Origin of the sequence: Neglectibacter sp. X4 (assembly GCF_009917365.1) — a bacterium.
GTDB lineage: Bacteria > Bacillota > Clostridia > Oscillospirales > Acutalibacteraceae > Acutalibacter.
This window is the reverse complement of the sequence record NZ_QWLE01000001.1, coordinates 339,018-394,318: the sequence shown is the minus strand read 5'-3', so window position 1 is coordinate 394,318 and position 55,301 is coordinate 339,018. Positions and strand designations below refer to the sequence as shown.

Here is a 55,301-nt window from a genome sequence, read left to right as displayed (position 1 = left end):
AAGCTCGAACTGCAGGCCCAGGGTTCTTGCGGCCTTGCGGCACAGCACCATGCGCTCCAGGAAAATTTCAAAGTATTCCATAACGGGGCATATTTCCGTGTCTATCACAATATTAAATGTACAGACCTTCTGCTCCGGGTCAATTTCAAGCCGCATGTCCTCCACTGCGTAATTCACCCGGTCATGGATGTCCGCCGCCAGCACTGCATCCTTGCGCACCCGGGTGCGGCGCACATCGCTTTTGTCCGAAAGGATAAGGGCTGCTGCCAGGGGGTTAACCGGGTAAGCCGTCTTTTCGTCATGGTGCCCGATGGCGGAGCACACCATGGCGATTTCCTCCGGAGGCATCTGCAGTTTGTTTAAAAGGGTGAAGGCCATCAGCGCGCCGCTGTGGGCATGATCCGCCCGATTCACCGTGTTGCCGATGTCATGCATGTACCCGGCAATCGCCGCCAGTTCGCAGGTGCGGGCAGGGTATCCCAAAGATTCCAAAATGCGCTGGGCATAATGGCTGCTGCGCTTGGCATGGGCAAGGCCGTGTTCCGTAAAGCCGATAGAGCCTAAGCAGTTGTTGCCGCTTTCAATATAGCAGCGCACCTCCGGGTTTTTAAAAATATCTTCGGGGGAGAGGGCTTGGTAATCCGCCATATGCTGACCGCCTTTCTGTAGCTTTTTATTCCGCTGTGAGCATTCTGTACATGGCCTCCAGGCAGATCTGGGCATGAAGCTTCAAGCTGTCCAGCTTCACCCGCTCGTTTACATCGTGGGCATGGCTGTTAGGATCTTCCTTGAAGGCGGGGCCGAAAGCAACGCCCTTGCCAAACATCTGCCGGGCATAGGTGCCGCCGCCCATGGAAAAGATTTCACACTCTTCGCCGGTCACGTCCTCATACGCGCCGGAAAGCAGGGTGACAAGCTGGCTTTCCTTAGGCAGGTACAGGGGGACAGAGTTGGAAAGCAGGGTATAGGCCAGGCCCTCATAGGGCTGCACAGCCTTTTCCAGGGTGGCGGAAATCTCCTGCCCGTCTAAAGTAGCAGGGTAGCGGATATCCACCGTCAGGCTGCAGGAGTTTTCATCCACGTTTACCAAGCCCAGGTTAAAGGTGAGGGGGCCGCTGGGCTCGTCGCTGAGCTTTACGCCCATAGGCTCGCCGTCGTGGTGCAGGCCGATTTTTTCATAGGCAAAGCGAAAGAAAACGCCGGCTTTTTCCCCGAACACCTCATAGAGGAGCTTCACCAGATGGGAAGCCGCGTTCACGCCGTTCCAGGGGGTGGAGGCGTGGGCCGCCTGCCCAATGGACAAAATGGAAGCGCCGCCCTCTGCGGGGGTGATTTCAAATTCTGTTCCAGCCTTTTGGGCGGCTTCCCGCAGCTTCTCCAGTTCTTCAGCCGTGCAGGCGATTTCACACTGGGCCTTGGCGGGCACCGCGTTCACCACAGTGCCGGAGGCAAAGCTTTTCACCACCTGGGAATCATTCTTCCCGGTTACCGTGAAATTGATGCCGCCCTTTTCGCAGTGGCAGATGCCGTATTCCGCGTCGGGGGTAAAGCCCATGTCCGGCTTCTGCTCTTTGGAGAAGTAATAGGGCATGTCGCCCATGCCGATTTCCTCGGCAGAGCCGAAAATAACCCGCAGCTTCCGGTTGCCCTTCACCCCCGCGTCCTTTAAGGCGCGCAGGCAGTGCAGGGCGATAATGCCAGCCCCCTTGTTGTCGGACACACCCCGGCCATAGGCCATGCCGTCCTTGATAACCATGGTGTAGGGGTCGGTGTCCCAGTTTTCCGGATCCCCTGCGGGCACCACGTCCATGTGGGACATCACCACAGCGTTGCCTTCCCCCTCGCCATACTCGGCGTGGGCGGCATAGTAATCCACGTTTTTGGCCTGCAGGCCATAGCCCTGGGCCATTTCCACAACAGTGTCCAGCACCCGGGCGCAGTCGTCCCCAAAGGGATGGGGGCCTTCTGTGGGCTTTGCCACAGAGGGGATGGCTACAACCTTAGCTAAGTCCTGGAGGATATCGTCCCAGTATTCGAGAATTTTTTCACCAAACATACGCGATTTCCTTTCTTTTGTAAAGGGATATAGGAACACTCTATACGATAAACTTTTTTGCCGGCAAAGTCAAGCCCAGCGGGAAAAAGGAGGGGCTTTTTTATGATAAACTACATTTGGTTCGGCATGATTGCCGCCAGCGTCCTCTGCGCCCTGTGTACCGGCAGGCTGGGGGAGCTGTCCGCTGCTGTAATGGAAGGGGCCCAAGGGGCGGTAGAGCTTTCCATTTCCCTTTTAGGCAGCATGTGCGCCTGGCTGGGCTTTTTGAAAATCGCGGAAAAGAGCGGGCTTACCAATCTCCTGGCAGAGGCCTTTTCCCCTGTAATCAACTGGCTTTTCCCGGAATACAAAGGGGACAGGGAAATTAAGGGGAAAATCTGCATGAACATTTCCGCCAATTTCCTGGGCCTTGGCAACGCCGCCACCCCCTTGGGGATAGCCGCCATGCAGGCTATGCAGGAAAAGAACCCCCGCGGGGATATGCCCACAAAGGGAATGGTGCTCTTTGTGGTGATGAACACAGCTTCCCTGCAGCTTCTGCCCATTAACATGGCTGCCATGCGGGGCGCCTGCGGCAGCGCGCAGCCCTTCGGCATCCTGCCGGAGATCTGGATCACCTCTCTGGGGGCGCTGCTCGCGGCCCTGCTGTTCTGCAAAATAATGGAGGGAAAAAGCTGCTTGTAAACACAAGAAAGGGGGAGAGGGGCATGGAAAAAATCGGCGCGGCGGCCCTGCCTGTGATACTGGGCTTCATCCTGCTGTATGGCTTCTTCAAAAACATTGACGTATTCGACTCCTTTGTACAGGGGGCAAAGGAGGGGGTACACACCACCTTAGGGCTGCTGCCCACCCTTATCGGGCTGATTCTCGCTGTAACCATGATGCGCCAGTCCGGCCTGCTGGAACTGCTGTGCGGCCTTATGGCGCCTTTAGCCCAGGCTGCCCACATTGACCCGGAGCTGCTGCCCCTGGCCCTTTTGCGGCCTGTTTCCGGCAGCGGATCCTCAGCTTATGCCCTGTCCCTGCTCCAGCAGTTTGGCCCGGACAGCGAAACCGGCAGGATAGCCTCTGTGCTGACAGCCTCCACAGAAACCACCTTTTACGCCATCACCGTATACTTTGGCGCCTGCGGCTGCAAAAAGCTTTCCTATTCGGTGCCTGCCGGACTTTTGGGGGATACAGCCGCCCTGGCGCTTTCCATTATTTCCGTAAAGATTTTTGGATAGATTTTCTTGCAGTATCCCGGCTTCTGTGATAAAATGGCTATAACAAGCCGCAGGAAAGGCCGGACAGGCCCGCCGCAGCCAGGCGGGCTTTTTTTCTGCCGCTTTTACGGGATATGGCTGAGGAAAAGTGAAAAAGGAAAGGAAGGCGCGGGACGGGTTCCGCGCGGTGGTGGGGTGCGTATGACAAGACGGGAAGCAAGGGAGCAGGCGTTCTGCCTGCTGTTTGAACAGGCAACAGGAGGGGAGAGCATGAACGACATCCTCCACGCCGCCACGGAGGCCCGGGATCTGATTCCCGATCCCTTTGCGGAGGAGGTGGCCCTGGGGGCGGAGCGCCAGGGGGAAAAGATTGACAAGGTGATTAGCGAAAACATCCGGGGCTGGAGCCTGCGCAGGCTTTCCAAGGTAACCTTGGCGCTGCTGCGGCTTTCGGTATACGAGCTGCTTTTTGCCCAGGACATCCCTGCCAGCGTTTCCATTAACGAAGCGGTGGAATTGGCAAAAACCTACGGCGGGAAAGATGACGCGCCCTATATCAACGGGGTGCTGGCGTCTGTTGCGCGCCAGCACAGAAAGGAAGAGTTCCCTAACCCCCGGAAAGAGCCGCAAGGGGAAGCGGAAAAGTAGAGCAAAAGCTGTGCCGGCTTATTGGCATGGCTTTTAAAAGGAAAGGAGGAGGCTGGTGCGCTGCTTAGGGATAGATACAAGCAATTATACCACCTCCGCCGCTGTTTTTGCGGGGGAGGTGCTGGAAAACCGCCGCATGCTGCTGCCGGTGAAGCCCGGGGAAAAGGGCCTGCGGCAAAGCGATGCGGTGTTTCACCATGTGCGGCAGCTTCCCCAGGTGCTGGCCCCCATCCTGGAGAGGGGGGAGGCTATGGACGCGGTGGGGGTTTCCGTGTCCCCCCGCGGCGCGGAAGGCTCTTACATGCCCTGCTTTTTAGTGGGAAAGGGGTTTGCCCAGGCTTTAGCCGGGGCCTGGTGCGTGCCTATAGAATATTTTTCCCACCAGCAGGGGCATATTGCGGCGGCGCTCTATTCGGCGGGAAAGCTTGACCTGCTCAGAAAGCCCTTTTTGGCCTTCCACGTCTCCGGGGGCACCACAGAGGCCCTTCTGGTGGCTCCTGACAGGGACGGAATGCCAAACGCGGTTTTAGCCGCCCGGTCCCTTGACCTCAAGGCCGGACAGGCAGTGGACAGGGTAGGCGTTATGCTGGGGCTTCCCTTCCCCTGTGGGCCGGAACTGGAAAAGCTGGCCCTCAGATGGACGGACAAGGTATCTGTGCGCCCTGCCATGAAGGGCGCGGACTGCTCTCTTTCCGGGATTGAAAATAAAAGCGCCGCCATGGTGCGGGAGGGCCGGGAGCCAGCGGAGACAGCCCGGTTCTGCATAGAATCCATTGGGGCGGCTTTAGACAAAATGTGCGAAGCCCTATTGGGGGAGCATGGCCCCCTCCCTGTGCTGTTCGCAGGGGGCGTGTGCTCCAATAGCATTTTGCGGGACAGGCTTTCCCAAAAATACGGGGCATGGTTTGCCGCGCCGGAGTTTTCTTCAGACAATGGGGCAGGGGCGGCCATACTGGCCTATAAAAAGAGGGCGGGCTTATGAGCGGCGTGCTGACAGTTTCCCAGGTGAATTTCTTCCTTAAATCCCTCATAGAAGGAGACGGGCGGCTTTCCGATATCCTTGTCAGCGGGGAAATCTCCAATTTTACAGACCACTATAAATCAGGGCACCTGTATTTTTCCCTAAAGGACGAAAAGTCTGTGATAAAGGCTGTGATGTTCGCAGGGGCGGCCCGGCGGCTGCGCTTCCGGCCCCAAAACGGCATGAAGGTGATTGTCCGGGGCAGGGTGTCGGTGTATGAGCCAAGCGGGCAGTACCAGCTTTATGGGGAGGACATGCAGCCCGACGGCATGGGGGCCTTAAGCCTTGCCTATGAGCAGCTAAAGGAGCGCCTGACTGCGGAGGGGCTGTTTGACAGGGAGCATAAGCGGCCCCTGCCTGCCTATCCGGAGAGAATCGGGGTGGTCACCTCTCCCAGCGGGGCGGCAGTGCGGGATATTTTGCAGGTAACTGCCCGGCGGTGGCCTTTGGCGGAGATTGTATTTTGCCCGGTGCTGGTGCAGGGGGAGGGCGCTCCCGCCCAGTTAAGAGCCGCCATAGAGGCATTGAACCGGAGGCGGGCCTGCGATGTTATCATCATAGGCCGGGGCGGCGGCTCTTTGGAGGATTTGTGGGCCTTTAACGATGAGGCACTGGCCCGGGCCGTTTATGCCTCCGCCATCCCGGTGGTGTCTGCCGTAGGCCATGAGACAGATTTTACCATCTGCGATTTTGCCGCCGACCTGCGCGCCCCCACCCCCAGCGCGGCAGCAGAGCTGTGTACCCCGGACTGCCTGGAAGAAATGGAAAGGATGAGGTCTTTCCACCGGTATTTCCTGGAGGAGTCGAAGAGCTTTGTAGATTCCCTGCGGCAAAGCGTGGACATCCTCACGAGGGATTCCCCTCTGCAAAGCCCCGCGGCCTATGTGCAGGCCTGCCGGGAAAGGCTTGCGGGGCTTACAAAGGCCCTGGCAGGGATGCAGCAAAGGCGGCTGGACAAAAGCAGGGGAGAGCTTTCCGCCCTTGCCGGCAGGCTGGACGCTTTAAGCCCTCTGCGGGTGCTGTCCCGGGGATATGCCCTGGTGCGCGATGAAAAGGGGCAGGCTGTAACAGACGTGGGCGCCCTGCGCCCGGGCCAGCAGGTGGCAATCCGGGGGGCAGAGGCCTCTGCCCTGGCGGAAATCCTTAAAGTGGACGCGGTGTGAAAAAACGAAAGAAAGGAACGATACCGGGCGCAAAGCGCTGCTTTTTCATGGCTTTTTGTGCGTATCCTGTATCGCGCGGCGATTAAAATCCCCAAAAACTGGGAATGATGCTGTGTGAAAACGCAGAGGAAGGGAGTGGTTTTGGTTGGCGGGAAAGGCAAAGCTGAAGTTTGAAGAAGCCATGATGCGGCTTCAGGAAATTGTTAAAAGGCTTGAAAGCGGGGAGGAACCCTTGGAAGGGGCCATGAAGCTTTTTGAAGAAGGGGCAAAGCTTTCCGCCCAGTGCTATGAAGCACTGGACAAGGCAGAGCAGAAGGTGTCCCAGCTTGCGAAACTGGAGGGCGAAGCGGATGGCTGATAAAATGGAACTGTACCGGGAGCAGATTGAGAAGGCCCTGACCCAGGCCATCCCGGCCCCGGCGGAAGGAGACGGCAGAAGCCTTGTGCGGGAGGCCATGGCCTACAGCCTTTTGTGCGGCGGCAAGCGGGTGCGGCCTGTGCTCACCCTGGCTTTTTGCGAGCTGTGCGGGGGAGAGCCTTCCATGGCCCTGCCCTTTGCCTGCGCTGTGGAGATGGTTCACACCTATTCCCTCATCCATGACGACATGCCCTGCATGGACGATGATGCCATGCGCCGGGGCAGGCCCGCCAACCACAAGGCTTATGGGGAGGCCATGGCCCTGCTGGCAGGGGACGGCCTTTTAACCCTGGCTTTTGAAACAGCCCTTTCCTTTGCTGGAGAGGCAAAGGCGGCGCTGGAGGGAGCACGGCTTCTTGCCAGGCGGGCGGGACATGAGGGCATGGTGGGAGGACAGTGCATTGACCTGCGGTCTGAGGGCCGGGAGGTGACGGTGCCCCTTCTGCAGGCTATGGATGACGGGAAAACCGTGGCGCTGATTGACGCTGCCTGCGGCATGGGCTGCATTGCCGCAGGGGCGGGAAAGGAGGCCCTGCAGGCTGCCAGGCGGTATGCTTATGGCCTGGGCATGGCCTTCCAGCTTCGGGATGATATTTTGGACGTGGAGGGCAGCGCGGACAAGCTGGGAAAGGATACAGGCATGGATGCTGCCCGCAGCAAGCAGAATTACGTCTCCCTCCTGGGGGTGGAAGAGGCCAAGCGCCTGGTAAATGAGTACACCCGGGAAGCGGTGGAAGCCCTGAAGGCTTTTCCAGGGGAGAAGGATTTCCTGGAAAGCCTTGCCCTGTCCCTTGCCGCCAGGGAAAATTGACACGCCGCCTTTCCTATGCTGTGCCTTTAGAGTGGGAGGGGGCGGCTGTAAAGGACTTTGCCAAAAAGCGGCTGGGGTTTTCTGCCCATGTGCTGGCACAGCAGAAGCGGGCAGAGGGGGGAATCCTCTTAAACGGCGTGCCTGTTTTCACCACGGCCCTGCTGAAAGCAGGGGATATGCTGTCCTTTTGCCTGCCCCTTCCAGAGGGGACGTACCCGCCTGAAAGGCTTCCTTTCTCCGTCCTCTTTGAAACGGAGGATTTCCTGGTGGTTCATAAGCCTGCCGGAATGCCGGTGCATCCTTCCCCAGGGCATGACAGGGACAGCCTTTTAAACGGCGCGGCCTATTATTATCAGGCTAAGGGCGCTCTGTGCCCGCTGCTCTGCCCCCTATACCGGCTGGACAGGGACACCAGCGGCGCTATCGCCCTGGGGAAACACACCCTGGCTGTGTCTGGGACGGCGCTGGAAAAAACGTATTTTGCCCTGTGCCAGGGAACCCTTTCCGGGCGGGGCACCATAGACGTGCCCATCGGCCTGGAAGAGGGGAGCAAAATCAAGCGCCAGTGCGGCAGCGGCCAGCGGGCGGTTACCCACTGGGAGGCCCTGGAAAGCGGGGGAGGCCACACCCTGCTGGCTGTGCGGCTGGAAACCGGGCGCACCCATCAGATCCGGGCGCATTTTTCTTATATGGGGTATCCATTGGCAGGGGACGATCTCTATGGCGGCAGCCATGCCCTAATAGGCCGGCAGGCGCTGCACTGCGGGGTTCTGCACATGAAAAGTGTGGCCCTTGATATGGACAGAACCTTTGCCGCAGGGTTCCCGCCAGACATGAAAGAAGCCTTTCCCTGGCTGCCAGAGGTGGGAGGCATCATAAAATCAGAAAAGGGGCGATGCAAATGCCAGCCAGCCTGACCCATTATACTTTTGCGAAAACCGTCTTGGAAGGCCTGCCGGAAGCCGGCGGGCTTGTAGAGCCTGCCTATTTCTGGGGCGCCCAAGGCCCGGATTTTCTCTTCTGCCACCATTACCTGCGCTTTGTAGGGATTGGGAAGGAAAAGGAGGGGTTAAAGGAATATGGGAACCTGCTGCACAGCACCCGGCCTTCCCTGACCCTGTCCGCTATGCGGAACTTTCTGGAAAAACACCCGGAGCCAGCCTATGCTTCTTATGTCCAGGGATTTTTGTGCCACTACGCCCTGGATTCCACCGCCCACCCCTATGTAAACGCCCTGGCAGGGGAGCTGGCTGCCCAGCGCCCCCATGAAACGCCTTCTTCCATGCATGGGGAGATAGAGTCGGCACTGGATGCCATTGTCCTGCGGCGGGAAACCGGAAAGCTGCCCTCAGAGGTAAAGCTTAAAAACCTGTTCCCTAAAAACGAAGGAATACAGCGGCGCGTTGCCAAGCTGTACCATGCAGTGCTGCTGGAGGTATACAACCAGGAGATTCCGGAGGAGGAGCTGCTGCAGGCCACCCGGGATACCCGGTTTGTCTTTGCCGCCATTACCGACCGCACAGGCCTGAAGCACCGCCTTTTCAGCCTGCTGGAGCGGGGCAGGCCCCATGTGATAACCTCCCACATCGTGCCCCTCACCGAAGGGAATGAGGTGGATTACGCCAACGTGCAGGAAAGCCCTTGGGGCGGGGAAGGCCGCACAGAAAGCTTTTTCTCCCTGTACGAACAGGCTGTACAGCTTGCCCGGCGGCTGATACAGGATTTCCCGTCCTGCGACCTTGCCGCCATAACCGGGGAAAAGCCCTTCGGATAAACAGGATACTGAAAAAACGCCAAAGAGAAAGGAACCCGCTGTTTTATGATAAAGAAAACCTTCTTGTGCCTTTTATGCCTCTGCCTTGTGCTGTCTGGCTGCGGGGACGGCTCTGCCCCTGCATCTTCTTCTGGTGAGGCGGCCCTGTCCTCTGCTGTGCCGGAACCGGAAAGCAGTTCCCAGGCCCCTGCCGTGTCCGGGATGGAGAGTTCCCCGGATGTTTCCGGCGTGTATGAATACCGGGGAGACGGCAAAGAGCAGTATGTCATACCGGAGTTTTCCAGAAGGGGAGAGGACGGCGCCCTGTTAAGCCCGGGCATATTCCGGGATTCTTTGGGCGGGGAATTCCCGGACATGCCGGAGAACCCCCGCACTGTCTCCCTGTACGGATCCTATGCGGAGGCCTGGCTGCTTGCCGGCGGGGAGCTTGCCGGCGTGACAAAGGACGCTTTGGAGGAGCGGGACTTGGGGCTTCCTGCGGATATCCCTGTGGTGGGCACCGTAAAGGAGCCAAACGCGGAGGCCATCATCGCCCTGGAGCCGGAGCTGGTGCTTTTGAACCCGGACATCGCCGGACAGATGGATATACGGGATGTGCTGGAAAACGCGGGGATTTCCTGCGCCTGCTTCCGGGTGGATACCTTTGAGGATTACAGCAATATGATGTTCCAGTTCTGGGGCCTTACCGGGCGGGAGGATCTGTATAAACAGAACGTGGAGGACGTGGGAGAGGAGATTCAAGCCGCGAAGATGACGGCCGCTTTGAGCAGCAACCTGCCCAGCGTGCTGCTGATGCGGGCCTTTTCCACAGGCATTAAAGCTAAAACCGACGATGAGCTGGCAGGCTCTATTCTAAAGGATTTGAACGCCCGCAATATTGCGGACGATCACCCTTCCATGTTAGAGGATTTGAGCCTGGAGGAGATTATTGGGGCAGATCCGGACTTTATCTTTGTCACCACCATGGGAAACGAGGAAAAGGCTCTGCAATATCTTGACTCCCTCATAGAGAAGAACCCTGCCTGGCAGGAGCTGACCGCTGTGAAGGAAGGCCGCTATATCGTGCTGCCCAAGGATTTATTCCACTATAAGCCCAATAACCGCTGGGGGGAAAGCTATGAATACCTGGGGAAAATCCTTTATCCGGCCCTTTTTGAAGGGGAGTGGCAGCGCAAAGCTGCCGATGAAGGCCAGGGACAGCAGGAAACTGCTGCTGCTTCTGCTGCTGACGCTTCTTAGCGCCCTGCTGGGGGCCGGGGCGGGGGCCTCCTTCATTGACGTGCCCTCTGCCTTAGGGGAAATCCTCTCCGGCAGGGCGGAAAGCCCGGATGCCCGCATCCTGCTGTATGTGCGCCTGCCCCGGGTGTGCGCCAGCCTCCTTGCAGGCTCCGCCCTGGCGGTGGCGGGGCTTTTAATCCAGGCAGTGCTTTCAAACCCGCTGGCTTCACCCAATGTTATCGGGGTAAACGCCGGGGCGGGCTTTTTCGCTTTTTTGTTTATGGCGGTTTTGCCCGGCAGCACAGGGGCCTGTGCCCTGGGAGCCTTCCTGGGCGCCCTTACCGCCACCCTCATTGTATATGCTGTGGCCGCTGCCGCAGGGGCGGGGAAGCTGACCATCATCCTGGCGGGCGTGGCAGTCAGCAGTATTTTCACGGCGGGCTTAAACGCTGTGAAAACCTTTTCCCCGGAAACCCTGTATAACGGCAGCACCTTTCTCATCGGCGGCTTTTCCGGGGTGTCTATGGCGGACATCACCCCCGCCTGGGTGTGTATCCTGCTGGCCCTTTTAGGGTGTATGCTCCTGCCCCGGCAGCTTGACGTGCTCTGTCTGGGGGAGGAGACGGCCCGCAGCTTGGGCCAGCCGGTGGGCGTCATACGTTTTGCCGCCATCATCCTCTCCTGCGTGCTGGCAGGCTGTGCCGTCAGCTTTTCCGGGCTTATCGGCTTTGTGGGACTGATTGTGCCCCATATCACCCGCAGGCTTTTCGGGCAGTCCCACCGCTGGCTGCTGCCCGGAGCCTGCCTTTTGGGCGCGTGTTTGGTCACCTTCAGCGATCTTCTCAGCCGCCTGCTGTTTTCCCCTTATGAAATCCCGGTAGGCATCCTTTTATCCCTTACAGGCGGGCCTTTCTTCCTGTTTTTGATTTTGCGCAGGCGGCGGCGCTGAAGCCCTTTTGAAAACTGAGAGGAAAATAAAGAGAGGAGGGATGGCTGTGGTTTCGTTTTCCCAGGTGAGCGCTGGCCATGGGGGCCGGGCGGTTTTGGAGGGCGTCAGCTTCACAGCTCCAAAGGGCAGGATAACCGCCCTTATCGGGCCGAACGGCTGCGGGAAAACCACCCTGCTGAAAACGGCCTGCGGCCTGATCCCTCCCTTGAAGGGGGAAATCGCCATAGATGGCAGGATGCGGAAGGACGCGGGCCGCAAAGAGTGGGCAAGGCTCTGCGCCCTGCTGCCCCAGATGCGGGAAGCGCCTGCCCTGACAGTGGAAGCGCTGGTGTCCCATGGGCGGTATCCCCATCTTTCCTTTGGGCGCGACTTGACGGCCGCGGACAAGGAAGCAGTCTTTCGGGCCATGGAGGAAGCGGGCGTGCTTTCCTTGCGGGAAAGGGAGGTGCCAAAGCTTTCCGGGGGAGAGCGCCAGCGCGTTTACTTTGCCATGGCCCTGGCCCAAAGCCCGGAGGTGTTCTTCCTGGACGAGCCTACCACCTATCTGGATATCGGGCAAAAATACGAGATGCTGGAGCTTATCCGGAGCCTGCGGGAGCAGGGGAAAACCGTGGTAATGGTACTGCACGATCTGTCCCTTGCCTTTTCCTACTGCGATTTTATAGCTGTGCTGGGCCAGGGAAAGCTTTTAGCCTTTGGAAAAAGCCGGGAGGTTTTCCAAAGCGGCGTGCCAGAGCGGGCTTTTGGCGTGCGGGGGGAACGGGTGCTGGTAAACGGCAGGGAGGAGTTCCTCTTTGTGCGGCCTTGACCCTGGGGCCGCAGGCAGGTATAATAGAGGAAGATATTGGTGAAAATTCGGAAGAAAGGAACGATACCGGATATACTGGCCTGCTTTTCTGCGGCTTTTTATGTGTGTCCCGTATCGCATGGCGATTACTATGCGGGTAGTGCATCTGATAGGCGGAGGCGACACAGGCGGCGCCAAAACCCATGTGCTGGGGCTTTTATGTAAGCTGAAGGAGCATGTGGACGCAGAGCTGGTATGCTTTCGCCGGGGAGAGTTTTCAGAGGACGCGGAAAAGCTGGGCATCCCGGTTCACATTATTGATACGGGGAACCCCTTTTCCGATTTGCCTCACCTGAAAAAGCTGTTGCGCCCAGGAGAGGTGGATGCCCTGCACTGTCATGGGGCCAGGGGCAACCTGATGGGTGTGATGATGAAAAGGTACCTGCAGGTGCCGGTTATCACCACCGTACACAGCGATTACCGTCTGGATTACCTGGGCCGCCCCGGGGCGCGGCTGGTGTATGGCACCACCAATACAATCTGCCTGCGGCAGGTGGATTATTACATCTGCGTGGCAGGGCCTGTTACCGAGGCCATGATAGAGCGGAACTTCCCTGCGGAGCGGATTTACACCATCTATAACGGCATAGATTTCAGCGCCCCTAAAAACTGTGTGCCCCCAAAGGAATTTCTGCGCTCTTTAGGCCTTGAGGTGCAGGAGGGGGACGTGGTGGTGGGCATTGTGGCCCGGATGACTGCCGTTAAGGATCATTCCACCTTGCTGCGGGCTTTGCAGGTTGCCGCCCCAAAATGCCCCAACCTGAAGCTGGTGTGCGCAGGGGATGGGGAAGATGAGAAAAAGCTGCGGGAGCTTTCCAAGTCGCTGGGGATTGAAAACCGGGTGTGCTTTGCGGGCTGGGTGAAGGATATGGATTCCTTCTACAATGCTGTGGACATCAACCTTTTGTCCTCCCTTTCCGAGGGCTTTCCCTATGCCTTGGCAGAGGGCACCCGCTTCCATCTGCCCACCTTGTCCACCCGGGTGGGAGGGGTGCCGGTTTTGATAGATCATGAAGAAAATGGCCTTTTGTTCGAGCCGGAAGACTATCAGCAGCTTGCGGCATACCTTATTCAGCTCTATGAGGATCCGGCTTTGCGCCGGGAGCTGGGGGAGAAGCTTTTCGAGAAAGCCCGAAGGGAATTTTCCCTGGAGCACATGGTAGAATACCAGTTGGAAATCTATAAGGACGTGCTGCGCCGCCACGCTCGGCGGAAGGCCCGGGGCAGGCGGGACGGGGCCATTATCTGCGGGGCATACGGCCATGGCAACGCCGGGGACGACGCCATTTTAAAGTCGGTGATACAGGCGGTGCAGGGCCTTGACAAGGACATGCCCATTACAGTGCTGGCAAAAAACACCGGGAGCATTAAACGCCGCTACCGGGTGAATGCCCTTTACACCTTCCATTTCTTAAAAATGCTGTGGGCCATGGGGAAATCAAAGCTGTATATTAACGGCGGCGGCACCCTCATCCAGAACGCCACCAGCCAGCGCAGCCTGTGGTATTACCTGTTCACCCTCTGGGCCGCCAAACGGCTGGGGAACAAGGTGGATATGTATGGCTGCGGAATCGGGCCGGTCACTGGGAAGATGAACGTGTGGCTGGTGCGCCACGTGCTCAACAGTTCGGTGGACACCATCACCCTGCGGGAGGAGGACTCGGTGCGGGAGTTGAAGGGCTTTGGGGTGACAAGGCCGGAAATCCAGCTCAGCTCTGACCCGGCTTTGGTTCTGCCTCCTGCCGGGGAGCAGAAGGCGGCTGCCTGCCTTGCGGTCAGCGGCCTTTCGACAGAGGGAAACTATATCTGCTTTATGCTGCGCTCCTGGGCGGGTTTCACAGAAAAGGCCGGCGTGTTCGCCGCCTGTGCCCAATACGCCTATGACGCCTATGGCCTGACCCCTGTGTTCCTTGCCCTGAACCCGGCGCCGGATACCCTTGCCGCCGGGAAAGTCTGCCGGGGCCTTGCCTGCCCCCATCATATTCTGGACAGCGCGGACAGCCCGGAGCTGATTATTTCCGTATTATCCCACATGCGGCTGGTGGTGTCCATGCGGTTGCATGGCCTTATCTTTTCTTCCCTCAGCGGCATTCCCATGGTGGGGGTTTCCTACGATCCCAAAATCGGCTCTTTCCTGCGGTATCTGGGCTATGGTTCCTGCATTGAGCTGGGAGAGGTGACAGCGGAAAACCTGAAAGCCGCCATGGACAGGGAAATCCGCTGGGAGCCGGGGGCTCCAAAGCTTCTGGAATGTACGGAAAAGCTTATCCAGGTGCAGCGGGAAAACGTGGAGGCCCTGCGTCGGCTGCTGGAGCAGTAAAATATATCCTGTGCCCCCGCCCTTTGGGACGGGGGATGTTTATGCAGGGGGACGCGGAAAATATGCCCGGCGCAGGGCTTTACTTCCTGCGCCGGGTAGTGTATAATCGGGTGGAATGGATTTTGGGAGGAGGAGAAAACACATGGCGGTTTTTACAAAGGACAAGTCCTTTTATAAAACCCTGATTACCTTGGCAATCCCCATATCGCTGCAGAACCTTATCACCTTCGCGGTAAACTTTGCGGACAACCTGATGATAGGCTCCCTGGGGGACAACGCCGTTTCAGGGGTGTATGTGGGCAACCAGATGCAGACTGTGGTGCAGATGTTTATTGGAGGCGTGGAGGGGGCCATCCTCATCCTTGCCGCCCAGTATTGGGGAAAAAAAGACACAGGCAGCATCCGGAAGGTGGTGTCCATCGGGGTGAAGTTTGCCCTGGGGGTAGGCATCGTGGCATCCCTTATTGCGGTGCTGTTTCCTTCAGTGGTAATCGGCCTGTTCACCCAGGAGGCTGGGGTCATCCAGGAAGGGGCGGTCTATTTACAGATTGTAGGCTTTACATACCTGTTCTTCTGCATTTCCCAGGTGATGATCGCTTCCATGCGCAGTGTGGAGACGGCGAAAATCGGGCTGTATATCTCCATTATAGCCCTGGTGGTAAACGTGTCTTTAAACTATATCCTGATTTTCGGCAAGCTGGGCTTTCCCGCCATGGGGGTGCGGGGCGCGGCAGTTGCCACGCTGATTTCCCGCGTCCTGGAAATGTGCGTCAGCGCTGGGTATGTGTTCTTTATGGATAAGAAGCTGCGGCTGGGGTTCCGAGATCTGCTCCACACAGACAGGCAGCTATTAAAGGATTTTGTGCGCTATGGCCTGCCCATTATTGGCGGGCAGGTGGTGTGGTCTGTCAATATGCTGGCAAACACCAAGATACTGGGATGCTATACTGCCGGCGTGATGGCGGCCGCCAGCATCACCGGCATGCTCCACAACCTGATTTACGTGTGGATGAACGGCCTTTCCTCCGCTGTGGGCATTATTACAGGGAAAACTGTGGGCGCGGGGCTGTATGAGAAGATGAAAGAATACGCCAAAACCGTACAGATGATTTTCCTGGGGGTGGGGCTTGTCTCCGGGGCGCTGGTGCTCCTGTTCCGGGACGGCTTCATCGGCCTATACGATGTGAGCGCCGAGGCCCAGGCTTATTCATACCAGTTTATCAATGTAATTGCCGTTACCATTATCGGCACCTGCTATCAGGCTGCCTGCCTGTTCGGCCTGGTGAAGTCCGGCGGGGACATCTCCTTTGTCTTTAAAAATGATACCATCTTTGTGTTCCTGGTGGTAATCCCCTCCGCCCTTATCGCCATGTGGATGGGGGCCGCGCCCTGGGTGGTGTTTGCCTGCCTGAAGTGCGATCAGATTTTGAAGTGCTTTGTGGCGGTGGTGAAGATAAACCGGTATAATTGGATGAAAAACCTGACGAGAGACAACAATAAAAAGGAAGAGCTGGCTGATGGAAGGGAATAGGAAGAATACACGGCGCTATGCGCTGCTGCTGGTGCTGGCAGCTTTTATTTGGGGAACGGCCTTTGTGGCCCAGAGCATGGGCATGGATTATATCGGGCCTTGCACCTTTAACGCCACCCGCAGCTTTATCGGAAGCGTGGCGCTGCTGCCGGTAATCTGGTTTTTCTCCCGGCGGCAGGGTAGGGGAGCCAGGAAAAGCGGGGAAAAGAAGAAGTTCTGGCTTTTAGATAAGGCGCTGCTCATAGGAGGCGCGGCCTGCGGCGTCATGCTTTCCGGGGGGAGCCTTTTGCAGCAGATGGGCCTGACCTCCACCTTTGCCGGAAAAGCGGGCTTCCTGACCTCTCTGTATATTGTCATTGTGCCTGTGCTGGGTGTGTTTCTGGGAAAACGGGCAGGCTTTAAGGTGTGGATCGGGGTAGTTCTGGCCCTTGCCGGCGCTTACCTTCTCAGCGGCGCCGCCACAGGCGAGGGCTTTTCCATCGCTCCGGGAGATTTGCTGGTACTCATCAGCGCCTTGTTTTTCTCCCTGCACATTCTGGTTATCGACCATTTCTCCCCCCGGGTGGACGGCATCATGCTTTCCTGCGTGCAGTTTTTTGTGGCAGGGGCGGTGTCCCTGGTGTTCGCCCTGATTTTTGAAAAGCCCGCCTTGGGAGATTTGCTCCCTGCCTGGGGGCCTCTGCTGTATACAGGGGTGCTTTCCAGCGGGGTGGCATACACGCTGCAAATTGTGGGGCAGCAGAATGTGCCCCCCACAGTAGCCTCCCTGCTGATGAGCCTGGAATCTGTATTTGCGGCGGTATCCGGTTGGATGGTGCTGGGCCAGCCCCTTTCCTTGCGGGAGCTTATGGGGTGCGCCCTGGTGTTCGGGGCCGTGGTGCTGGCACAACTGCCGGACAAGAAAACAGCAAAAGAAGCGGAAACATAGAGAACCCATATATGGGAAAGGAAGGTTATTTTATGCGGATAATCCATACAGACAGCTATGAGGAAATGAGCGCCCTTGCCGCTGGGCTGTTGGGGGCACAGGTGCTTTTAAAGCCGGACTGCGTGCTGGGGCTTGCCACGGGAAGCTCTCCCATCGGCACGTATGAAAGGCTGGCAGCGGAATATGAAAAGGGCCTGCTGGACTTCTCCCAGGTGCGCACTGTAAACCTGGACGAATACTGCGGGTTGGGGCCGGAGCACCCGCAAAGCTACCGGTATTTTATGAATACCCATCTCTTTCAAAAGGTCAATATAAAGCCGGAAAACACGTTCCTGCCTGATGGCTGCGCCGCTGACCTGGAAGCTGAGTGCCGCCGCTATGAAGAGCTGGCAGCCGGCATGCAGGTGGACATGCAGCTTTTGGGCATTGGGCACAACGGGCACATCGGGTTTAACGAGCCGCAGGAGGATTTCCCCTGCCAGGTGCATCCTGTCCAGCTTGCCCAAAGCACTATAGAAGCCAATTCCCGGCTTTTTGACAGGATAGAGGACGTACCCACCCAGGCGGTGACGATGGGTATTGGCACCATTATGAAGGCGAAAAAAATCCTGCTCATTGCAGGGCCGGACAAGGCGGAAATTATACAGAAGGCGCTGTTTGGCATGATAACGCCCCGGGTGCCTGCCTCGGTTCTGCAGCTTCATCCGGATGTAACTGTGATAACCAGCCGGAAATAGAAAAGCCAGCCTATTCTAAAGGGGGAGGAGGGTGCCTATGCAAAGCCCCAGAAGGGTGTTGTGGGAGACAGGCTTTCTGGTGTTCTGCCTGTTTTTAGGAGTAACGCTGCCTGCCCTGGTGCGTATGCGGACAGGGTGGGAGCCTGTGGTGCTGCCCATGCAGCTCTGCGTGCTTTTTTGCGGACTGCTGTGCGGCCCGGCTTACGGGCTGTCCTGCGGCGCGCTCTGCCCTGTTTTTTCCAACATGATTTTTGGGGCGCCCTCTCTTTCTGCCCTCCCGGTATCCCTGTGCCTTTGCGCCCTTTATGGCTTTCTGGCAGGGCTGCTGGTGTGCCTGCTGCGCAGCGGCTGGGGCTGGATAAATGTGTACGCCGCCCTTATTGGCGCCATCCTGCTGGGGCGCGGGATAGAGGGGCTTTTGCATGCGTTCCTCCTCAGGCCGGGAGCCTATTCCTGGTGGATCTGGGCACAGGAAAGCTTTGTAATTCCCTTGCCAGGCCTTATCATCCAGTTGGCCGTACTGCCCGTGGCAGTGCTGGCGCTGTGGAAGCTGCATCCTGTTTTGGGGCCTTACGGGGAGTATTGAGGGAATCGCCTGGCAGACGTAAAGAATTATGCAGAATATGTAGAAGAAAAAAGAGCTGCAAAGGAAACTTTGCGGCTTTTTGTGTGATAGGAGCTGCCGTGTAAAGCAGATGTAAAAATTGTTGCAGACAAACAGATGAACTATCCTCTCCGTTTCTCTCCAGCACCGCCTTGGTTCTGTATACACAGGGTTCATTGCCGTTTTAGTTCTTAGGGATCAAGCTGTTTCTAGCGGTTGCGGAACAGGCGAAATCCTGATATACTATCAATAAAATCCGTGAAAACTATGCCAGTTATATAGAAAATCTGTTTTCAGGAGGCTGCTGTGAACAAGAAATCTGCGAAGCTCAAAGAAAAATTCACCTTTAAAACTTTCTTTTTCCTCACCCTGGCAGGCATTATCAATGCCACCGGGGTAACCATGTTCCTGGCCCCTGTCAAGCTCTATGACAGCGGCATCTCCGGCACCTCCATTCTCCTTTCTCAAATTACGCCGGACTACCTCTCCTTGTCTTTCTTCCTGCTGCTGTTCAATGTCCCCCTGTTTCTGTACGGCTATAAAAAACAGGGCGCTTATTTTACCGTCTGCGCCATCTATACAGTAGGGATCTATTCCCTGGCGGCCTGGCTGATTACCGACGTGCTGCCTGTAGACGTAAGCATTGCCTCTCCTTTGGCAGGAGAGGATCTGTTGTTATGTGCCATTTTTGGCGGGCTGATTTCCGGTGTGGGCAGCGGCCTTGCTATCCGCAGCGGGGGGGCCATGGACGGCATAGAGGTGATGGCAGTCATCTTTGCCAAACGCCTGGGGCTGACAGTAGGTACCTTTGTAATGATATATAACCTGCTTTTATATGTCGTTTGCGGCATCCTTCTGCAAAGCTGGATCCTGCCCCTGTATTCCATTGTGGCATATGCCGCCGCCCTGAAAACAGTGGATTTCCTGGTGGAAGGCATAGACCGCTCTAAAGCTGCCATGATCGTCACCTCCAAGCCCGAGGAGGTGGGAGCTTCTCTTTCTGAGGAGTTTAAATGCGGCCTGACCATCCTGGACGCCAAAGGCTATTTCTCCCAGTCCGCTAAAAGCGTGGTGTACATCGTTCTGAACCGTTTCCAGATCACCCGCATGAAGAATATTGTCCATGCGGAAGATCCCACTGCTTACATATCCATTTCGGAAGTGGCGGACGTGCTCAGAGGGGAACCGTAAGGAAATTCCTTACAATTCTCTTAAAATGGCAGGGCTGGCCTGCCGGCGGGGGTTCGTTGCCTTGACACCATGCAGGGCCGGTGCTATACTAAAAGTGTAATATTTTTTAACTAGGCGAAGAAGGGAAGGGATTATTTATGAACATAAACGCTGTGCAGGCTGGTATCCAGGCACAGGGGATACAGGGAACAGCCCCTGTTAAGCAGGCCCCTGCTGCGGAACAGGCCCAGCCGGAAATTAAACAGCCTGCTTCCGCTTTTGACGAATACATACCAGAGGATAAGGAGGCCCACGCTCCCATTGGCTTGTACCGGGTGGTGCAAGAAGATGGTGTGCCTAAGGTGGAGTTTGACGATCCGGAGAAATCTGTCCCGGAGGCTCCTGCAAAAGAGAAGGAAGAATCCAATGTCACCACGATGGACACCGGGAAGGTGGACAGGGAGATAAAAGCTTTGAAGGAGAAGCAGGAGAAGCTTTCCCAGCAGGTGGAACGGGAGCAGGATCCTCAGCGAAGGGAAGCGCTGGAAAGGCAGTTGGCCCAGATGGAACAGGAACTTGCGCAGAAGGATAACGATACGTATCGGAAGAATCATGCGGTAATTTCCTGAGAGAGGGAAATCTTTTCATACCAATACCAAAAGGCGGCAGGGAAGCAGTCCCCGCCGTCTTTTTGCATTACTATAAATCATTTTCAGGCTGTTGTCTTTTTCAAAGCTGGTAAGAAATTTGTAAGTATTTTAGAACCTTATATACCTTGACAGGCGAGGTATATAAGGCGTATAATCTACCTGTAAGCAGGGCACAGCCTTTGGGGCGCGCCCTGGAAAACCAGAACAAAGGAGGGGGCGCTTTGTCCATTGCGTCAGATGTTATCCGCGGGCATACGGATACGATTATTCTGGCCCAGTTGATGCAGGAAGACAGCTATGGGTATAAAATCAACCGGGCCATTGTAGAAAAGACAGAGGGTCTGTTCGAGCTAAAGGAAGCCACCTTGTATACGGCCTTCCGGCGGCTGGAGCAGTTAGGGTGTATCACCTCTTATTGGGGAGATGAGAACACCGGCGCGCGCAGGCGGTATTATTCCATCACCCCGTATGGGGTAGAACAGTATACCCGCATGGCGGCAGAGTGGGAGCAGTCAGCCCGGCTTTTGCAGCGGCTGATTTATCCGGAAACTGAGATGAAAAAGTGAGAAAGGACGCGATTGTATGGAATACCGTTTAAGGGCCTATGTGGATGAGCTTTTTCAAAGCGCACCCCGCACCCAGCGGGCCTATGAGTTGAAAGTGGAGCTGACCCAGAACCTTTTGGATAAATATTTTGCCCTTTTAAGCGAGGGCAAAAGCGAAGACGATGCCTATAACCTTACGGTTATGAGCATTGGCGATGTGCGGGAGCTTTTTGCCGGGCTTTCCGAGGATGAGGATGTTCCGCCGCCCATGGCCCAGCCCGCTATGCCGGAGGAAGGCCGGGCCCGCCATGCTGCCGTGGTTACCATAGCTGTAATGCTGTACATTTTGAGCGTGGTGCCTGTCATCGTGATTTCCAGCCTGTTTGGCGGCTATGGGGAAGGCTGGCCGGTGCTGGGCGTTGCGCTGATGTTTGTGATGATAGCCGCCGCCACAGGCCTGCTGATTTATGATCACATGACAAAGCCCAAAAACCAGCCTTATGTCATGCCGGGCACTGTGGTGGAAGAATTTAAAGAGTGGCAGGCAGGCAAGTCCCAGAAAAAGCAGATGATGAAATCCATCCGGTCGGCATACTGGCCCCTGGTGCTGGCCCTGTATTTCCTCCTAAGCTTTGGCACAGGCAAGTGGTACATCACCTGGATTATTTTCTTAATTGCCCCGGCAGTGGACAGCATTATCAGCGCGGTGCTGACCCTCCAGGACAAAAATGTGCGGTAGGCCGGAAAGGGGAGACTTATATGAAAAAGAAGCGCGCGATTTTTACTATTGTAGCCGGTTCCATTGCAGTGGTGTTCCTTTCTGGCATCCTATTGGTAGGCCTCAGCAGCAACGGGTTTGGGCTTATGGCCGCACAGGCCAGCTCAGATGAACATTCCTATGGCTACGACAATGTAATAACCCTGGATCCGGAGGAAAACGTTGTCGCCCAGTTGGAAATAAACTGGGAAGCAGGCCCGGTAGAGGTGAAGGCCGTCCCGGCAGGCAAAATCCGCATCACAGAAAGCAGCGGCCACAAGCTGGAGGAGTCAGAGCAGATGCAGGTGCGGGTAAACGGGAATAAACTGGAAATTTCCTGGGATCACAGCCGTTTTAAGCTCTTTTCCTTGAATTTCTTTGGTATGAACAGCAAATCCCTGGTTGTAGAGCTTCCCCAAGAGGTTGCCTCCCAGCTTACGGAGATAGACTGCTCCAACATTTCCGGAGACATGGATATCTCCGGCCTTACCGGCACAGAAGGGGAATTCTCCTCTGTCTCCGGCGCGCTGCGTCTTAGCAAGCTGGCCTTTAGCGAGGACTGCGGACTCAGCACCACCAGCGGCAACATTATCCTGAAGGGCTTTTCTTCTGAAAACCTGGATGCCAGCACTACCAGCGGCATGCTGCGCTTTGCGGATACTATAGCAGAGGAAATGCACTGCCATTCTGTGTCTGGTGAAATTAATGTGGAGGGCGCCGCGCAGAAATTCGATTCCTCCAGCGTCTCCGGTTCCAGCCGGGCTGCTCTCTCTGCCTGCCCGGAAGAGGTGAAAATGGAATCTGTCTCCGGGGCCATCATAGTGGAGCTTCCGTCAAACGCCAGCTTTACTGTAGAGCATGACACTGTCTCCGGCTCCTTCTCCTCCGACTTCCCTTCCACAGACGGGAAAGGCGGGAAACGCGTATGCGGCACTGGAAAGCCCAGCGGTGAATTGTCCTTTTCCACTACCTCAGGAAACATGCAGGTGGTGAAAGCCTCCGCCGCAGGCTGACTTTACGGTATAAGTATGCAGATAAAAAACGCCTGTCCAGGACTCAGGACAGGCGCTTTTGGCGTTCAAAGATACTCAGGATTTCAAAGATGAGTGGTTCTCAATATCCCGCACCAAAGGCTGGATTTGGGAAATCATGTTGTCCATGTCCTCAAACATGGCGCTTTTCGTGGTGCCCAGGTTGCTGGCATTGTTAATATGCTTCTGAACATCCTGGTATAAGTCCTTAATCCGGTCAAAGAACCGGCAGATAATCTGCAGCTCTGCCTGGGAGGATTCAATGACATCAGAAATTTCCGACTGGACAGCAGAAGCGCCGTCAGCGGCGGAAGTGATGGTTTGAAAGCTTTCGTCTGCTTGGGAAACGATGCCCACGCCTAAGCCCAGTGTTTCCTGGGAAGAGGAAATGCGGCCGCTCAACTCGTTTGCCCGCTGCTCTACCTCGCTTACGCCATCGCTCACTTCCCCTGCCAGGGCCTTGATTTCCCCGGCAAGCTCCTTCACCTGGGCGGCCACTACAGAAAAGCCCCGGCCTGCCGCCCCCACCCGGGCCGCCTCAATAGAGGCGTTGAGGGCCAGAATGTTGGTTTCATCGGCAATGGACACAATTTTGCCCATGCACTGCTGTATGCCATTTACAGCAGCCTGCAGTTGGGAGAAGGTGCCAGCCATCTCCTCATAGGAAGCCTGCACCGCTGCGGAGATTTTTCCCAGCTCCACCATCTGGGCCTGGGCGCCGGTCACGCTTTCCGCAATGTCTCCCCGTACCTGCCCGAATTGCCCTGCCGCTTCGTCAATATTGGAAAAGGAATCTCCTAAATCAGAAAGCTTGTTCTGGAACAAATCAGCCTCCCGCATGACGCCGGAGAAGGAGGAACTTACCAGGCTCAGCTCCTGGAGAGCGGCAACCTCCTTCTGTACCAATTCCTGCCGGCAGCCTTTCAGGCTGCCGGCGATGTGCAGCATGGGATAAAGGCTTCTTTCCTCCTGGGCCTGTTTTTCCTGTTTCTTAAAAAAGAACCCCATGGCTTCCCCCTCCTTTATTCAAAGACCACGCAGGTCATGGACTGGTTTACAAAACGGTTGTTATAATGCTCCCCATAGCCCACAAGGCCTGCGTGGCACCCCAGCGCGGCCATATCCTGCAAATAGGCCTGCATGTAGTTGTGCTGGGAGAAAAGCTTGTAGCGGAACAGGCAGTTTACAGAGAAAATAGCCGACCGCCGGGGGAAGTCCGCGCAAATCCGCTGGATAGTCTCCTGGGTGATGGCCTTATAATCCCCCAGCTCCAGTAAAATCAGCACGTCTGAATCGTTGACCTGCCGGAAGCAGGCCAGAGCGTTGCCGTGTACCTCCTTGATGGAGATAATGCAGGTGTCATTCCCATTCAGCTTGCCAAAAGGATTCTGGAAGGTGCGGGTAAGGATTTCCTCGTCCGTAACGTGGAGGATGTCTTTGTAGACCTGCTTGGCGGGCTTGCCGTTTAAGGAACCCAGTATGTAGTTGGCCCTGTCTGTGTTGGAGGCAATAAAGCGGTAATTCCCCAATTGATGGTAGATGTTTTCCTTGTAGGTTTTCACCCGCCCGTTTTCGTTGCGCACCAGCCCATAGGCCACCGCGTCCTGGTATACCCGCCCGTTGGCAGACACTTTGCCCTGATCGCCTGTGCCGCCCACCAAGGGGATGCTGCGCTTGCCCAGGGATGTGTTGATAGTAGTCAGCACGCAGGCGTCATTGCCGCTGCAAAAATCTATGCACACTGTGTTTTCCCCGGAACCGCCTACCGCCTTCATGTCCGCTTCCAAACGCTGGATATGCTTGACGGGCATGGTGGAAACCTGTTCCAGCACGTTGGCGGCGGCGCGCACGCCATTGGAAAAAGCAATAATGCCCACGCCCTTTTCCACCACCTGCGTCTGGTAGCTCATCCCCACGCACCCGATGCTGGGTACCCCAGGGAACCTTTTCTCCAATTCTTCCACGTGCTTTTCAAACTGGCCGTCATTAGAAAATAGCATGATAAACTGCGGGGCATGGAGGCCGCGGAGTGCCTCATCCAAATTCCCGCGCTGGCTCATACCGAAAAACTGTTTCACGCTGCTGTCGCCCTCCCATGAATTGGTAGTTTCATTTCTTTATAAATTATACGTGAAAATCCAGGAGGTGTCAACCTTTTATAGCATCAGGAGGCAAAGGCGGGGGCAAATCCTGCCCGCTTTCCGCGTGCGTATGCGTTTTAGCCATGCTCTTGAAGAAAACAGCCCTTGCACTTTTAGGGGATTGGGTGTATACTTCCTGTATTATGGAAAAAACTGAGAGGATGAAGCATATGCCATTTTTAGATGTCCGCACAAGCTGCCCTGTAAGCAGCGAGCAGGAAACCCTGTTAAAAGCAGAGCTTGGCAAAGCCATTTCCCTGATTCCCGGCAAAAGCGAAAGCAGCCTGATGGCGCAGTTTACAGACAACTGCCGCCTGTGGATGGGAGGGGAGCAGGACGGCCCCATTGCCTTTGTGAACGTGATGATCTACGGCACCGCCGCCCAGGAGGCCTGCGAGCGCTTTCAGGCCGCGGTAATCCCTCTGCTGGAGCGGGAGCTGGGCGCAAAGCACGTATACCTGAAATTTGAGGAAGTGTCCCGCTGGTTCTGGAACTGACCGCCTAAAAAGATATGCTGGCAAAAGGAAAGGAATGGTCAAGCTATGAGTAAGAAAGCAGCCGTAATTATGGGAAGCGACAGCGATTTCCCTGTGTTGGAGCCATGTATCAGGCGCCTGAAGGCCCTGGGGGTAGAGACGGAGGTGCATGTCATGTCCGCCCACCGCACGCCGGCGGCAGCAGGGGCTTTTGCCGCCAGCGCCCGGGATGAGGGCTTTGGCGTGGTGATTGCCGCGGCAGGAAAGGCCGCCCATCTGGCGGGGGTGCTTGCCGCCCACACCACCCTGCCCGTCATCGGCATTCCGGTGAAGTCCTCTACTCTGGACGGCCTGGACGCCCTTCTGGCCACTGTCCAGATGCCCGCGGGCATCCCTGTGGCCACAGTAGCCATTGACGGCGGGGAAAACGCCGCCATCCTGGCGGCCCAGATGCTGGCCCTGTCCGATGAGGCGCTGGCAGAAAAGCTCTCCCAGATGAAGCGGGACTTGGAAGCGGGCGTTATGAAAAAGGACGCGGCTCTCCAGGAGAAGGTGGCGGCGCTGTAAGGCTTTGGGGCGCTGCCCAAGGCCGCAATGCGGAGATAAAGAAAGGAAAACAATATGAAAAAAACAATGATGCGCAAGTACGCGCAGTTGACAGTAAAAACCGGCGTAAATATCAAGAAGGGCCAGGGTGCTGTGATTTTCGCCCAGGTGGAGCAGCATGAGTTTGCCGAAATGGTGGCTGAGGAGGCTTACCGGGCCGGGGCTAAGTGGGTACACATGCAGTGGCAGGATCAGGATTTCAACAAGCTCCAGTTCCGCCATGAAAGCGTCACCCAGCGCTCCCGGGTAGAGGAGTGGGAGAAAGCCCAGCAGCAGTTCATTGTGGACGAGCTGCCGGTGCGTATCTCTATCGTGTCCGCCGATCCTGACGGCCTCAAGGGCATAAATGTGGACAAAATGCAGAAGATAAACGCCGCCCGGGGCAAAGTGCTCAAGCCCTACCGGGATGCCATTGAGAACAAGCACCAGTGGACTATCGTGGCGGTGCCCTCTAAAAAGTGGGCCAAGAAGGTGTTCCCTGGAGAGCGCACCAGCACAGCGGTGGAAAAGCTGTGGGAGGTCATTTTGAAAACGGTGCGCGTCACCGAGGACAACGATCCCCAGGCAGAGTGGGACAAGCACAACCGTACCATTATCGAGAAGTGCGAAAAGCTCACGGCTTATGATTTCGACTACCTCCACTATGAAAGCCAGAATGGCACAGACTTTAAGTGCTGGCTCATCCCTGGCGGCAAGTGGAACGGCGGCGGGGAAACCCTTATCGACGGCACCTTCTTCAACCCCAATATGCCCACTGAGGAGGCTTTCACTTCTCCTTTAAAGGGCAAGTGCGAGGGCACCCTGGTTGCCACCCTGCCCCTTTCCTATCAGGGGAACCTGATTGATAAGTTCTCTATCACCTTTAAAGACGGCAAAGCCGTTTCCTGTAAGGCTGAGCAGGGCCAGGCGCTGCTGGAAAAGATGATCGCCATGGACGAGGGCGCTTCCATGCTGGGAGAACTGGCCCTGGTGCCGGATGATTCCCCTATCTCCAATTCCGGCATCCTGTTTTATAACACCCTCTTTGACGAGAACGCAGCCTGCCATGTGGCTTTGGGCATGGGCTTTAATGACACCATTCCCGGCTTTGCCGGGATGTCCAAGGAAGAGATCCAGGCAAAAGGCATTAACGATTCTATTATCCATGTGGACTTTATGGTTGGCAGCAAGGAGTTGAATGTCACCGGATACACCCGGGACGGCAAGGCTGTGCCGGTTCTTAGGAACGGCAACTGGGCCATTTAAGCAGAAACAGGAAAAATGATATAGACGGGGGCCTGCGGGGAAGAATTTTTTCCGCGCAGGCCCTTTTTGTATCTATGGATGGCCCCCATAACATCCATCCTTTTCTCCGCCTTTTGGCATTTTTTCTTGCTATTTCTTCCCCGCAGTGATAAAATAGGCAAGAGCGCCTGCCAGCCTCCCCGTGCGGGAAGAAAAGAGGGGAGAGGGGACCCGGGTTTCGTAAGGCTCCGGATGTGCCCGTAAGCCGGCAGGCAAAACAACTGCGGGCAGGGAAAAGCCCCTGCAATGAAAACGGGAGGGCAGAAAAATGAGCATGTTTTCTAAAATCAACAGCTTTTTATTTCCCTGTGCCGGGGAGTATGAAAAGCTGGGCGCGAAGAAGGCCATTGCCTTAGGCTTTCAGCACGCTTTCGCTATGAGCTGCGCCACAATCCTGGTGCCGCTTCTCACCGGGCTGGACGTGGGGGTGGCCCTGTTCTGCGCAGGCGTTGGCACCCTGATTTTCCATCTCTGTACAGGCGGGCGTATGCCCACCTTCCTGGGCAGCTCCTTTGCCTTTATCTCCGCCATCTGCGGTGTGGTCGGCAATTCTGCCTTTGGCGCCACCAAGGATGAGCAGATAGCGGCGGCAATGGGCGGCATAATCGTTTCCGGCATTTTCTATTTGCTGTTGTCCCTGGTGATCCGCATTTTTGGCAAAGGGCTTATTGACACCCTTTTCCCGCCTGTTGTGCGGGGCGTGGGCATCACCCTCATCGGCCTGAACCTTGCCTCCACCGCCATTTCCAACATCCAGACCCAATATGGCCCTGACGGCGCCGCCATGTCCCCCTTTACAGAGGGCTATCATATGCCCACTTATGTATGGGCCTGGGTAATCGCTGCGGTGGTGTGCCTGCTGGCTGTGTTCCTGTCAAGCTGCGGCAGGGGGATGGTAAAGATGTCCTCCATTGTGATAGCTTTAGTCAGCGGTTATGTGCTCACCCTCATCCTCACCAAAACCGGCATTGCCCCGGCTTCCCTGATGGATACCAGCGTCATCGCAGGCTATGGTTGGCTGCAGGCCCCTCATTTCGTGCTTCCCGTCTTTAACATCACTGCCATTGGCATGATTGCGCCCATTGCCATTGTCACCTGCGTGGAGCATGTGGGAGACGTATACGCAAACGGCGCGGTGGTAGGCAAGAAGTTCACAGAAAAGCCCGGCCTGCACCGCACCATGCTGGGGGACGGCCTGGCTACGGTATTTGCCGGCTTTGTAGGCGGCCCTCCCAACACAACCTACAGCGAAAACACCGCTGTACTGGCTGCTACCGGGAATTATAACCCTGCCTCCCTGCGCATAGCGGCGCTTGTCGCCATAGCGGTCAGCTTCTTTGGCAAGGGCATCGGCGTTATCCAGTCTGTGCCTAACTGTGTGCTGGGCGGGGCCTGCATAGTGCTTTACGGCATGATAGCCTCTGTGGGCCTGCGCACCCTGGTGGAAAACCATGTGGACTTCACCAAGAACCGCAACCTGTGCATTGCCGCTGTCATGCTGGTGCTGGCAATCGGCGGGGCTGTCATTGGCAATGCCACCTTTAGCTTTTCCAACATCGGCCTGGGCATTATTGTGGGCATTATCCTGAACCTGGTTATCCCCAACCGGGAGGCTACAGGCAAGGGCATGGTGTCCCATGTGGTAAAAAGCGAAGAAGTGCTCCCCGAGCGGGGAGACGCAGACAGGTAAGCGCCCCGCAGGTTTCCGGCGGCAGGCAGCGCCTGTTTTTACGAAAGAACAAGCGGAAAGGAGAAAGAAATGGGATTTTTTGAAAGCAAAAAGCGGCTGCTGGTGCTGTTCTGCTCCCCCAACGGGCATGGCCACACCAGGATGCTGCTGGACAGCTTCCTGGAAGGGTTCAAAGGGAAGAAGGAATGGGAAATCAAGGAGATAGATGTGTACGATCTGCATCCAAATCCCTGCATAGCCTGCGGGGCCTGCGCCAAAAAGGAAGGATGCAAATTTTCCGATTTGGACGGCTTTGACAAGGAACTGCGGAAAAGCGACCTGCTGGTAGTGGCGTCGCCTGTATACAACGCTTCCTTTCCCGCGCCTATGAAGGCCCTGCTGGACAGAACCCAGCGGTATTTTGAAGCCCGGTTCTCCTTAAACAAAAAGCCGCCCATTAAAAAGCGCCGGGAAGCTGTGCTGCTCCTTTCCATGGGCAGCGAGGAGGATTTCGGGGTAGAGGTGACCACTTACCAGCTTAAGCGATCCTTCAGTGTGATGAACACCCAGCTTACGGGCTGCGTGGTGTGGGACGCCACTGACCTGGGGCGGGAGAAACAGGTGCAGGCCCAGAAAAAAGCGGGAAGCCTTGGTCTTGAAATCCTTTCCCGCTTATGATATGATTATAAGCGGCAAATTTTAAGCGCCAGCTTATTTTATACTAATAAGGAAGAGGGTACAGCATGTCTGGACATTCAAAATGGAACAACATTAAACGGAAGAAGGAAAAGGCCGACGGGGCAAAGGCTAAAATCTTTACGAAGATTGGGCGCGAGCTGACTGTTGCCGTAAAGGAAGGGGGCAGCGCGGATCCGGCCGCAAACTCCCGCCTGCGGGACTGTATCGCCAAGGCAAAGGCCGCAAACGTCCCCAATGACAATATTGAGCGCATTATCAAAAAGGCCGCCGGAGACGGCAATGCCGACAACTATGAAGATGTAACCTATGAGGGCTATGGCCCCTGCGGCGTGGCTGTCATTGTAGAGGCCCTCACCGATAACCGAAACCGCACTGCTGCCGATGTGCGCCATGCCTTTGACAAATACGGCGGGAACCTGGGCACCACTGGCTGCGTGTCCTTTATGTTCAACAAGAAAGGCGTTATCGTGATTGAGCGGGAAGGCCTGGACGAGGATACCGTTATGACAGACGCACTGGAGGCTGGCGCTTCCGATTTTGCCGCCGATGAGGATGTGTTTGAGATTTCCACCGAGCCTGCCGATTTCAGCGGCGTGCGGGAAGACCTGGAAAAGAAAGGCTATGCATTTGTCTCCGCCGAGGTGGAAATGGTGCCCGATACTTACACCGCCATTGCGGATCCGGAGGTAGTTGTCAAAATGCAGAAGATGCTGGATCTGCTGGAGGACAACGACGACGTGCAGAACGTCTGGCACAACTGGGATGCCCCGGAGGATGAGGACGACGAGTGAGACAGGCAAAAAGCGCCGGGAGGCATCCCGGCGCTTTTCCAATAAGCTTGCAGGAGAATTTTTGCAGGATTATTTGGTTTGGCTTGCATTTTTGCCTCCCAGGGGCTATAATAGGGAAATAGGAAAAATCAGCCTGCGGCAGGCGGCAAAAGCCTAATGGACAGGCAAAGAAAGTGGTGTTGATTATGCAGGAAATCAAGATTGAACTGACAAAAAAACCAAAGGCAAAGCCCGCAGACCAGTCTAAGCTGGGCTTCGGTAAGATATTCACCGATCACATGTACATTATGCCCTATAATAAGGAAAAGGGCTGGCACGATCCCCGCATAGAGCCGTACCACAGCCTGGAGCTGGATCCTTCCGCCATGGTGTTCCATTATGGCCAGGAGATGTTTGAGGGGATGAAGGCTTACCGGGCGGAGGACGGCCGCACCCTGCTGTTCCGCCCTGACCGGAACATTGCCCGGGCCAACAATTCCAACCGGCGCATCTGTATCCCGGAGGTGCCGGAGGATGATTTTATGAATGCCCTCAAAACCCTGGTAAGTATTGAAAAGGACTGGATTCCCACAGCTCCCGGCACCTCCCTGTACATCCGGCCCTTTATTATCGCCACAGATCCCTTCCTGGGCGTGCGCCCTTCCGATACATATCTCTTTATGATCATCCTGTCCCCCTCCGGCGCATACTATGAAAGCGGCCTGGATCCAGTGAAAATCTGGATCGAAGATGACTATGTGCGGGCTGTGCGGGGCGGCATTGGCGAGGCCAAAACAGGCGGAAACTATGTGGCAAGCCTGAAAGCCCAGATGAAAGCCCACGAAGAAGGCTACTCCCAGGTGCTGTGGCTGGACGGCGTGGAGCGCAAATATATTGAAGAGGTGGGGGCCATGAATATCTTCTTCAAGATAAACGGCAAGGTGGTCACCCCCATGCTAAACGGCAGTATCCTGCCCGGCGTCACCCGGGCCTCCTGCCTGGATCTGTGCAGGCACTGGGGCATGGAGGTGGAGGAACGCCGCGTTTCTGTAGAGGAACTGGTGGCCGCCGCCAGGGACGGCTCCCTGGAAGAGTGCTGGGGCAGCGGTACTGCGGCTGTCATCTCCCCAGTTGGTGCCTTGCGCTTTGGGGACGAGGTGATGGTAATTTCCGGCGGGGGCATTGGCCCTGTAAGCCAGAAGCTTTATAACACTGTCACTGGCATCCAGACAGGGAAGGCAGAGGATCCCTTCGGCTGGGTAGTTGAGGTAAAATAAGGAATATACTATCCATAGATTTCCGGTTGTAAACGCTTGACAAACCATACAAAAAAGTGTTATAATCTTTTCACAAAAGAAGCTCGTGTGCGAGAAGCTTTTCGGCTTTTTTGCCATGGATTCCATGACACGCGGACAACAATTGGGTAATTGTAAATTTAGAGTGAGTATGGAGGGACTGGGTCAAAAGCCCAGTCCCTCCTGCTTTTTTCACGGCAATATTACCTGCGCATTTCAAAGCCCAGCCTTGGAACAGCCTGTGCCGCAACGCTGTTTCTTACGTTTTTCTTAGCAAGGTTTACAGGGAAAATGGGCTGTGCTATAATTCTCCATAGAAACAGATTCTAAGAGGAGAGTGGCTATGAAAGGAAAAGAGGGGGTGGCTCCCATGAAAAAGAAAAAGCGTATTCCTTGGAGCCTGCTTTATATTGCCGCGACTATTGTGGCAGTGGTGCTGTTTGGCGTGTTCAATCGGGAATTTGGCAACGTGTTTGCCACCATGGCTGGGCTTACGCCGGGATGGCTCAGTTTGGCGATTGTCATCACCGTTATTTTTTTTGGTTTTGAGGGGGGCATAATCCGCCTGCTTATGCGCAGCCAGCATATTCCTATGGGTTGGGGCAGCGGCATAAAAATCGGCCTTATCGGCATTTATTATTCCTATATCACCCCCAGCTCCACAGGGGGGCAGCCCATGCAGGCAGCATACCTGCGCCGGGACAACATACCTGTGGGCCTTTCCACTGCTGTGCTGCTGATGAAATTCTTCTGCTATCAGTGCGCCTTTGTGTTGTGTTCAATTGTGTTTTACGCCATGATGTACGGAAAGATTCAGGCGGAAAACCCAGGCATTCTCCCGCTGATAGTCTTGGGCCTTATGATAAACGGCGGTTCCATCCTATTTTTCGCCTCCCTGTTTATCAAGCCTGTCTTTCATGTAATCTGCCGTTTTGCCAAGTGGCTGGCTTCCCGGTTCCGCTTTCTGCGGGAACGCTTCCACCTGATGGAAACAATCGACAAATTCGAGGCCGATTTTGGCAGCTTTACCGACAATTTCAAGGAGAAAAAAGCCAGCGTCCTGTGGGGGATTGTGCTGTCCGTTCCGCAGTTTTTCCTGCAAATGAGCGTGATTTTTTTCATCTTCCGGGCTTTTGGATACCAGGACGCAAGCTATTGGGAGATTGTCGCAGTGCAAAGCCTTTTGCAGGTTTCTGTGTCTTTCATGCCCATGCCCGGCGCCTCCGGCGCTCAGGAAATCGGGTTTTCGTCCTACTTCCGGGGATATTTCGTCCATAACGATCTGTATGCCGCTGTAATGGTGTGGCGATTTTTCACTTACTATCTGGTTGTGATTGCCGGCGCGCTGCTGGTTGTAGCCGATCAGTTCCTGTACCGCCGGCGGCAGCTCAGGGCAGGAGTACAGGAAAGTATGAGCGAAAAAAGATAGAATTTCTGTATTTATTAACTGTTTGCTTTTAAAAATTTTTACCTGTTTTTTTAGGGGAACGCATTGACAATTCCGAAAATATATTATAAAATATATCAAAGACAATGCCAAAGGGAAAAGTGTATCCCTTTTGGAAGGAACTAAGGAGAATGATGTAGCCCACCTGTTTAAGAAGGATTTGGCAGCCCGGCGCTGGCAGGCCGGGCAATTCTCTATTCGCTGCAAAGGAGTTGTCCCCCTTATGAAAAGAAAAAAGGCGCATCAGCTTACAAACTCTGAATTGATCCTTATGGAGATCCTTTGGCAGGCGGATCATCCGCTATGCAGGCCAGAGATCATCTCTGCCGCTGTAAACGAGCGGGGAGAGCCTTTGTTTGCTGTCAGTTCCTTTCATCTTCTGGTAAACGAACTGCTGGAGAAGGGATACATAAAAGTAACGAATGGTACAGGCCGTGGCCGGAAGCACGCCCGTAGCTACGCGCCCACCCTCACCCGCAACCAGCATTTTGCCTTGCAGATAGTCCAGTCCGGCAATTTTGCCCCTATGGATATTCCGGACATTGTGTGCTCCCTGCTGCAATATGCCAAGGTAGACGATGCTTCCATGGTGCTCCATAAAATTGAGGAGCAGGCCGAGCAGGTGACAGCAGCCTACTGATTTTTGTTTCAGCCTCAAATCAAGATGTTTTAAAAGCCGTTCCTTTGCGGGGGGCGGCTTTCTTATGCGAGATTCTATGCCCTATAGGCATAGTTCTTTTGCTGAAGTAGGGTTTACTATAGAAAAAAGGTATTTGCATAAAGTGGAGTAATATGGTATACTTTATCCCAGCCGCCAAGGGCGGAGGTTATAACGAAGGGAGAAACGAGGTATGACAGAGCGGCTGTGGGAGATACTGTCAGATTCTTTCACAAAAATCCTGGTGCCGGGCCTGACCATGACCCTGCCCCTGACAGCAATCGCCTTTTTCTTTGCCATGGTGCTGGCCGTTTTTATGGCCCTGGCGCAGTTTGCGGGCGTGCCGGTGCTGAAGCAGCTTTCCAGGTTTCACATTTGGGTGTTCCGGGGTACGCCCCTGCTTTTGCAGCTCTATCTGGTGTTTTATGGACTGCCGGGTTTGGGCGTGATTATCGATCCCTTTCCGGCGGCAGTGCTGGTGTTCTCTTTAAACGAGGGCGCCTATTGCGCGGAAATCGTCCGGGCCGCCTTGGAGGCTGTGCCTGCCGGACAGTTGGAGGCGGGCTATTGCGTAGGCATGTCCTATTTGCAGACCATGCGGCGCATTGTGCTGCCCCAGGCTATGCGCACAGCTTTCCCATCCTTGGCAAATTCCCTTATCGCCATGATGAAGGACACCTCCCTGGCGTCTACCATTACGGTAACGGAAATGCTCATGTCCACCCAGCGCATTATTGCCCGCACTTACGAGCCTTTGGCCCTGTATATGGAGGCAGGCATAATTTACCTGCTGTTCTCCACGGTGCTGACAAAGCTGCAAAAGCTGGGGGAGAAGAGGCTCAGTGTATATACGGCGAAAGAGTCCATGATAATCCTGCCGAAAAGGAGGCCCCAGGCGAAATGGTGGAAGTAAAGGGCATCAAGAAGTCCTTTGGGGGCACAGAAGTGCTCAAAGGTGTAGACATCAAGGTGGAGCAGGGAGACGTGGTGGCCATTTTAGGCCCCAGCGGCTCCGGCAAAACCACCCTGCTGCGGTGCATGAATTTCCTGGAGCGCGCCCAGGCAGGCCAACTGGTGTTTGATGGGCAGGCCTATGATTTACATAAGGTTACGAAGAAGGAAATCGCCGCCATCCGCCGGAAAACTACCTTTGTGTTCCAAAATTATAATTTGTTTTTGAATAAGACTGCCCTGCAGAATGTGACGGAAGGTTTGGTCATTGCCCGGAAGATGCCAAAGGATCAGGCCAGGCAGACGGCAGAGCAAGCCCTTGAAAAGGTGGGCCTTTCCGACCGGATGGATTACTACCCCAGCCAGCTTTCCGGCGGGCAGCAGCAGCGCGTAGCCATTGCCCGGGCGCTGGCAGCACAGCCGGAAATCATCTACTTTGACGAGCCTACCTCTGCCCTGGATCCAGAGCTTACAGGGGAAGTCCTTGCTGTCATGCGGCAGCTTGCAGAGGAGGGCATGACCATGCTGGTGGTCACCCATGAAATGGGCTTTGCCAGGAATGTATCCAGCCAGGTGGTATTTATGGAGGACGGCCTGGTGGTGGAATCGGCTCCCTCCAAGGAGTTTTTCCAAAGCCCCCGCTCCCAGCGCACCCAGGAATTTCTGCGGCTGGTGGGGCAGGAGTAACGGGCCGCGTTTTAAATTGCTATCCATAGAGATATAGTATATTTACCATTTGTGATTTCAGAAAGGAGAAACCATGATGAAAATGAAGAAGCTTTTGGCACTGCTGCTGGCCCTGTGCCTGACACTGGCCCTGGCGGCCTGCGGCGGAGAGGGAGGCTCCGCAAACTCAGAGCCTGCAGGCTCTGCCGCCTCCGGCGGGACAGAAGGAGATCTGCTGGCACAAATCCAGGGAAAGGGGGAAATAACCGTAGCCATGGAGGGCACTTGGGCGCCTTGGACTTTCCATGACGAGGACGACAACCTGGTGGGCTATGACGTAGAGGTTTCCCAGAAAATCGGGGAAAAGCTGGGGGTGAAGGTAAACTTCATTGAAGGCGAATGGGACGGCCTGCTGGCTGGCCTGGACTCCGGCCGCTATGATCTCATGGTAAACGGCGTCAGCGTGGACGAGGAGCGCAAAGAGAAGTATGATTTCAGCATCCCCTATGCCGCCAACCGTACCGCCGTCATTGTGAAGAACGAAAACGAGGACATCAAGTCCATGGAGGATCTGGAGGGCAAGCACACCGCCAATACCCTGAACAGCACCTATGCCAAGATTGCCGAAGCCCATGGGGCGGAGGTTACTGGCGTGGACGATCTGAACCAGACCTTTGAACTGCTGTTTTCCGGGCGCATCGACGCAACCCTCAATGACGAAGTGGCGTATTATGATTACATGAAGAACCATCCGGACGCAGACATTAAAATTGCCGTTTTAAGCGACGAGGCAGTACAGGTTGCCATTCCCATGCGCAAAGGCGAGGAAACCCGCACCCTGCGGGAGGCTGTGGACAAAGCCTTGGCAGAGCTGAAAGAGGACGGCACCCTCACAGAACTCTCTGAAAAATATTTCGGGGTTGATATCTCACAGGCAGAATAAGGGCCAGGGTTTTAACAGAGGCTTCCTGCCCGGATAACCCTGATATGGAACCGCTTCCCGGGGCTTCAGCATGAAAAAATGCTGCGGCCCCGGATTTTTGTAGGACTTTGAGAAAAAAATCACAAAAATTTTCCGGGGATTTTTTGGTTTGGCTCTTGTATTCTTGTGTAAAATGCATTAAAATAATGGTATACAAAACCCTATACCAATTTCAGGAGGTTTTACCAATGTCTGTTAAAGTTGCAATCAATGGTTTTGGCCGCATCGGCCGTCTGGCTTTCCGCCAGATGTTCGGCGCCGAAGGGTATGAGGTCGTAGCTATCAACGATCTGACCAGCCCCAAAATGCTGGCTCATCTGCTGAAGTATGACTCTGCCCAGGGCCGCTATGCTCTGGCCGACAAGGTGGAGGCCGGCGAGGACTCCATCACTGTAGACGGCAAGACCATCAAGATCTATGCTGAAAAGGATGCCAAGGATCTGCCTTGGGGCCAGATCGGCGTTGACGTTGTTCTGGAGTGCACCGGCTTCTATTGCTCCCTGGCAAAGTCCCAGGCTCACATCGACGCTGGCGCCAAGAAGGTTGTTATCTCCGCTCCTGCTGGCAGCGACCTCAAGACCATCGTGTACAGCGTGAACGAGAACACCCTGACTGCTGAAGACAAGATCATCTCCGCAGCTTCCTGCACCACCAACTGCCTGGCTCCCATGGCCGACACCCTGAACAAGTATGCTCCCATCCAGAGCGGCATCATGACCACTGTACATGCCTTCACCGGCGACCAGATGGTTCTGGACGGCCCCCACCGCAAGGGTGATCTCCGCCGCGCCCGCGCCGCTGCTGTGAACATTGTTCCCAACTCCACCGGCGCTGCCAAGGCTATCGGTCTGGTTATCCCCGAACTCAACGGCAAGCTCATCGGCTCTGCCCAGCGCGTGCCCGTACCCACCGGCTCCACCACTCTGCTGGTTGCCGTTGTCAAGGGCGAGAACGTGACTGTTGACGGCATCAATGCCGCCATGAAGGCAGCCGCTTCCGATTCCTTCGGCTACACCGAAGAGCCTCTGGTATCCTCCGATATCATCGGCATCACCTATGGCTCCCTGTTCGACGCCACCCAGACCATGGTTACCGAGATTGGCGACGGGCTGTATCAGGTACAGGTTGTATCCTGGTATGACAACGAGAACAGCTACACCAGCCAGATGGTGCGCACCATTAAGTACTTCGCTTCTATCTAAAAACCGGCGTAAAGCCCTTTTTGGTAGGAATAAGGACCCCCTGCGGACAAGCTCCGCAGGGGGTTTCGTTATATGAGCAACCATCAGCTTAGACGATGGTTGCTCATAAAAAGCAGAGCGGCCTGGAAGCTTTTCCAGGCCGCTCTGCTTTTTGCGTTTTCTTACACTGCCTTGCAGTCCACAGGTTCATAGCCTGCGTCCTTAACAGCGGCTGTGAGCAGCTCATCTGCCACATTCTCTGCCATCTCCACAGTGGCTTTTTTGGCCTCCAGATCTACGTTGACAGCAGTAACGCCGGCAACGCCCTCCAGGGCTTTCTGCACATGGGACTGGCAGTGGGCGCACATCATGCCCTCAACAGTCAAAACTTTTTTCATGGTATTTGCTCCTTCCACAGTTGTATTAAGAATGGGTGTTTCCATAGGGCTTGCTGTTTTGGGGGGTATCTCCAGGGTGCGCGCCTTGTCTTTAAAGAACCGTAGGCGCAGGGCGTTTGCCACCACACACACAGAGCTTAGGCTCATGGCAGCGGAACCCAGCATAGGGCTGAGCTTGATGGCAAACAGGGGCCACAGCAATCCTGCCGCCACAGGGATCCCCAGGACGTTATAGAAAAAGGCCCAGAACAGGTTCATGCGGATATTGCGGATAACGGACTTGCTCAGTTCAATGGCAGTGCATACGTCCTCCAGGGAGTTCTTCATCAGCACCACGTCGGCAGAGTCGATAGCAATATCCGTCCCTGCCCCGATGGCAATGCCGATGTCTGCCCGGGTGAGGGCGGGGGCGTCATTTATGCCGTCACCCACCATGGCTACCCGGCGGTTTTCTCCCTGCAGGCGGCGGATAACCGCCTCTTTTTCCGCGGGCAGCACATCGGAAACTGCCTCCTCAATGCCTGCCTGCTGGCGGATAGCCTGGGCGGTGGCCTTGTTGTCCCCAGTGAGCATAACCACCCGCAAGCCCATTTTGTGGAACCGCTCTACTGCCCGCAGGCTGGACTCCCGCAGGGAATCTGCCACAGCGATAACGCCTGCAAGCTGTCCGGCTTTCACGAAGAACAGGGGCGTTTTGCCCTGCCTGGCAAAGGATTCTCCCTGGGCCGCAGCGCTGTCTGCCTCAATGCCCTGCTCCCGTAGAAAAGCCAGGTTGCCTGCCAGGCACAGATCCCCTTGGATTTCAGCCTGCACGCCCCGTCCGGCAGTGGCGGAAAAATCTTCCGCCTTGTAGGGGGTGATGCCTTGGGATTTGGCATATTCGGTAACGGCCTGGGCTAAGGGATGCTCGCTGCCTGTTTCCAGAGCGGCGGCAAGAGCCAGGAAGCCGGCGGGGGAGAGAGTGTTGTCCAGCACCTGCACATCCGTGACGGCAGGCTTGCCGCTGGTGAGGGTGCCGGTTTTATCCAGTACAATGGTATCCACCCGGTGCAGGTTCTCCAGGCTTTCCGCCGACTTCACCAGGATGCCGTATTCTGCCGCCTTGCCTGTGCCCACCATAATGGCAACCGGCGTGGCAAGCCCTAAGGCGCAGGGACAGGAAATTACCAGAACGGCAATGGCGCAGGAAAGGGAGAACTCAAAGGTCTGCCCAGCTATGAGCCACACAATGGCAGTCACCAGGGCAATGACCATGACGATGGGCACGAACACCCCGCTGATTTTATCCGCCAGCCGGGCAATAGGCGCTTTGGTACTGCCCGCCTCGTCCACCAGACGGATGATTTGGGCCAGAGTGGTGTCATCGCCCACCTTGGAAGCGCGAAAGTGAAAAGAACCGTTTTTGTTTATGGTGGCGGACAGCACCGGATCCCCAGGGCCGCGCTCTACAGGCAGGCTTTCTCCGGTAATGGCAGACTGATCCACATACCCGTGGCCTTCTGTCACCACGCCGTCTACAGGCAGGCTCTCCCCGGGGCGTATTACCACAATATCCCCTGCCTGCACCTGCTGGGCAGGTATAACGGTTTCTGCGCCTTCCCGCAGCACTGTGGCGGTTTTAGGGGCTAAATCCACCAGCTTGTCCAAGGCGCCGCTGGTTTTGGCTTTGGAGCGGCTTTCCAGATATTTGCCCACTGTTACCAGAGTGACAATCATGGCGCTGGACTCAAAATACAGGTCGTGGGCATATTGGTGGACAAGGGCCATATCGCCATGCCCAAAGCCCCAGGCCATGCGGTACAGGGCGAAAATGCCATACAGCAGGGACGCGCCAGAGCCTACCGCCACCAGGGAGTCCATGTTGGGGCTGCGCTTCCACAGGGAACGCAGGCCGCCGGTGTAAAACTTCCGGTTAAGCACCAGAATGGGCAGGGTGATGAGCAGTTGGGTCATGGCGGAAACAAGGGCGTTTTCCATGCCAATGAGGAAAGAGGGCACAGGCAGGCCCATCATGGACCCCATAGCCACGTACATGAGGGGCACGAGCAGGATGACCGAGAGGGTAAGCCGCTTTTTCATGGCAGCCTGTTCCTCCTCTGCGTCCTGCTGGCGTTTTTTCCACTGGCTCTGGAAATCCCGGCTGCTTCCGTCCCCGCCTGGGGCAGGGGCCTCCGCCGGTTCCGCCCCATAGCCTATCTCTGTCACAGCGGCGCAGATATCCCCTTCTGCCACTGCGCTTTCGTCAAAGGTGACCTGCATCTGGTTTTTCAGCAGGCTCACATCCACCTCCTGCACGCCGGACAGCTTCTGCACCCGGCGGGTGACATTGGCCTGGCAGGCGGCGCAGGTCATGCCGGTTACGCGGAATTTCTCTGTTGTCATATGTTACCCCCTCATTTCAGTTTTTTAATCAGGCCCAGGGCCTCCTCCAGGATTTCCATATCCCCGGCCCGCACCCCTTCTGCCACGCAGGTTTCCATGTGTTCCTGCAAAACTGTGTAGCCAAAGCTTTGCAGGGCGCTCTCCACAGCCGCCACCTGGGTGAGGATGTCGCCGCAATAGCGGTTTTCCTCCAGCATTTTGCTGATGCCCCCTAACTGCCCTGCTATGCGGCTTAGGCGGTTTTGCAGTTGCCGGAGGGTTTCCGGGCTGCGGGGGGAGGACTTATAGCGGCAGCAGTTTTTTTCCGCTTCTCCCATAGATATCCCTTCTTTCTCATAAGCGTGGTGCGTGTCAAATACCCTATAGGGGTATTTGACAATTTCTATTATATACCCCTTAGGGGTATTTTGCAAGGGGTTTTCAAAAAAAATTGCAGAAGTCCCCAGGAAACCACGCAAAAGGCGGCATAATCCTTTTACCAGCAAAGCAAAGGGAGGGGCCGCCCCCTCCCTTTGTGCGATGCGCTTGTCTAGGAGGCCTCCGTTTCCTCCTTTGGCAGCAATGGAGGCAGGATGCCAGATTCCTTCAGGAAGGCGTACAGCATACACAGGCCCATCACATAGAGCAGCATCCAGAAGCTGCCGCTGACCAGGGAAAAATACACTGCCGCCAGCATGGCAAGGGGATGGATTTTTGTGGTGGACGCCACCAGCTTTGGCTCCATCACCTGCCGGATGCAGGTGATGGTAACCCACCCGATGAACAGCCCCAAAGCCTTCCAGTATTCCCCAATAAGCACCTGATACACGGCAAGGGGGGTAAACACAATGCCCGGCCCCAGCACAGGCAGAAGGTCTGCAACGGCGGTGATCAGGCTGGTAGTGAGGGGATAGGGGATATGCAGAAGGGACAGGATTACGCAGGTTTCGCAGAATGTGATGAAGTATAGAAAGAGATAGGAGAGGAAGTATTTCCGCCCTGTCCCTGCAGAGCTTTCCAGCCCGCCCTTCACCTGCTCTGCGGTGCTGTCGCTGAGCATCCGCCGCACCCAGCCTCGCAGCCGCCCCATATCCCGGGAAAAGCAGAAGGTGGAAAACCCAGCCGTCAGCACCAGTGCCAGCAGGGTGGGCAGGGAGGTGACCACCCCCAGCAGCGCCCGGAGGAAGGAGAGCACCAGATCCATGCTGCTTTTTAAAAAGTCCATCAGTTCTTCCTGGTTGCGCTGGAAGAATTCCATGTCAAGCTCTGCAAAAAAGCTGTTCACCCGCTGGAAAAAAGCTTTCACCGCCGGGGAAAACTCTGGAAACCCGCCGTTAGAAGCCTTCACCAAAAAAGAAATAGCCTCCCGGATGCCGAAAAAGGCCACCAGCCCGGTGAGAGCTGCCGCCGCCAGCAGGGCAAGGGCCGCCCCCCAGGCAGAGGCGGCAGCATGGGAGCATTTGCAGCGCTTTTCCAGGAAAGCAATAACTGGCTGCACTGCCGCAGCCGCCAGCAGGCCCAGGAGGAAGGGGAGGGAATAGAAAAAGGTTTTCACCCATAGGAAAAAGCCCAGGGAATACAGGGCAAAAAACACCAGCAGGGGCCAAAGCCGCCGCAGTTCGCCTTTTTGAAGCACAGCCGCGCCTCCTTTCATGATGGGCTGATATACAAAAGAGTATGCCCTCATAGAGCACAAAAATGCCCTCCAAGCCCGAAGGCCTGGAAGGCATCCTTTGAAGGAGGTTTTTAGTTTTCTGTCTGGTTTGCCACAGCTACTTTTCTTTGCCGGTAAGCAGCCAGTCCACAGAGACGTTTAGGATGTTGGACAAAGCCAGCAGCTCCATGTCTGTGACAAAGCGCAGTTGTCCTTCCAGCTTGGACAGGCCCGAGGCGTTTAAATCTACGCCGCGCACCTGCAGCTGGGCTAAAAGCTCCTTTTGTTTCATGCCCTGGCTTTTACGGGCAGACTCTACTCTGGCACCTACCAAGTTTTTTGAGCCCAAGGGCTGGCTGCGCAATCTCATAGCTATACCCTCTTTTCCCAAAAAGTTTCAGTATCCTACCCATATTATAAGGAAGGGGAACGGGGAAATCAATCTACTTTAAAGAATTATACCAGAAAAATTTTAGAATTTATACAGTTTGTTTCCGCATACCGCGTCTTTCTTTTGCAAAGAAAATAGTTTTGCAAAACACACTGTACTTTTTGCCAAAAGCTGGTATAATAGAAACGGTAAAAATCGCTTTATAAACATTGTATCTTTAGCTCTCTATGCTCTGCATAAAGAAAGGAAGGGCAAAACGCCATGGGAAAAAATTTTACCGGCAATGAAAGAAATCTGACTATGCTTACAGACTTTTACGAACTGACAATGGCAAACGGCTATTTCCAGAACGGCTTGGAGGATGCCATCTGTTATTTTGATATGTTTTTCCGCAAAGTGCCTGATAACGGCGGCTTTGCCATTATGGCAGGCGTGGAGCAGCTTGTGGACTATCTGCGCAACCTGCATTTTTCTGAGGAGGATATTGCATACCTGGCGGGCAAGCATATTTTCTCCAAGGAATTTTTAGAATACCTGCGCAATTTCAAATTCCAGTGCGATGTGTGGGCTGTGCCCGAGGGCACGCCTATTTTCCCTGGCGAGCCGATTGTAACCGTGCGCGGCCCGGCCATCCAAGCACAGTTTGTGGAAACCATGGTGCTTTTATGCATCAACCACCAAAGCCTTATTGCCACCAAGACCAACCGCATTGTCCGGGCTGCCCAGGGCCGGGCTGTGATGGAGTTTGGCTCCCGCCGCGCCCAGGGCTTTGACGGCGCGGTATACGGCGCCCGGGCCGCCTTTATCGGCGGGTGCGCAGGCACCGCCTGCACCATCAGCGACCAGCTTTTCGGCGTGCCGGCACTGGGCACCATGGCCCATAGCTGGGTGCAGCTTTTCGACAGCGAATACGACGCCTTCAAGGCATACGCGGAGGCATATCCCCAGAACTGCGTGCTGCTGGTGGACACCTATAACGTGTTAAAGTCTGGCGTGCCCAACGCCATAAAGGTATTCAACGAAGTGCTGGTGCCCCAGGGATTCCGGCCCGCTGGCATACGCATTGACAGCGGCGACATCACCTATCTTTCCCGCAAGGCCCGCAAGCTTCTGGATGACGCGGGCTTTGAGGACTGTGCCATCTGCGCCTCCAACTCCCTGGATGAGTATATCATCCGGGACATGCTGATACAGGGCGCCAGGGTGGACTCCTTCGGCGTGGGCGAGCGGCTTATCACCTCCTCCTCGGAGCCTGTGTTCGGCGGCGTGTATAAGCTGGTGGCAGTGGAAAAGCCGGACGGGCAGGTAATTCCTAAAATTAAAATCAGCGAAAACGTGGCAAAAATCACTACGCCCTGCTTTAAAAATGTGTGGAGGCTTTTTGACAAGGAGACGGACAAGGCCATTGCCGACGTGATAACCCTCCACGATGAGATTATTGACGATACAAAGCCTTACACCATCTTCGACCCCAACCACACCTGGAAGCGCAAAACTGTCCAGAATTTCTATGCCGTATCCCTGATGACCCAGATTTTTAAAGGCGGGGCCTGCACCTACACCCCCCGGGCCTTGAAGGCCATTAAGGCATATTGCATGGCCCAGGTGGACACGCTTTGGGAAGAAGTTACCCGGTTTGAAAACCCCCACACCTACTATGTAGACTTGTCCCAGAGCCTGTGGGAGGAAAAGAACCGCCTGCTTTCTGCAAAATCCTGCTAAAAGCCGCGCCCTCCCCTTGACAAAGGGCAGTGCGCCGTATTAGACTAGATGTGAGCAAACCAGACAGTTGCGGGCGCTTTGCGAAAGCGGGCGTCTGAGGAAAGTCCGGGCTCCACAGGGCAAGGATAACGGCTAACGGCCGCCGGGGGTGACCCCAGGGAAAGTGCAACAGAGATATACCGCCGGGGGAAACCCCGGTAAGGGTGGAAAGGCGAGGTAAAAGCTCACCGGCGCGCAGGGGACTGCGCGGCCCTGTAAACCCTATCCGGAGCAACACCGTGGCAGGACGGCAGTTCAGTCTGCAAGCGCGGCCCGCGCGTCCTATGGAGGTGGCGAGAGCTTGCTGGCAACGGCAGGCCAAGATAGATGACTGTCCGCGACAGAACCCGGCTTACAGGTTTGGTCACAAGAAAGGCCGCCCCTGTGCCCTTAAAAGGCATGGGAGCGGCTTTCCTTCTAAAAAAGCTCCCTAGCTTGTTGGTCAGGGAGCTTCTTTTTTATAGATTATGAGGTACAGCAGGTGGGGAACACAAAGCCGTAAGTATTTTTCTTGTAATTCGGATGGCTTGAGTTTGCCTCCGCATAGTTGCCGAAGAAGAATATCTTGCATTCCGCCAGCCTGCGGCGCAGCAGCCCTACATAGTGGGTGCCGGACGAAGTATGCCACTGGAGGAAGTTATAAGCAAGCACTGTGGAATCCACATAGTTCAGGTCATGAATGGGATTGGAAAGGTTCAGGTTCACATAGCCGGCAGGCATCCAGCCTGTGGTGGAGCCATAGGTCACCTTATACCACACTTCCTGCTTGGTGCTGCTGGAGAAGCGTTTATATTCCCGCACCGTTACGGTGCTGCCTCCAGGCACAGTAGCCAGCCGGGAGCTGGTAATATCCGCGGAGGAGAAGAGAAGGCCATTGCCTACGTTCAATTTGCCCGCATAGGTTTTCATCCCCAAATCGCTGGGGGGCACCACAGCGTTCAGGATGACAGCGGGGGTATAATAGCTGCTGGGGTTCAAGGTATTGCCCCCGCAGTTGTACACAAAGCTTACCAGGGCGTCATACTGGGCCTGGCTCATGCGCACGCCATATTTTGTGCGGAAATTATTGACCGTAGAGCCATAGTTGCTGTTTACCTGCTCGACCAGCAGGGCATAGGCCTCTGCTTCCGTCAGGGTGTTATAAAAGGTTTTGTGCAGGTTCACGACATACCCATGGCCCACAGTGGGATGCTTCCGGTTCGCCATGTCATCCTCAATCTCCCACACGTTCCCCTCAAAGCTTTTAATCTGATCCAGGATTGCGCGGCTTGGCAGGCGGGTTTCGTTTGTAACGGTGGTGGAGGCGGCGGCGGTGACAAGCAGGTTAAACTCCTTGTAATCTGTCGAGAAAGCGCCGCTGCTGTCCTGGGAATAGGCCCGGAGGGTATAGGAGCCTGCCACGCTGAAGGACATATTCTTTTTGAAAACGCGAACCGTATTGTCCGGCAGGCCATAGCTGGACTTGCGTGTTTGGGTTTCATATTCGGAAACATTATACGTTCCTTGGGCAGGACCTTTTACAATCTCAAACCGCACAGCACTGCGGCTGGTGTCCGTTACAGCCACCAGGTTGCAGGGCGTATTGGTGGTTACTGTGTTTGCGTCATTATAGGCATACCGGACAGATTCCGGGGCAGTAACCGTAACGGCGCAGGACACTTTCGTGGTTCCGGCCCTGTCTGAGAAGGTGAGCGTGGCGCTGCCGGGCTTTTTGCCGTATATCATGGCCCCGTGTTCTGTTTTGTTGTAAGGGACAGTATAGCCCACCTCTGCCACGCTGGGATCGCTGCTGCTCCACACCATAGCGTCCATGCCCTTTGTAACGGAGGCATCCAGCCGGAAGGTCTGGTATTGGTGCAGGGAAACCCTGCCGGTGGAAATTTTCGCCCCATCTCCTGTAACAGGCAGATCCCCGCCGCTGCCATTGGCAAGTTCGATATAATCGGAATGGACATACCCCACCCGGCTGTTGCTCATACGGATCTGCACCCAGGGCCAGGAGGCGGTATCCACAATGGTAAGCAGAGTACCCTGGGCCACAGTGGTAATAACGGCGCCGTTGGGCTTATCCCGCACGTTCAGCCCGATATCAGCAGTCACCTTCACGGTGTCGCCTTTTTTAAAGGGACGATCATCAGGAGGGGGATCTACCATGGAGTCCACAGGCTTGGCGGCCTCGGCAATCTCCAGATAGGCCCAGTGGGAAGAGGGCACGTCATAGAATTTCTGCTGTGCCCGGTCTTTGGCGAAATCTTCGTCCCGGCGCTCCAGGGCAGAGTTCATAATTTTCACTGCCTGGCAGCGGGTGATAGGCTTATCCGGGCCAAAGGTGCCGTCCTCAAAGCCGGTTATCCAGCCCTTTGCCACAGCGGAAGCGATGTAGGGATAAGCCCAGTGGCCTTCCACGTCAGGGAAACTTACGGCGCCAGACTCCAGCGCAAAACAATTGGAGAGGGCGGTGACGTATTCAGCGCGGCTGATAGGGGCGGTGGGATCGAAAATATTCCCGCCCTTGCCCTGGAAAACCCCGGCCGCTGCCACTGTGTTGATAGCAGGACCCCACCAACTGGAGAAGGACACATCGGAAAACTGGGACTGGGAGACAGGGGGCTTTGCGGCCAGAAGGTTATAAAACATATAGGCCACCTCACCCCGGCTCATATTGTTGTCGGGCTTGAAAAGCGCCCCTTCATAGCCGGAAAGATATGTATTGTGCCCGCCTGTCACCAGCAGGGAAGAGGCGTCCAGCGGCGCTTTCTCTTCCGGGTTTTCCTCGTCAGGCTCTTCTTCCTCTCCTGGATCATCCTCCCCGCCCGCAGGCTCGCTGCCCTCAGGCTTGGAGGGGAGGGGAGATTCCTCCGGCTGGCTTTCCGGCGGTTCCTCTTCAGGGCTGGAGGAAGTTCCCTCCAGATCTTCCAACTGGGAGGTGATGGCGGAAACCTGGGAGGATAAATCCTCTGCCGCCAGAACCGGCAGCCCTGCCGTCAGCATAAGCGCTGCCAGCAGCAGAAGCAAAGCCCGCTTTCCCGTTCTCTTTATCATCTGTTTCACTGTATACCTCCATATGTAATGCCTTGTTTCAAAATGGCATGATACATATATTATATACGAAAGATTACAAAAATGCAATCTTCTTGACGGGAAATTGTAAGATTTTCCACGGAAATTCACAAAAAAAGCGGCTTTATCCCCACTTTTGCCCGGTTTTTCTGCCATTTCAGAACAAATCAGCAGGAAAAAAGAAGCGTTCCCCCATCCGCAGGACAGGGGAACGCGCAGCAGGAATTTTTATTTTTTGCGCACAAAGGCCTTTTTGGGCATACTGCAAATGGGGCAGATCCAGTCTGGCGGCAGCTCCTCGAAGCCAAAATTGGGATCGCTGTACACATACCCGCATACAGAGCACACAAAGCTTTCCCCGCTTTTGCGGTCGTGGCCCTGGGCCGGAGGCAGATAGCCAGGGGCCTTTTTGGGAGCGGCCCCGCCCAGCTCCTTGATATAGTAGTCATAAGTCATGGGGACGCCCTCGGCCTCATCGCTGCCGGCAATAATTTCCGCCACGAACAGCTTCTGGTTCCCAGCGGGCAGCATATCCTTCACGCGGCACAAAAACCAGCAGCAGGTGTTTTCCTTGATAACCGGCACCCCTTCATGGAGCACCCGGTGGCGGATGTTCTCCAGCTTATCCGTCCCCCGGCCGGAAAGATAGCCCAGCGCCCCGATTACGGCGGCAGGGGTTTCCCGGCTGAGCACAGAAATGCTGAAGATGCCTGTCGCCTCCACGCACTGGCAGCTAAAGCTGTCCTGGTGCAGGCTTAAGGCCACCAGGGGCGCGGCAGAAGGCGTAGCCTTTGTAATCTGCATCAAGGAACTGACAATGCAGGCGTTTGTACGTGTGCCGTCCTGTACGCCAATGGCATACAGCCCGTAAGAAAGATTTTCTAATACCAGGGGTTTCATAATGTGTACCTCCGTTTCCCCAAATCATGTACTATTCAGATGGCGCTCTACAATATAATACAGCCTGGCGGCTTTTCTTATGCATGGCTGCCTGGGAGCTTTAGCTTCCTCCCTTTATCCTGTCCCAATAGGCTTTAAAGCCCTGCTCGTTCTTGTTGTCTCCATATTCATAATATTTCGCCCCCAGAAGAGCGTCCGGGAGATACTGCTGGGGAAGCCAGTGGTGGGGCGCGTTGTGGGGATATTGGTAAAATTGCCCTTTGCGGGCCACTTCGGCGCTGTCATAATGCTTGTTCTGCAGGTGCCGGGGGATGGCCCCTGTGTTCCCTGCCTTTACATCTGCCAGGGCGGCTGCATAAGCGTCGTGGGCGGAATTTGACTTGGGGGCTGTGCTTACCAGCACCACCCCGTCGGAAAGGGGGAGGGCAGCTTCCGGCATTCCCACCATCATGGCCGCGTCCACACAGGCCTTGACAATAGGGATAATCTGGGGCCAGGCCAGGCCCACATCCTCGCAGGCGCATACCATCAGCCGCCTGCACACAGAGGGCATGTCCCCGGCCTCCAGCAGCCGGGCCAGATAGTGCAGGGCCGCGTCCGGGTCAGAGCCGCGCATGGATTTCTGGAAGGCAGAAAGGATGTCGTAATGCTCGTCCCCGGCCCGGTCATACCGCAGAGCGCTTTTCTGGGTAAGCTCCCGGGCGCTTTCCAGGGTCACCCGGACAGGCCCGCCGTCCCCGCCGCAGGCCAGCACACACAGTTCCGCAGCGTTCATGGCCTTGCGCACGTCGCCTCCGCAGGCAAAGGAAATGTGCCTGCACACCCCTTCTTCCAGCTCCAATTCCTGGCCCAGATCATCAGCCAAAATGGAGAAGGCCCGCTGCACCGCCTTTTCCACCTCCTCCCGCTCCACAGGCTTGAACTCAAACACAGTAGAGCGGCTTAAAATGGCGTTATATACATAAAAATAAGGATTCTCTGTGGTGGAAGCAATCAGCGTTACGCTTCCGTTTTCTATGCACTCCAGCAAGGTTTGCTGCTGCTTTTTGTTAAAGTATTGGATTTCGTCCAGATACAGCAGCACCCCGTTTATCCCTTCAAAAGTGCCTGTGCTCTGCACAGCCTCCTTGATATCCGCGGTGGAAGCTGTGGTGCCGTTAAGCTTTACCAGGTGCCTGTCCGTATTTTTGGCGATAATGGAGGCCACTGTGGTTTTGCCCACGCCGGAAGGCCCGTAAAAAACCATGTTGGGCACCTGCCCGGATTCGATAATCCGCCGCAGGGCCTTATCAGGGCCTAAAATATGCTTTTGCCCCACCACCTCGCTAAGGGCGGCGGGCCGTATCCTGTCTGCAAGGGGCTGGCCCATTTCCTATCTCCCTCCCACCTAATGGCCCTCTATATTATCCGGAAAGGGCGCGCTTTCATTCAAATAAAGGATATAGCAGTTGGTAAGCTCTGCCGGGGCGTCCAGCTTATCAAAAAAGGAGAGCGCGTACCGATCCTTTTCATGTTCCCTTTTTATAACGCCTGCATCGGCAATCCAACAGCTCCAGCCATCTGTAAAGCGGAAGAAGGGTTCCAGCCTGCGGGTTATCCCGTCCCTCGCCAGCTCTGTCCGAAACAGCACGACAGACAGCATATCCACATGGTTGCCTGTGCCGCTGGTGTTCCCAGTTTCAGAATAGGAGCCAAGGATTTCCACACCAGGCAGCTCCTTCTCCAGCGTCTTTTCCAGTCGGCTGGTCTGCATGCTGGTGGCAATATGGTTTACCGCCATGCCTATAAGCTCATATGCCACAAACAAGGCGAAAAGGAATACCGGCACACAGGCAACCCCGATAGCGATGCGTTTAAAAAGCCGCATATTCCTCTCCATTTCTATAAGCTGTTGTTGCTTTTTCTTTTTAGTATACCATATGTTGACAGGAATTGCAAAACATTCGGTTGAAAATTCCGCTTTTTTTCCTGCCGCCTCTGCAAGGGGCAGGGGGCAAGGCCGGCCCTCTGTTTTTTCAGAAATAATAATAAAAAAGAATGCAGTTTGATGTTGCTTTTTGGAGGGCTGTATGCTATAGTTATCGCAGTTTAGAAGAAGCGGACAGCTTCTTCTGGACAGGCGGCACAGCCGCTTCAAATAACCCCATATAAGGAGGCTCCCTATGGACCCCATTTCCATCCCCCGCCCCGAACACCCCCGGCCCCAGTTTTACCGGGAAAGCTGGCGCAGCTTAAACGGCGCCTGGCAGTTTGATTTCGATTACAGCGATTCTAAAAAGGCCCAGGGCTGGGCTGAGAAAGACAGCCTGCCCCTTTCCATTACAGTGCCCTTCTGCCCGGAAAGCAGCCTTTCCGGCCTTGGCGCCACAGATTTTGTAGACGCGGTGTGGTACCGCCGGGAGGTTGCCCTGACGGAACAGGAACTGGAGGGCCGGGTGCTCCTCCACTTTGGCGCAGTGGATTACCACTGCGAGGTGTTTGTAAACGGACAGGCCGCAGGCTCCCATGATGGAGGCTATACCTCTTTTACAGTGGACATCACAGAGGCAGTCCATGCTGGGGAAAATGCTGTCACCGTATACGCTTCCGACCATCTGCGCACTGGCAAGCAGCCCTCTGGCAAACAGAGCCATCAGTTTGCTTCCTTTGGCTGCTTCTACACCCGCACCACAGGCATTTGGCAGACGGTCTGGCTGGAGTTTGTACCGAAGGTATACCTTGCCTCCCTGGAGGCCGTTCCCGATCCGGACAACGGCTGCGTGCATCTGCGGGCTTTCACCAATGTTCCCGCTTCCGGCATGAAGCTGCGGGCTGCCGCTTCCCTGGAAGGCAGGGAGGCAGGGGAGGCTGCTGCCGCCTGCACAGGCTCCTGCACCGCTTTCACCCTGCCCCTGTCTGAAACAGCCTTGTGGGAGCCGGGTTCCCCCAGGCTTTACGATCTGGCCCTCACCCTGGAAAGCGGGGAAGGGAAGGCGGCGGACAAGGTGTCCTCTTATTTTGGCCTGCGGAAAATCGAGCTGCAGGGCGGGGCTGTTACAATCAACGGCAAGCCTGTGTTCCAGCGCCTGGTGCTGGATCAGGGCTTTTATCCCGACGGCATTTACACGGCCCCCACAGACGAGGCCCTGCGGCAGGACATCCGGCTCTCCATGGAAATGGGCTTCAACGGGGCCAGGCTTCACGAAAAGGTTTTCGAGGAGCGGTTCCTTTATTGGGCCGACCGTATGGGCTACCTGGTGTGGGGCGAATTCCCCAACTGGGGCCTGAACATAGCAGAGGCTGACGCCCTGTGTACAGTACTGCCCCAGTGGCTGGAGGAAGTGAAGCGGGACTTTAACCATCCCGCCCTCATCGGCTGGTGCCCTTTCAATGAAACCTGGGACTTTAACGGCCGCCCTCAGGACGACCGGGTGCTTTCCGGCATCTATTATGCCACCAAGGCCGCCGATCCCACCCGGCCCGTCATTGACACCAGCGGCAACTTCCATGTTGTCACAGACATTTATGACGTACATGATTACGAGCAGGATCCGGAAGTGTTCTACAAGCGCTATGCGGAAAACCCGGAGCCATATGAGACTCATCCCCAGCGCCAGCAGTACGGGGGCCAGCCCTATTTTGTCAGCGAATACGGCGGCACCTGGTGGAACGCGGAGGAGGCCGCCACCCAGCGGGTGCGCATGGAAAACGGCGAAGGCGGCCTGACCGGCTGGGGATACGGCGCAAGGCCCCTTACAGAGGAGGAAGCAGGCAAGCGCATTGCGGCCCTCACCAAGGCCCTGCTGGACGATCCCAAAATGTGCGCCTATTGCTACACCCAGCTCACCGATGTGGAGCAGGAGCAAAACGGCCTGTACACCTATGACCGCAAGCCCAAGTTCTCGGAGGCGGTCTATCAGGTGATACGGGAAGGCTTTGCGGCCCCGGCGGCAATCGAAAAGAAGTAAAGGAAACACCGGCCTGCCCGGCGGGCTGGAAAACAGAACAACTCGTTTATCCACCACCCTTAAAATTTTCACCGCTTTTTAAGTGTAGTGGCTATAACAAAAGGACAAAAAACCAGGCACGCCGCCATAAAAGGGGTGCGCCTGATTTTATATGCAGGTTTTGAAAGCATTCCGGCAGGTTTTCGCGTGCAGCTTGGGGTTAAGGCATGTTTAAAAAATTGAAAACCTTGTCTTTTTGCCCATAATCAGCCATTTTTGCGTCAAAAATTCGTCATTTCCTCTATTTTCAAACAAGCTCTAGTCCCCGTGGACAAGGGCCAAAAATTCCTCCGCGCTGGCCTGCGCCCGGTACAGGGTATCCTCCTGGCCTACATAGTAGAAGTCCACAAAATCCCCGTTGATATCCACCACCGCCTGCAGCGGCTCCTGGACGCCTGGGGTTTGAATTTCCAGCAGGAAGTCCGGGTAATAGGCGAACAGGGCGGGATCCTTTTCCAAGGGGGTGGAATTCTCCAGCGCTGTCTGGAAGTCTGTAATGCGCTGGTAGGTTTCACCAGAGCCAGCGCTCAGGTGTACCAGCTTCAGCCCGTTGCCATAGCCTTGGGAAAGGTTCAGGCGGGAGGCTGTCTCACAGCCAGAAAGCAGAAGAAGCAGGGAGAAAAGGCATAAGCTAAAAAGCAGTTTTTTCATAGGCAGATTTCCTTTTTATTAAGCAAGTGAAGGAAGCGCTCCAGTGGCTTCCCATGTCTCATTACCATGTTTATATTGTACCTGCTTTCCGGGAAAAAGTCAAATATCCAGATGGAATAATCTGGCGGCGTTTTTCCAGGCGATATTTTCCCGCTCCTCCTCCGTCAACTCTGCCGCCCCCAGCAGGGCAAGCTCCTCAGGCACAGTGCTCCAGGGGCAGTCTGTGGCGAACAGCACGCGTTCCGGGCCATGGAGGCGCACAAGCTTTGTAAACTGCTCCGGCGTAAGGAAGCGGGAGGCAAAGGCTGTGTCAAAATACACGTTCTCCTGCCCGCAAAGGTATTTGGCGGCGTCCTCCGGCTGCTCCATGCCGCCCATGTGGGCCGCGATAATGGTCAGCCCTGGGAAACGGCGGGCAACACGCGCCACAGCGGCAGGGTGGCAGTGGACAAGATAGGGGGAATAGGGATCCCGTCCTGTGTGGAAAGCCACAGGAAGGCCCAGCTTTTCCGCCTGGGCATAGAGGGGCAGGGCACAGGGATCCTCTATGAAAAACGCCTGGTAGTCCGGGTGGAGCTTTACGCCATGCAGCCCCAGCGCCTTTATGCGTTCCATTTCTTCTAAAGCGTCCGGCGCGGTGGGGCACACGCTGCCAAAGCAGAACAGCTTTCCCTGCTGGCTCTGTGCCGCGAAATTGTTCACAGCAGCCTGCTGATGGGGGCTGGTGGCAATGTGCAGGGCCATGGCGCCGGCAAAGAAATTTTCCCCCTGCCAGGCCTCCATTTTTGCCAGAGTGCCTGTCCTGGTGCCGTCGCTGTAATAGGGGCACCCGCAGGTGCGGGAGAGCTGGGGCAGGGCTTTGCCTGCCAGCTTGTCCGGAAAAAAATGAACATGGGAATCAAAAAATTTCATACACGTGCCTCCAAGTGAAAGAAAGGCCCACCGCCTGCTGGCGGAAGGCCTCTCCAAAACGTATTCATCAGTCGCTGGTGTAGGGGAGCAGAGCCAGATGGCGCGCACGCTTAATTGCCACCGTAAGTGCCCGCTGGTGGCGGGCGCAGGTGCCGGTAACACGGCGGGGAAGGATCTTCCCGCGCTCGGAAATGAAGCGGCGCAGCTTGGCCACATCTTTGTAGTCGATGAATTCAGCCCGGTCTACGCAAAAGCTGCATACCTTTTTGCGCCCCTTGCGTCCACGGCGCACTTCTCTTTCAGGTCTATCTGCCATAGCCAAAAAGCCTCCTTTACAGTATCTTGATACAGAATCGTTGCAAAACAGCGCTTGCCTTCTTAGAAGGGGAGATCGTCGTCGTTAAACATCTCCTCAAAGGATTCGCTGCTCCCGCTGGAATAAGCGGGGGCCGGCTCTGAAAGGGCCGGCGGCTGCTGGGGCGGGGGAGGGCCGTCAAAAGCGCCTGCGCCGCCGCTTTCCCGCTTGGAACCGGTAAAGCTCACGTCGCTTGCCACAATCTCCACAGCGGTGCGCTTGTTGCCCTGCCTGTCCTCGTAATTGCGGGTCTGGATAGAGCCGTTTACGGCTATCATCTGCCCCTTTGTAAAATAGCGGCAGATAAATTCCGCGGTCTGGCGCCAGGCCACCACGTCGATAAAGTCAGTCTGGCGCTCTGTGCCCTGGCGGGCATAGCTGCGGTCAACCGCCACGCGGAAGCTGGTAACGGCAATATCATTTGCGGTATGTCTCAACTCAGGGTCGGCTACCAGCCGCCCCATGATTACGGCAACATTCAGCATAATTTCAGAACTCGCTTTCCCAAAACAAGCGCCTTACTGGGCGCTCTCTGCGGGGGCCTCCACAGCTTCGGCTGCGATGGCTTCCACATCAATGTTGGATTCTTCAGCCTTGTGGGCCTTCTGAGGCTTCTGGGCGTTCACATGACGGGGATCGCGCTTGACAATAATGGTGCGCATGATGCCGTCTGTAATCTGGTACCGCCTGTCCAGCTCAGCGGTAAACTCAGGGCTGCTCTCAAAGTTGATAAGCGTGTAATAGCCCTCGGTCTGCTTCTGGATGGGATAGGCAAACCGCCGCTTCCCCCAGTCGTCAACACTCTGCACAGTACCGTGCTCCGCGATGAGAGCCTTGAACCGCTCTACCAGCGCGGCGCTGCCTTCTTCCCCAAGCTTTGCGGAAGTGACGATAACCGTCTCGTACAGGTTCTTTCCTTCTGCCATTTGTATTGCACCTCCTTTTGGTCTGTTGGCCCCGCGCTCTTATGATGTATTGTCGCGGAGCAAGGAAGTTTGAAACTTTGTCTCAAACAACTTTGCTATTATACCATGTTCTTTTCCGCAATGCAAGGGCCTGTCTGCCGAAAATCCCGGCTTTTTCCAGGTTTCTTTTGCATTTTCCGCCTTATGGCAGCAAAAAAGCGCCTCTCCGCCCGGTGAGCAGAAGAGGCGCGGCCTGGGGTTCAGTGGTTCAGGGCTTGTTTGAAAATAGAGCAAGTGACGGATTTTTGAATCAAAATGCAGCGGTTTCAAGGCGGAAACCGCAAGAAAGGCTGTCGCCTTTCGAGGATTTCCAACAAAGAAAGCGTGTATCTTGAACAAAAAGACGGCGTTTGCGATTTTTTAAGCAAGCCCTAAAAACCATACCCCCAGGTTCAGGTAAGCCGCGAAGGCAGTCCACAACAGATAGGGGAGCAGCAGCCAGCCAGCGGCGCTGGTTTCCCGGAAGAAACGCACTGTGGTTATGAAAATGAGTATCCACAGGCCAAGGAGCCAGAAAAAAGCCAGGGCATGCTGCCCCATGTTAAAGAAGATAAGCGTCCAGAGGAAATTGCAGGCAAGCTGCAGGCCATACCAGAAAAGGGCGCCGGTGCGCCCGGTGCTGTCCCGCACCCACACCAGACAGGCGGCAATGCCCATCAGCGCGTAAAGGACACTCCATACAGCCGGGAACACCCAGCC

At 55.7% G+C, this 55,301-nt stretch carries 56 protein-coding genes and 1 other RNA gene (2 of these 57 cut by a window edge); 39 read left to right on the top strand and 18 right to left on the bottom strand.

Annotated elements, in window-relative coordinates; genetic code table 11:
• Positions 1-648 carry the 5' portion of an HD domain-containing protein gene (locus tag D1841_RS01970; RefSeq protein ID WP_160641459.1) on the bottom strand. The gene continues 27 nt to the left of window position 1, outside the view, so the window shows 648 of its 675 coding nt (coding positions 1-648); it begins with the start codon at positions 646-648; the stop codon falls past the left edge of the window.
• Positions 649-673: 25 nt separating this feature from the next.
• Entirely contained in the window at positions 674-2,056 is a 1,383-nt protein-coding gene (locus D1841_RS01965; RefSeq protein ID WP_160641458.1) for a Sapep family Mn(2+)-dependent dipeptidase, read from the bottom strand.
• A gap of 102 nt (positions 2,057-2,158) precedes the next feature.
• Between D1841_RS01965 and D1841_RS01960 the strand changes: the two genes are divergently transcribed.
• From D1841_RS01960 to D1841_RS01855, 22 genes are all read left to right on the top strand, one after another.
• Complete coding sequence (locus D1841_RS01960) at positions 2,159-2,740, top strand: nucleoside recognition domain-containing protein (protein ID WP_160641457.1); 582 nt, start codon at positions 2,159-2,161, stop codon at positions 2,738-2,740.
• 23 nt (positions 2,741-2,763) lie between these two features.
• Entirely contained in the window at positions 2,764-3,282 is a 519-nt protein-coding gene (locus D1841_RS01955; RefSeq protein WP_160641456.1) for a spore maturation protein, read from the top strand.
• Positions 3,283-3,462: 180 nt separating this feature from the next.
• Positions 3,463-3,909, top strand: coding sequence for a transcription antitermination factor NusB (gene nusB / locus D1841_RS01950; RefSeq protein WP_160641455.1), 447 nt, complete (start codon positions 3,463-3,465; stop codon positions 3,907-3,909).
• A 55-nt stretch (positions 3,910-3,964) separates the two neighbouring features.
• Positions 3,965-4,891, top strand: a complete 927-nt coding sequence (locus D1841_RS01945) for a peptidase M22 (RefSeq protein WP_347563922.1) — start codon at positions 3,965-3,967, stop codon at positions 4,889-4,891.
• Positions 4,888-6,093: an exodeoxyribonuclease VII large subunit gene (gene xseA, locus D1841_RS01940; protein WP_160641454.1), complete on the top strand. Its 1,206-nt coding sequence runs from the start codon at positions 4,888-4,890 to the stop codon at positions 6,091-6,093. The genes D1841_RS01945 and xseA overlap by 4 nt, the downstream gene beginning before the upstream one ends.
• Before the next feature lie 145 nt (positions 6,094-6,238).
• Positions 6,239-6,451 (top strand): exodeoxyribonuclease VII small subunit, encoded by a 213-nt coding sequence (locus D1841_RS01935; RefSeq protein WP_201751168.1) that lies wholly within the window; start codon positions 6,239-6,241, stop codon positions 6,449-6,451.
• Positions 6,444-7,322: a polyprenyl synthetase family protein gene (locus D1841_RS01930; protein ID WP_160641453.1), complete on the top strand. Its 879-nt coding sequence runs from the start codon at positions 6,444-6,446 to the stop codon at positions 7,320-7,322. The genes D1841_RS01935 and D1841_RS01930 overlap by 8 nt, the downstream gene beginning before the upstream one ends.
• The gene (locus D1841_RS01925) at positions 7,319-8,239 is read left to right on the top strand and encodes an RluA family pseudouridine synthase (protein ID WP_160641452.1); all 921 of its coding nucleotides are present in this window, start codon (positions 7,319-7,321) and stop codon (positions 8,237-8,239) included. Before D1841_RS01930 ends, D1841_RS01925 begins: the two co-directional genes overlap by 4 nt.
• Positions 8,224-9,096 (top strand): zinc dependent phospholipase C family protein, encoded by an 873-nt coding sequence (locus D1841_RS01920; protein ID WP_160641451.1) that lies wholly within the window; start codon positions 8,224-8,226, stop codon positions 9,094-9,096. The genes D1841_RS01925 and D1841_RS01920 overlap by 16 nt, the downstream gene beginning before the upstream one ends.
• Before the next feature lie 45 nt (positions 9,097-9,141).
• Entirely contained in the window at positions 9,142-10,335 is a 1,194-nt protein-coding gene (locus D1841_RS01915; protein ID WP_160641450.1) for an ABC transporter substrate-binding protein, read from the top strand.
• Complete coding sequence (locus D1841_RS01910) at positions 10,280-11,263, top strand: iron ABC transporter permease (RefSeq protein WP_237076133.1); 984 nt, start codon at positions 10,280-10,282, stop codon at positions 11,261-11,263. The genes D1841_RS01915 and D1841_RS01910 overlap by 56 nt, the downstream gene beginning before the upstream one ends.
• Positions 11,264-11,309: 46 nt before the next feature.
• Positions 11,310-12,071, top strand: a complete 762-nt coding sequence (locus D1841_RS01905) for an ABC transporter ATP-binding protein (protein ID WP_160641449.1) — start codon at positions 11,310-11,312, stop codon at positions 12,069-12,071.
• A gap of 130 nt (positions 12,072-12,201) precedes the next feature.
• Positions 12,202-14,430 carry a polysaccharide pyruvyl transferase CsaB gene (gene csaB / locus D1841_RS01900; protein ID WP_160641448.1) on the top strand — a complete coding sequence of 743 codons (2,229 nt, stop codon included), beginning with the start codon at positions 12,202-12,204 and terminating at the stop codon, positions 14,428-14,430.
• A 142-nt stretch (positions 14,431-14,572) separates the two neighbouring features.
• Complete coding sequence (locus D1841_RS01895; protein WP_160641447.1) at positions 14,573-15,961, top strand: MATE family efflux transporter; 1,389 nt, start codon at positions 14,573-14,575, stop codon at positions 15,959-15,961.
• Positions 15,948-16,889, top strand: a complete 942-nt coding sequence (locus D1841_RS01890) for a DMT family transporter (protein WP_160641446.1) — start codon at positions 15,948-15,950, stop codon at positions 16,887-16,889. Before D1841_RS01895 ends, D1841_RS01890 begins: the two co-directional genes overlap by 14 nt.
• Before the next feature lie 32 nt (positions 16,890-16,921).
• Positions 16,922-17,626: a glucosamine-6-phosphate deaminase gene (gene nagB, locus D1841_RS01885; protein WP_160641445.1), complete on the top strand. Its 705-nt coding sequence runs from the start codon at positions 16,922-16,924 to the stop codon at positions 17,624-17,626.
• Between the two features lie 37 nt (positions 17,627-17,663).
• Positions 17,664-18,212, top strand: coding sequence for an ECF transporter S component (locus D1841_RS01880; protein WP_160641444.1), 549 nt, complete (start codon positions 17,664-17,666; stop codon positions 18,210-18,212).
• Positions 18,213-18,536: 324 nt separating this feature from the next.
• The gene (locus tag D1841_RS01875; RefSeq protein ID WP_347563921.1) at positions 18,537-19,421 is read left to right on the top strand and encodes a YitT family protein; all 885 of its coding nucleotides are present in this window, start codon (positions 18,537-18,539) and stop codon (positions 19,419-19,421) included.
• 137 nt (positions 19,422-19,558) lie between these two features.
• Entirely contained in the window at positions 19,559-20,029 is a 471-nt protein-coding gene (locus tag D1841_RS01870; protein WP_160641443.1) for a hypothetical protein, read from the top strand.
• 242 nt (positions 20,030-20,271) lie between these two features.
• Positions 20,272-20,616, top strand: coding sequence for a PadR family transcriptional regulator (locus D1841_RS01865; protein ID WP_160641481.1), 345 nt, complete (start codon positions 20,272-20,274; stop codon positions 20,614-20,616).
• Between the two features lie 16 nt (positions 20,617-20,632).
• The gene (locus tag D1841_RS01860; protein ID WP_160641442.1) at positions 20,633-21,334 is read left to right on the top strand and encodes a permease prefix domain 1-containing protein; all 702 of its coding nucleotides are present in this window, start codon (positions 20,633-20,635) and stop codon (positions 21,332-21,334) included.
• Positions 21,335-21,354: 20 nt separating this feature from the next.
• Positions 21,355-22,365 (top strand): DUF4097 family beta strand repeat-containing protein, encoded by a 1,011-nt coding sequence (locus tag D1841_RS01855; RefSeq protein ID WP_160641441.1) that lies wholly within the window; start codon positions 21,355-21,357, stop codon positions 22,363-22,365.
• A gap of 75 nt (positions 22,366-22,440) precedes the next feature.
• Here D1841_RS01855 and D1841_RS01850 read toward each other — a convergent pair whose 3' ends face one another.
• Both D1841_RS01850 and D1841_RS01845 read right to left on the bottom strand, forming a co-directional pair.
• Positions 22,441-23,391 (bottom strand): methyl-accepting chemotaxis protein, encoded by a 951-nt coding sequence (locus tag D1841_RS01850; protein ID WP_160641440.1) that lies wholly within the window; start codon positions 23,389-23,391, stop codon positions 22,441-22,443.
• Positions 23,392-23,405: 14 nt separating this feature from the next.
• The gene (locus D1841_RS01845) at positions 23,406-24,461 is read right to left on the bottom strand and encodes an FIST signal transduction protein (protein WP_160641439.1); all 1,056 of its coding nucleotides are present in this window, start codon (positions 24,459-24,461) and stop codon (positions 23,406-23,408) included.
• Between the two features lie 233 nt (positions 24,462-24,694).
• Between D1841_RS01845 and D1841_RS01840 the strand changes: the two genes are divergently transcribed.
• The 13 genes from D1841_RS01840 to gap all read left to right on the top strand — a co-directional run bounded on the left by D1841_RS01840 (position 24,695) and on the right by gap (position 37,229).
• Positions 24,695-25,021, top strand: coding sequence for a hypothetical protein (locus tag D1841_RS01840; RefSeq protein ID WP_160641438.1), 327 nt, complete (start codon positions 24,695-24,697; stop codon positions 25,019-25,021).
• Positions 25,022-25,066: 45 nt separating this feature from the next.
• A complete protein-coding gene (purE, locus tag D1841_RS01835) occupies positions 25,067-25,567 on the top strand; it encodes a 5-(carboxyamino)imidazole ribonucleotide mutase (RefSeq protein ID WP_160641437.1) in 501 nt (166 codons plus the stop codon).
• Positions 25,568-25,621: 54 nt separating this feature from the next.
• Positions 25,622-26,851, top strand: coding sequence for an aminopeptidase (locus D1841_RS01830; protein ID WP_160641436.1), 1,230 nt, complete (start codon positions 25,622-25,624; stop codon positions 26,849-26,851).
• 307 nt (positions 26,852-27,158) lie between these two features.
• The gene (locus tag D1841_RS01825) at positions 27,159-28,580 is read left to right on the top strand and encodes a uracil-xanthine permease family protein (protein ID WP_201751166.1); all 1,422 of its coding nucleotides are present in this window, start codon (positions 27,159-27,161) and stop codon (positions 28,578-28,580) included.
• A gap of 69 nt (positions 28,581-28,649) precedes the next feature.
• A complete protein-coding gene (locus D1841_RS01820) occupies positions 28,650-29,237 on the top strand; it encodes a flavodoxin family protein (protein WP_160641435.1) in 588 nt (195 codons plus the stop codon).
• A gap of 65 nt (positions 29,238-29,302) precedes the next feature.
• Entirely contained in the window at positions 29,303-30,049 is a 747-nt protein-coding gene (locus D1841_RS01815; protein ID WP_160641434.1) for a YebC/PmpR family DNA-binding transcriptional regulator, read from the top strand.
• A 185-nt stretch (positions 30,050-30,234) separates the two neighbouring features.
• Positions 30,235-31,305: a branched-chain amino acid aminotransferase gene (locus D1841_RS01810; RefSeq protein WP_160641433.1), complete on the top strand. Its 1,071-nt coding sequence runs from the start codon at positions 30,235-30,237 to the stop codon at positions 31,303-31,305.
• A gap of 361 nt (positions 31,306-31,666) precedes the next feature.
• Positions 31,667-32,752 (top strand): lysylphosphatidylglycerol synthase transmembrane domain-containing protein, encoded by a 1,086-nt coding sequence (locus D1841_RS01805; RefSeq protein WP_160641432.1) that lies wholly within the window; start codon positions 31,667-31,669, stop codon positions 32,750-32,752.
• 241 nt (positions 32,753-32,993) lie between these two features.
• On the top strand, positions 32,994-33,410 hold the full coding sequence (locus tag D1841_RS01800) for a BlaI/MecI/CopY family transcriptional regulator (RefSeq protein WP_160641431.1): 417 nt from the start codon (positions 32,994-32,996) through the stop codon (positions 33,408-33,410).
• A gap of 211 nt (positions 33,411-33,621) precedes the next feature.
• On the top strand, positions 33,622-34,341 hold the full coding sequence (locus D1841_RS01795; RefSeq protein WP_160641430.1) for an amino acid ABC transporter permease: 720 nt from the start codon (positions 33,622-33,624) through the stop codon (positions 34,339-34,341).
• Positions 34,329-35,066 (top strand): amino acid ABC transporter ATP-binding protein, encoded by a 738-nt coding sequence (locus tag D1841_RS01790; RefSeq protein ID WP_160641429.1) that lies wholly within the window; start codon positions 34,329-34,331, stop codon positions 35,064-35,066. The genes D1841_RS01795 and D1841_RS01790 overlap by 13 nt, the downstream gene beginning before the upstream one ends.
• Positions 35,067-35,139: 73 nt before the next feature.
• The gene (locus D1841_RS01785; protein ID WP_237076132.1) at positions 35,140-35,988 is read left to right on the top strand and encodes a transporter substrate-binding domain-containing protein; all 849 of its coding nucleotides are present in this window, start codon (positions 35,140-35,142) and stop codon (positions 35,986-35,988) included.
• 227 nt (positions 35,989-36,215) lie between these two features.
• Positions 36,216-37,229 carry a type I glyceraldehyde-3-phosphate dehydrogenase gene (gene gap / locus D1841_RS01780; RefSeq protein ID WP_160641428.1) on the top strand — a complete coding sequence of 338 codons (1,014 nt, stop codon included), beginning with the start codon at positions 36,216-36,218 and terminating at the stop codon, positions 37,227-37,229.
• 161 nt (positions 37,230-37,390) lie between these two features.
• Here gap and D1841_RS01775 read toward each other — a convergent pair whose 3' ends face one another.
• The 4 genes from D1841_RS01775 to D1841_RS01760 all read right to left on the bottom strand — a co-directional run bounded on the left by D1841_RS01775 (position 37,391) and on the right by D1841_RS01760 (position 41,991).
• A complete protein-coding gene (locus D1841_RS01775; RefSeq protein ID WP_160641427.1) occupies positions 37,391-39,988 on the bottom strand; it encodes a heavy metal translocating P-type ATPase in 2,598 nt (865 codons plus the stop codon).
• A gap of 11 nt (positions 39,989-39,999) precedes the next feature.
• The gene (locus D1841_RS01770) at positions 40,000-40,305 is read right to left on the bottom strand and encodes a metal-sensing transcriptional repressor (RefSeq protein WP_160641426.1); all 306 of its coding nucleotides are present in this window, start codon (positions 40,303-40,305) and stop codon (positions 40,000-40,002) included.
• A 212-nt stretch (positions 40,306-40,517) separates the two neighbouring features.
• Positions 40,518-41,603 carry an AI-2E family transporter gene (locus D1841_RS01765; protein ID WP_160641425.1) on the bottom strand — a complete coding sequence of 362 codons (1,086 nt, stop codon included), beginning with the start codon at positions 41,601-41,603 and terminating at the stop codon, positions 40,518-40,520.
• A 136-nt stretch (positions 41,604-41,739) separates the two neighbouring features.
• Positions 41,740-41,991 (bottom strand): helix-turn-helix domain-containing protein, encoded by a 252-nt coding sequence (locus D1841_RS01760; RefSeq protein ID WP_160641424.1) that lies wholly within the window; start codon positions 41,989-41,991, stop codon positions 41,740-41,742.
• 282 nt (positions 41,992-42,273) lie between these two features.
• Between D1841_RS01760 and D1841_RS01755 the strand changes: the two genes are divergently transcribed.
• Positions 42,274-43,734 (top strand): nicotinate phosphoribosyltransferase, encoded by a 1,461-nt coding sequence (locus D1841_RS01755; RefSeq protein ID WP_237076131.1) that lies wholly within the window; start codon positions 42,274-42,276, stop codon positions 43,732-43,734.
• A gap of 51 nt (positions 43,735-43,785) precedes the next feature.
• Positions 43,786-44,144: RNase P RNA component class A (rnpB, locus tag D1841_RS01750), an RNA gene on the top strand.
• Between the two features lie 94 nt (positions 44,145-44,238).
• Here the strand turns inward: rnpB and D1841_RS01745 are convergent.
• The 4 genes from D1841_RS01745 to D1841_RS01730 form a co-directional block, all read right to left on the bottom strand.
• Positions 44,239-46,815, bottom strand: coding sequence for an S-layer homology domain-containing protein (locus D1841_RS01745; protein WP_237076135.1), 2,577 nt, complete (start codon positions 46,813-46,815; stop codon positions 44,239-44,241).
• Positions 46,816-47,061: 246 nt separating this feature from the next.
• Positions 47,062-47,733 (bottom strand): flavin reductase, encoded by a 672-nt coding sequence (locus D1841_RS01740; RefSeq protein ID WP_160641422.1) that lies wholly within the window; start codon positions 47,731-47,733, stop codon positions 47,062-47,064.
• Positions 47,734-47,833: 100 nt separating this feature from the next.
• Complete coding sequence (locus tag D1841_RS01735) at positions 47,834-49,102, bottom strand: replication-associated recombination protein A (protein ID WP_160641421.1); 1,269 nt, start codon at positions 49,100-49,102, stop codon at positions 47,834-47,836.
• Between the two features lie 18 nt (positions 49,103-49,120).
• A complete protein-coding gene (locus D1841_RS01730; protein WP_160641420.1) occupies positions 49,121-49,600 on the bottom strand; it encodes a hypothetical protein in 480 nt (159 codons plus the stop codon).
• A 295-nt stretch (positions 49,601-49,895) separates the two neighbouring features.
• Between D1841_RS01730 and D1841_RS01725 the strand changes: the two genes are divergently transcribed.
• Positions 49,896-51,680: a glycoside hydrolase family 2 protein gene (locus D1841_RS01725; RefSeq protein ID WP_160641419.1), complete on the top strand. Its 1,785-nt coding sequence runs from the start codon at positions 49,896-49,898 to the stop codon at positions 51,678-51,680.
• A 297-nt stretch (positions 51,681-51,977) separates the two neighbouring features.
• Here D1841_RS01725 and D1841_RS01720 read toward each other — a convergent pair whose 3' ends face one another.
• From D1841_RS01720 to rpsF, 5 genes are all read right to left on the bottom strand, one after another.
• Positions 51,978-52,370: a hypothetical protein gene (locus D1841_RS01720; RefSeq protein ID WP_160641418.1), complete on the bottom strand. Its 393-nt coding sequence runs from the start codon at positions 52,368-52,370 to the stop codon at positions 51,978-51,980.
• 99 nt (positions 52,371-52,469) lie between these two features.
• Positions 52,470-53,282 (bottom strand): amidohydrolase family protein, encoded by an 813-nt coding sequence (locus tag D1841_RS01715; protein ID WP_160641417.1) that lies wholly within the window; start codon positions 53,280-53,282, stop codon positions 52,470-52,472.
• A 67-nt stretch (positions 53,283-53,349) separates the two neighbouring features.
• Positions 53,350-53,598, bottom strand: a complete 249-nt coding sequence (gene rpsR, locus D1841_RS01710; protein ID WP_160641416.1) for a 30S ribosomal protein S18 — start codon at positions 53,596-53,598, stop codon at positions 53,350-53,352.
• Between the two features lie 62 nt (positions 53,599-53,660).
• The gene (locus D1841_RS01705; protein ID WP_160641415.1) at positions 53,661-54,122 is read right to left on the bottom strand and encodes a single-stranded DNA-binding protein; all 462 of its coding nucleotides are present in this window, start codon (positions 54,120-54,122) and stop codon (positions 53,661-53,663) included.
• Between the two features lie 33 nt (positions 54,123-54,155).
• The gene (gene rpsF / locus D1841_RS01700; protein ID WP_160641414.1) at positions 54,156-54,563 is read right to left on the bottom strand and encodes a 30S ribosomal protein S6; all 408 of its coding nucleotides are present in this window, start codon (positions 54,561-54,563) and stop codon (positions 54,156-54,158) included.
• A gap of 77 nt (positions 54,564-54,640) precedes the next feature.
• Between rpsF and D1841_RS01695 the strand changes: the two genes are divergently transcribed.
• Positions 54,641-54,937 carry a hypothetical protein gene (locus D1841_RS01695; protein ID WP_166554213.1) on the top strand — a complete coding sequence of 99 codons (297 nt, stop codon included), beginning with the start codon at positions 54,641-54,643 and terminating at the stop codon, positions 54,935-54,937.
• A gap of 25 nt (positions 54,938-54,962) precedes the next feature.
• Here the strand turns inward: D1841_RS01695 and D1841_RS01690 are convergent, their stop codons facing one another.
• Positions 54,963-55,301, bottom strand: the 3' portion of a protein-coding gene (locus D1841_RS01690; RefSeq protein ID WP_160641413.1) for a TspO/MBR family protein. The gene runs 153 nt beyond the window's last position; only the last 339 of its 492 coding nucleotides appear in the window; the start codon falls outside the window, past its right edge; it ends in the stop codon at positions 54,963-54,965.

What these genes read in the sequence shown, in the direction of transcription:
- D1841_RS01965 (WP_160641458.1), bottom strand. Translation starts at nt 2,056, where the DNA reads ATGTTTGGTGAAAAAATTCTCGAATACTGGGACGATATCCTCCAGGAC.
- D1841_RS01960 (WP_160641457.1), top strand. Translation starts at nt 2,159, where the DNA reads ATGATAAACTACATTTGGTTCGGCATGATTGCCGCCAGCGTCCTCTGC.
- D1841_RS01955 (WP_160641456.1), top strand. Translation starts at nt 2,764, where the DNA reads ATGGAAAAAATCGGCGCGGCGGCCCTGCCTGTGATACTGGGCTTCATC.
- nusB (WP_160641455.1), top strand. Translation starts at nt 3,463, where the DNA reads ATGACAAGACGGGAAGCAAGGGAGCAGGCGTTCTGCCTGCTGTTTGAA.
- xseA (WP_160641454.1), top strand. Translation starts at nt 4,888, where the DNA reads ATGAGCGGCGTGCTGACAGTTTCCCAGGTGAATTTCTTCCTTAAATCC.
- D1841_RS01930 (WP_160641453.1), top strand. Translation starts at nt 6,444, where the DNA reads ATGGCTGATAAAATGGAACTGTACCGGGAGCAGATTGAGAAGGCCCTG.
- D1841_RS01920 (WP_160641451.1), top strand. Translation starts at nt 8,224, where the DNA reads ATGCCAGCCAGCCTGACCCATTATACTTTTGCGAAAACCGTCTTGGAA.
- D1841_RS01915 (WP_160641450.1), top strand. Translation starts at nt 9,142, where the DNA reads ATGATAAAGAAAACCTTCTTGTGCCTTTTATGCCTCTGCCTTGTGCTG.
- D1841_RS01910 (WP_237076133.1), top strand. Translation starts at nt 10,280, where the DNA reads ATGAAGGCCAGGGACAGCAGGAAACTGCTGCTGCTTCTGCTGCTGACG.
- csaB (WP_160641448.1), top strand. Translation starts at nt 12,202, where the DNA reads ATGCGGGTAGTGCATCTGATAGGCGGAGGCGACACAGGCGGCGCCAAA.
- D1841_RS01895 (WP_160641447.1), top strand. Translation starts at nt 14,573, where the DNA reads ATGGCGGTTTTTACAAAGGACAAGTCCTTTTATAAAACCCTGATTACC.
- D1841_RS01890 (WP_160641446.1), top strand. Translation starts at nt 15,948, where the DNA reads ATGGAAGGGAATAGGAAGAATACACGGCGCTATGCGCTGCTGCTGGTG.
- nagB (WP_160641445.1), top strand. Translation starts at nt 16,922, where the DNA reads ATGCGGATAATCCATACAGACAGCTATGAGGAAATGAGCGCCCTTGCC.
- D1841_RS01880 (WP_160641444.1), top strand. Translation starts at nt 17,664, where the DNA reads ATGCAAAGCCCCAGAAGGGTGTTGTGGGAGACAGGCTTTCTGGTGTTC.
- D1841_RS01870 (WP_160641443.1), top strand. Translation starts at nt 19,559, where the DNA reads ATGAACATAAACGCTGTGCAGGCTGGTATCCAGGCACAGGGGATACAG.
- D1841_RS01860 (WP_160641442.1), top strand. Translation starts at nt 20,633, where the DNA reads ATGGAATACCGTTTAAGGGCCTATGTGGATGAGCTTTTTCAAAGCGCA.
- D1841_RS01855 (WP_160641441.1), top strand. Translation starts at nt 21,355, where the DNA reads ATGAAAAAGAAGCGCGCGATTTTTACTATTGTAGCCGGTTCCATTGCA.
- D1841_RS01850 (WP_160641440.1), bottom strand. Translation starts at nt 23,391, where the DNA reads ATGGGGTTCTTTTTTAAGAAACAGGAAAAACAGGCCCAGGAGGAAAGA.
- D1841_RS01840 (WP_160641438.1), top strand. Translation starts at nt 24,695, where the DNA reads ATGCCATTTTTAGATGTCCGCACAAGCTGCCCTGTAAGCAGCGAGCAG.
- purE (WP_160641437.1), top strand. Translation starts at nt 25,067, where the DNA reads ATGAGTAAGAAAGCAGCCGTAATTATGGGAAGCGACAGCGATTTCCCT.
- D1841_RS01830 (WP_160641436.1), top strand. Translation starts at nt 25,622, where the DNA reads ATGAAAAAAACAATGATGCGCAAGTACGCGCAGTTGACAGTAAAAACC.
- D1841_RS01825 (WP_201751166.1), top strand. Translation starts at nt 27,159, where the DNA reads ATGAGCATGTTTTCTAAAATCAACAGCTTTTTATTTCCCTGTGCCGGG.
- D1841_RS01820 (WP_160641435.1), top strand. Translation starts at nt 28,650, where the DNA reads ATGGGATTTTTTGAAAGCAAAAAGCGGCTGCTGGTGCTGTTCTGCTCC.
- D1841_RS01815 (WP_160641434.1), top strand. Translation starts at nt 29,303, where the DNA reads ATGTCTGGACATTCAAAATGGAACAACATTAAACGGAAGAAGGAAAAG.
- D1841_RS01810 (WP_160641433.1), top strand. Translation starts at nt 30,235, where the DNA reads ATGCAGGAAATCAAGATTGAACTGACAAAAAAACCAAAGGCAAAGCCC.
- D1841_RS01805 (WP_160641432.1), top strand. Translation starts at nt 31,667, where the DNA reads ATGAAAGGAAAAGAGGGGGTGGCTCCCATGAAAAAGAAAAAGCGTATT.
- D1841_RS01800 (WP_160641431.1), top strand. Translation starts at nt 32,994, where the DNA reads ATGAAAAGAAAAAAGGCGCATCAGCTTACAAACTCTGAATTGATCCTT.
- D1841_RS01795 (WP_160641430.1), top strand. Translation starts at nt 33,622, where the DNA reads ATGACAGAGCGGCTGTGGGAGATACTGTCAGATTCTTTCACAAAAATC.
- D1841_RS01790 (WP_160641429.1), top strand. Translation starts at nt 34,329, where the DNA reads ATGGTGGAAGTAAAGGGCATCAAGAAGTCCTTTGGGGGCACAGAAGTG.
- D1841_RS01785 (WP_237076132.1), top strand. Translation starts at nt 35,140, where the DNA reads ATGATGAAAATGAAGAAGCTTTTGGCACTGCTGCTGGCCCTGTGCCTG.
- gap (WP_160641428.1), top strand. Translation starts at nt 36,216, where the DNA reads ATGTCTGTTAAAGTTGCAATCAATGGTTTTGGCCGCATCGGCCGTCTG.
- D1841_RS01775 (WP_160641427.1), bottom strand. Translation starts at nt 39,988, where the DNA reads ATGACAACAGAGAAATTCCGCGTAACCGGCATGACCTGCGCCGCCTGC.
- D1841_RS01770 (WP_160641426.1), bottom strand. Translation starts at nt 40,305, where the DNA reads ATGGGAGAAGCGGAAAAAAACTGCTGCCGCTATAAGTCCTCCCCCCGC.
- D1841_RS01760 (WP_160641424.1), bottom strand. Translation starts at nt 41,991, where the DNA reads ATGAGATTGCGCAGCCAGCCCTTGGGCTCAAAAAACTTGGTAGGTGCC.
- D1841_RS01755 (WP_237076131.1), top strand. Translation starts at nt 42,274, where the DNA reads ATGGGAAAAAATTTTACCGGCAATGAAAGAAATCTGACTATGCTTACA.
- D1841_RS01745 (WP_237076135.1), bottom strand. Translation starts at nt 46,815, where the DNA reads ATGATAAAGAGAACGGGAAAGCGGGCTTTGCTTCTGCTGCTGGCAGCG.
- D1841_RS01740 (WP_160641422.1), bottom strand. Translation starts at nt 47,733, where the DNA reads ATGAAACCCCTGGTATTAGAAAATCTTTCTTACGGGCTGTATGCCATT.
- D1841_RS01735 (WP_160641421.1), bottom strand. Translation starts at nt 49,102, where the DNA reads ATGGGCCAGCCCCTTGCAGACAGGATACGGCCCGCCGCCCTTAGCGAG.
- D1841_RS01730 (WP_160641420.1), bottom strand. Translation starts at nt 49,600, where the DNA reads ATGCGGCTTTTTAAACGCATCGCTATCGGGGTTGCCTGTGTGCCGGTA.
- D1841_RS01725 (WP_160641419.1), top strand. Translation starts at nt 49,896, where the DNA reads ATGGACCCCATTTCCATCCCCCGCCCCGAACACCCCCGGCCCCAGTTT.
- D1841_RS01720 (WP_160641418.1), bottom strand. Translation starts at nt 52,370, where the DNA reads ATGAAAAAACTGCTTTTTAGCTTATGCCTTTTCTCCCTGCTTCTTCTG.
- D1841_RS01715 (WP_160641417.1), bottom strand. Translation starts at nt 53,282, where the DNA reads ATGAAATTTTTTGATTCCCATGTTCATTTTTTTCCGGACAAGCTGGCA.
- rpsR (WP_160641416.1), bottom strand. Translation starts at nt 53,598, where the DNA reads ATGGCAGATAGACCTGAAAGAGAAGTGCGCCGTGGACGCAAGGGGCGC.
- D1841_RS01705 (WP_160641415.1), bottom strand. Translation starts at nt 54,122, where the DNA reads ATGCTGAATGTTGCCGTAATCATGGGGCGGCTGGTAGCCGACCCTGAG.
- rpsF (WP_160641414.1), bottom strand. Translation starts at nt 54,563, where the DNA reads ATGGCAGAAGGAAAGAACCTGTACGAGACGGTTATCGTCACTTCCGCA.